This is a genomic window from Actinomadura sp. 21ATH, from assembly GCF_041951345.1.
Lineage (GTDB): Bacteria > Actinomycetota > Actinomycetes > Streptosporangiales > Streptosporangiaceae > Spirillospora.
Genome location: NZ_JBGNUR010000004.1, coordinates 1 through 56959, shown reverse-complemented (window position 1 = coordinate 56959; position 56959 = coordinate 1). Strand labels below are relative to the sequence as shown.

Below are 56959 nucleotides of genomic sequence, written 5' to 3'. Positions count from 1 at the left end.
GTGGTGTCCGAGTACTTCGCCCGCTACGAGCGCGAATTCGCCCTGGACGTGCACCGCCCCGTGGACGTGCGGTCCGTACGCGACGAGCCCGGCGAGCCCGGAAGGCACGGCGAGCCCGGCGAGCCCGGGCGGCTCGTTCTGGAGACCTCCGAGGGGACGTTCCGGACGCGGGCGCTCATCAACGCCACCGGGACGTGGGACCGGCCGTTCTGGCCGTACTACCCGGGGCAGGAGACGTTCCGGGGACGCCAGCTGCACACCGCCGGGTACCGGGGCCCGGACGAGTTCGCGGGGAAGCGGGTGGTGGTCGTCGGCGGCGGGGCCTCCGCCACGCAGGCGCTCATGGAGATCGCTGAGATGGCCGCTGAGACCACGTGGGTCACCCGGCGCCCTCCGGTATGGGTCGAGGGGCCGTTCGACCAGGAGCGGGGCCGTGAGGCCGTCGCCCGGGTCGAGGAGCGGGTCCGGCGCGGGCTGCCGCCCGGCAGCGTGGTCGGCGCCACCGGGCTCGTCCTCTCGCCCGAGGTGCGGGCCGCCCGCGAGAGCGGCGTCCTGCACCGGCTGCCGATGTTCGCGCGCGTCACCCCTGACGGCGTCGCCTGGGCGGACGGGACCTCCGCCGAGGCCGACGTGATCCTCTGGGCCACCGGGTTCCGCGCCGCCCTCGACCACCTGGCGCCGCTGCGGCTGCGCGGATCCGGCGGCGGCATCCGCATGGACGGCACCCGCACCGCCGCCGATCCGCGGATCCACCTGCTCGGATACGGGCCCTCTGCCAGTACGATCGGGGCAGGGCGCGCGGCCCGCGCCGCCGTCCGCGAGATCAAGGGCCTGCTCGACCCGCTCCCCCTCGCCGCCGGGACCTGAGCGATCCGGCACCCGGCGCGGTCGCTTGTGAACGGGTTGTATCTTTCCGAGGTCAACTGCCCCGTCATGGCCCCAACCGAACCCTGTATGCGGGACGATTCGCATATGACCGCTCGTGCGACCCTTCCCTACGGCTCCTGGCCCTCTCCGATATCAGCCGACGACGTCGCCCGCGCCCGGCTGCGACTCAGTTTCCCCACCGTGCACAACAGCGACGTCTGGTGGCAGGAGACCCGGCCGGAAGAGGGCGGCCGGACCACGGTCGTCCACCTCCATGGCGGTCACCGGACCGAGCTCCTCCAGGCGCCCTGGGACGCGCGCACCCGCGTGCACGAGTACGGCGGCCGGTCCTACCTGCCCGTACGCACGGGCGAGGGGCACGCGATCGTCTTCTCCAACTACGACGACCAGCGCCTCCACCGGCTCGACCCGGGCGACCCCAAGCCGCGGCCCCTGACGCCCGAGCCCGCCATCCCCGGCGGCCTGCGCTACGCCGACTCCGTCGTCTCCCCCGACGGCACCGAGATCTGGTGCGTCTGCGAGGGGCACACCCCCGAGGGCATCCGGCGCGCCATCGTGGCCGTCCCCCTGGACGGCAGCGCCGCCGCCGACGCCTCCGCCATCCGGGAGCTCGTCACCGGCGCCGACTTCTACGCGAGCCCCGCCCCCTCCCCCGGCGGCGGCCACCTCGCCTGGGTGCAGTGGAACCACCCGCGCATGCCCTGGGACGGCACCGAGATCCGCGCCGCCGCCCTGGAGGACGGCCGGACGGTCGCGCCCCGCACCGTCAAGGGCGGCCTCACCGAATCCGCCATCGCCCCGCTGTGGCGCGACGAGGAGTCCCTGTACGTCATCTCCGACTGGCCCGGCTGGTGGAACATCTACCAGGTCGGCCTCCACGGCGAGTCGCCGCAGGCCCTCTACCCCGCCGAAGAGGAGTTCGCCGGGGCCCTCTGGCAGCTGGGCGGCATGCCGTACGCCCTCCTGGACGACGGCCGCCTCGCCGTCCTGCACGGGGAGGGCGACCAGCGGCTCGGCATCTACGACCCCGAGACCCTCGAACTGGTCGACCTGGAGGTCCCGTACGACGACTGGCAGCCGGCGCTGTCGGCGCACGGCTCCACCATCGTGGGCATCGCGGGCGGCCCCGCCGTCCCGCCGTCCGTGGTGCGGATCGACACCACCACCGGGCGCGTCGAGGGCCTGCGCCGCGAGCTCGCCGAGCTGCCGGACGTCGCGTACCTGCCGAAGCCCCGCACCGAGCGCATCGAGGGGCCGTTCGGGCGGCCCGTGCACGCCTACGTCTACCCGCCGTCCAACCCCGAGTACACGGGCGCCGAGGGCGAGCTGCCGCCGTACGTGGTGTTCGTCCACGGCGGGCCCACCAGCCGGGTGTCCCGGGTCCTCAACCTCGAACGCGCCTACTTCACCAGCCGCGGCATCGGCATCGTCGACGTCAACTACGGCGGCTCCACCGGCTACGGCCGCGCGTACCGCGAGCGGCTGCGCCGCCAGTGGGGCGTCGTGGACGTCGAGGACGCCGTCGCCGCGGCCGAGGCCCTCGTCGAGGGCGGCATCGCCGACCCCGAGCGGCTGGCCATCCGCGGCGGCAGCGCCGGCGGCTGGACCACCCTCGCCGCGATCACGCAGACCAAGGTGTTCAGCGCGGCCACGAGCTACTACGGCGTCAGCGAGCTGAAGAGCTTCGTCGAAGGCACCCACGACTTCGAGTCCCGGTACCTGTTCGGCCTGATCGGCCCGCTGCCCGGATTCGAGCGCGCGTACGAGGAGCGCTCGCCCCTCACCCGCGCCGACGAGACCGCCTGCCCCGTCCTGCTCCTGCAGGGCCTGGACGACCCGGTCGTCCCGCCGGACCAGTCCGAGCGCTTCGCCGCGGCGCTGGCCGCCAAGAAGACGCCCCACGCGTACCTGACGTTCGAGGGCGAGTCCCACGGCTTCCGCCGCGCCGAGACCGTCATCGCCTGCCTGCGCGCCGAACTCGCCTTCTACGGCCAGACGCTGAACTTCCAGCCCCGAGGAGTAGACCCGATCGACCTGTCCACAGGCTGACGCACCGGCAGCGCCGCAGTGGCCGCCACCCGAACACCCGCCCACTGCGGCCCTCCCCGGGGCGGGCACGGCGCGTCCGAACGGCACGGCGTAGCGCAGGACGGGACAGGACGGGACGCCGTGGGGCGCCGGCGCGCGCGGCGAGGCGTCAGCGGGCGAACTCGATGGCGCGGGACTCGCGGACGACCGTCACCCGGATCTGGCCCGGGTACGTCAGCTCCCCCTCGACCTGCTTGGCGATGTCCCGGGCGATCACCTGGGCCTGGATGTCGTCGACCGAGTCCGGCTTGACCATCACCCGGATCTCCCGGCCGGCCTGCATCGCGAAGACCTTCTCCACGCCCTCGTGCTGCTCGCGGGCGATCTCCTCCAGCCGCTCCAGCCGCTTGACGTAAGCCTCCAGCGACTCGCGGCGGGCCCCCGGGCGGCTGCCGCTGATCGCGTCCGCGGCCTGGGTGAGGACCGCCTCGACGGTACGGACCTCGACCTCGTTGTGGTGCGCCTCGATCGCATGCACCACGTCCTCGTGCTCGCCGTACCGGCGGGCGATCTCCGCGCCGATCAGCGCGTGGCTGCCCTCGACCTCGTGGGTGAGCGCCTTGCCGATGTCGTGCAGCAGCGTGCAGCGCTTCGCCAGCTCCACCGGCAGCCGCAGCTCGCTCGCCATGATCCCGGCGAGGTGCGCCGACTCGATCAGATGCATGAGGACGTTCTGGCCGTACGAGGTCCGGTAGCGCAGCCGGCCCAGCAGCGTGATCAGCTCCGGGTGCATGTCGGTGATCCCGAGCTCGACGAGGGCGTCCTCGCCGGCGCGCACGCACAGCTGCTCGACGTCGCTGCGGCTGCGCTCGTACACCTCCTCGATGCGCTGCGGATGGATGCGGCCGTCCAGCACGAGCTTCTCCAGCGTCAGCCGGCCGACCTCCCGGCGCACCGGGTCGAAGCAGCTGAGCAGCACCGCCTCCGGGGTGTCGTCGATGATCAGGTTGACGCCGGTGGTGGACTCGAAGGCCCGGATGTTGCGGCCCTCGCGCCCGATGATGCGGCCCTTCATCTCGTCGCCCGGCAGGTGCAGCACCGACACGACCGACTCGGCGGTCTGCTCGCCGGCCACCCGCTGGATGGCCAACGTCACGATCTTGCGGGCGCGCTTCTCGCCCTCCTGCCGCGCCGCGTTCTCGATCTCCCGGGTGATCGGGATGGCCTCCCGCTTGGCCTGGTTCTCCAGCGCGGCGACCAGCTCGGCCTTGGCCTCCTCGGCGGTCAGCCCGGCGGTGCGCTCCAGCACCTGGCGGCGCTCGTCCTCCAGCCTGCCGAGCTCCTGTTTGCGCGTCTCCAGCGTCCGCTTGGAGTCGGCGAGGCGGCCGGACCACTCCTCCAGGCGCCGCACCTCGCCGTCCAGGCGCTGCTCGCGCTCGGCCAGCCGGGTCTCGCGGCGCTCCAGGTCCTCCCGCAGGGTGCGCAGGTCCTCACGCAGGACCCGGGCCTCCTCCTCCAGCTCGCCGCGCGCGGCGCTGCCGATCCGCTCGGCCTGCGCCTGCGCCTTGGCGAGGATCTCCTCGGCCTCCGCCCGCGCGGCCGCCCTGATCTCGTCCGCGTCGCGCTGCGCCTGGCCGTCGTCCTCGCCGGGCCCGGCGGGCCGCCGCAGCAGCATGATGACGAGAGCGACCAGGGTCACCAGGAGCGCGGCACCCAACAGGACGCTCTCAGCCATGAGGCAGACCCTTCCTCGCCCGCGGGCCCCGTCGGAGATCGAGGCCCTGCTCTGCGAGGATTCACCCGCGTACCGGCGGACCGGCGCACGCCGCCGCACGCCCGGCGGGTACGCGGCAGCGCCCGGGCGGCACGAAACTCCACCCGGCGGCCACGGCCCCTCCAGGGAGGTCGGCCAACGTCAGTCCTCTATGCCTCTCAGCTGCGTGAACGTGTTCGGTCGTATCGCAATCCGCGGTGCGCGGAGTAACTCCTCACTGCCGTAACGGTAAGCGGCAGGGAGGTAATGAGCAAGCAAACCCAGGGCATTCCGGGCTAACCGAACGCCCACGGAAGAAGTCTCTTACCGCCCCGGCAATGGCCCCGACCTGCCCGATCGCAGTCAGACCGCCTCCTTCCGGCCGGTCAGAGCCCGCGGTCATTCCGGCGTGTCGCGATGATCAATCCGGGTCGGGCATCTCCTCGACCTCGGTGCCCTCCTCCGCCAGCACGTCCCGCACGACCCGGTAGGACAGCCCCGGCGGATACCCCTTGCGCGCCAGCACGCCCACCAGCCGCCGCATCCGCTTCGCCGGGTCCACCCCGCGCGTCGCCGCCGCCTTCCGCTCGATCAGCCGCCGCGCGGTCCGCTCCTCCTCCTCGGAGTCCAGCGTCTCCACGGCGTCGTTCACGGTCTCCTGCGCGACCCCGCGCCGCCGCAGCTCCGCCGCGAGCGCCCGCTTGGCCAGCCCCCGCCCGCTGTGCCGCGACTGCACCCACGCCTGGGCGAACGCCTCGTCGTCGATCAGCCCGACCTCGGTGAACCTGCTCAGCACCCCCTCGGCGACCTCGTCCGGGATCCCCTTGCGCCGCAGCGCGTCCGCCAGCTGCGCCCGGGTCCGCGGCCCCATCCCGAGCAACCGCAGGCAGATCTCCCGGGCCCGCCCTTCGGCGTTCTCCTCAGCGGCCGCGGCGCCGTCCGCCCGCTCACCGCCTCCGGCACCCCTGCCCGCCCGCACGCGCCGCCCGGCCGCGGCGCTCGAAGCGTCTCCCGGTGACTCCCGAACCGAGCCGCCGTCCCGCTCCTTCTCTTTCGCCTCTTTCGCGCCCGTACGCCCTCGCCGCTTCCGCCCGCCCGCAGCACGTCCGGCACCCCGCGCCGCACCGTCCCCAGGCCCAGCGGAACCGCGCCGCCCTGCCTTCCGGTCCTCCTGCTCGGGCAGGCCGTCGACGCGGTCCGGCTCACCGGCGGCAGTGGCCCCGATGACCTCAGTGGCGGCCCCGATGGCCCCAGTGACCTCAGTCTCCCCAGCGTCCCCGGCGTCCCGGGCCGAGGCTTCGTCGTGAGGGGCCGGGCTCGGCTTCTGGGTCCAGGGGTTCTGCTGCTCCCAGGGGGTTGGGGGCTTTTCGGCCGCCTTGGTGCCCGCCGGCGTTCGGGCGTCCTCCTCGTTCTCGTTCTCCTGCCCCTCGTCGTCCTCTCGCCCCTCGTCGTTCTCCCTGGTCCAGGCGTTGCGGGACCAGGGCGTGGCGAAGGGGTTGGGGGGCGGCGGGGCGTCCAGGGACGACCAGGGGTCGTCCTCGACGGGCGGGGCCGGGTCGTCCTCGGTGGACCAGGGGTTCTCGCGCGTCATCGACGGCCCTCGGGAGCGGCGGCGCCGTTGGGGAAGGTCCGCGTACCGGCCGGGTACGGGACGGGGCGCCGCCGCCCTGCGTACGAGATCATTCCTCAGCCTTCGTCAAGAGACACCCGGATCGGGAATCCTCGTCAGTCGGTCACGAGTCGCCCGGCTTGGGGGTCTTGGCCTTGCGCGAGGCGGAGGCGGAGGCGGCGGCGCGGGCGGCGGGAGCCGGAGCCGCGGCCGGCGGCGGGGTGTCGCCCGCGGGGGCCGGGACCGGCTCGGCCTCCTTGTCGACCTTCGGGCCGATGCCGAGCTTCTCCTTGATCTTCTTCTCGATCCCGTCGGCCATGTCGGGGTTGGCCTTGAGGAAGTTGCGGGCGTTCTCCTTGCCCTGGCCGAGCTGGTCGCCGTCGTAGGTGTACCAGGCGCCGGACTTGCGGACGAAGCCGTGCTCCACGCCGAGGTCGATCAGGCCGCCCTCGCGGGAGATGCCCTGGCCGTAGAGGAGGTCGAAGTCGGCGACGCGGAAGGGCGGGGCCATCTTGTTCTTGACGACCTTGACGCGGACGCGGTTGCCGACCGCCTCGGTGCCGTCCTTGAGGGTCTCGATGCGGCGGACGTCGAGGCGCACGGAGGCGTAGAACTTCAGCGCGCGGCCACCGGTGGTGGTCTCGGGCGAGCCGAACATGACGCCGACCTTCTCGCGGAGCTGGTTGATGAAGACCGCGGTCGTGCGGGTCTGGTTGATCGCGCCGGTGAGCTTGCGCAGCGCCTGGGACATCAGCCGGGCCTGGAGGCCGACGTGGCTGTCGCCCATCTCGCCCTCGATCTCGGCGCGGGGCACCAGGGCCGCCACGGAGTCGATGACGACGATGTCGATGGCGCCGGAGCGGATCAGCATGTCGGTGATCTCGAGCGCCTGCTCGCCGGTGTCGGGCTGGGAGACCAGCAGCGCGTCGATGTCGACGCCGAGCTTGGCGGCGTACTCGGGGTCGAGGGCGTGCTCGGCGTCGACGAACGCCGCGATACCGCCCTTCTTCTGCACGCTCGCCACGGCGTGCAGCGCGATGGAGGTCTTGCCGGACCCTTCGGGGCCGTAGACCTCCACGACCCGGCCGCGGGGCAGGCCGCCGATGCCGAGCGCGATGTCGAGCGAGATCGAGCCGGTGGGGATCACCTCGACCGGCGCCCGCGCCTCCTCGCCCATCCGCATGACCGAGCCCTTGCCGAACTGCCGCTCGATCTGGGCCAGTGCGGTCTCGAGAGCCTTCTCCCGGTCGTTCGCTGCCATGAGGTTCGCCCCTTTTTCCGTCTGTCCTTCGGTGTCGGAGGCGACGTTACGGGGTGCCACCGACAGTTCGCGGTACCCCGACTTTACCGAACATCCGTTCGATCATGTTCCCGGCCGAGGATTTGCCCGCGAATCGCCGTGCGCGCGACACTCAAGAACCCGTACGCTGGCGCCGTCCACGGAGGGTTCCATCATGACGCTGACCGTCCTCTTCTGCGTCGACCCGCTCCGGCCCCGGCGCGTTGACCCCCACTTCGCCCGCGAGGCGGCCGCCGTACGGGACCACTACGGCGAGATCGCCCTGATCGACCACGACGCGCTCCGCGGCGGGGACGCCGAGGCGGCGGTACGGGCCGTCCCCCGTGACCTGGGGCCCGTCTGGTACCGCGGCTGGATGCTCTCCAGCGGCGAGTACGCCGCGATGGCGCGCATGCTGAAGGCGCGCGGCGCCTTCCTTCTCACGCATCCGGAGGACTACCGGCGCGCGCACGAGCTGCCCGGTTGGCACGACACGTTCGCGGGATTGACGCCGCAGAGCGTGTGGCGGCCGCTCTCCCCCGGCGAGGACCCCGGGGATCTGGGGGAACTGGTGCGTCCCCTCCGCGGCGGGCCCGCCATCGTGAAGGACTACGTGAAGTCCCGCAAGCACGAATGGGACGAGGCGTGCTTCGTCCCGGACGTGAAGAACCTCCCCGTGCTGCGCGGGATCGTCGCCAAGATGCTGGCGCTGCAGGAGGACTTCCTGGCCGGCGGCCTCGTCGTGCGGGAGTTCGAGCCGTACGACGGGGACGGCGAGGCGCGCGTGTGGTGGGTGGACGGCGAGCCGGCGCTGGTCGGCCCCCACCCGGACAGCCCGGACGTCGAGCCGGACCCCGTCCTGGACGCGGTGGCGCCCGCCGTCCGCATCCTGGGCTGCCGGTTCATCACGACCGACCTGGCGTGCCGGGAGGACGGCGTGTGGCGGGTGGTGGAGGTCGGCGACGGCCAGGTGAGCGACCTTCCGTCGACGGTCGATCCGATGGACCTCTACGCGCATCTGCCGGTTCCGGACTGAGTTCCGCCGGACGGATTTCCCCGTCTCCGGGAACGGTCCGGACGTCCCTTCCGTCCGAGGAACGACCACCCCTAAGCTATGGCCTCGCGACCGAGAGTTCCCTTTCCCCGCAGGCGTTCGCGCCCGTCCCGCGGAACCGGCCGGTCGTAGGTCGCCTCGTTTTCGAAGGACGTGTTCGCCTTGCCCCCACAGGAACAGAAGCGTCGGCTCAGCTCCCGTGCCGTCAAGATCGGGATGGTCAGCGCGCTGTCCCTCACGGTGGCGGCCTGCGGTTCGAAGTCCACCACGGCGTGGTGCGTGGACCGCATGGCGCCCAACGTGGGCAAGACCAAGGGCGGCTACCGGGTGGTCCCGGACGCCTTCTGCGACAGGCGTGACATCGAGCGTGGAACGATCTCGTACGGCCGGTACTTCTGGTACTACGGCGGCAACCGCGACAGGGACGGCTACGTGTCGGGCGGCAGCCGGGTGGGGCCCAGCAAGGGCAAGATCAAGTCCAGCAAGGGGAACACCCTGAGCCGCGGCGGCTTCGGCGGCGGCGGCAAGAGCGGGAGCTAGGCCGTGCGGAGAGCGCGTTCGAAGCCGCGCGAGAACTGGGCGGAGAAGGTCGAGGAGCACGGCCTGGCGTACCACCGGACGGCGCATCCGGCGCACCTTCCGCGCCCCTACTGGGACGAGTCGGTGCACTACGTCTTCGAGATGGACGAGGTCCTGGCGCTGGAGGAGGTCGTCGAGGAACTGCACCGGATGTGCCTGGAGGTCGTCGAGCACGTGGTGACCACCGGGCGCTACCACGTGCTCGGCATCCCCGACTGGGTGGCGCCGCTCATCGAGGCGTCCTGGCGGCGCCGGGACCCGCACCTGTACGGGCGGTTCGACCTCTGCTACGACGGCAAGGGGCCGGCGAAGCTGCTGGAGTACAACGCCGACACCCCGACGTCCCTGGTGGAGAGCTCCATCGTGCAGTGGTTCTGGCTGCAGGAGGCGTTCCCCGGGGACGACCAGTGGAACTCCATCCACGAGCGCCTGGTGGCGCGGTGGAAGGAGATCGCCTCCGAGGTGGGCGAGGGGCCGGCCCACTTCGCGTGGACCCACGGCGACGAGACGGGAGAGGAGGTCATGACGATCGCCTACATGCAGGAGACCGCCGAGGAGGCGGGCCTGCCGGGGGTGGCGATCGCCATGGAGGAGGTCGGCTGGGATCCGCGGCGGGAGCGGTTCGTGGACCTCAAGGAGTTCGAGATCCGCACCCTCTGCAAGCTGTATCCGTGGGAGTGGATCGTCAACGAGCCGTTCGGCCGCAACATCCCGGGGACGCCGACCCGCTGGATCGAGCCGATCTGGAAGATGGTCCTGTCCAACAAGGCGCTCCTGGTGCTCCTCTGGGAGCTGTTCCCCGGGCACCCCAACCTGCTCCCCACGTACCTGAACACGCCTTCCGGCCTCACCTCGTACGTGCAGAAGCCGCTGCTGGGGCGGGAGGGGGCGAGCATGCGCATCGTCACCCCGGACGGCAGCGAGCAGCGCACGCAGGGGGACTACGGCAAGGAGGGCTTCGTCTTCCAGGAGTTCTGCGCGCTGCCCGATTTCGACGGGGAGCACCCTGTGCTGGGCGCCTGGGTGGTCCATGACGAGTCGGCGGGGCTGGGCATCCGGGAGACGGCGGGGCTCATCACCGATGACAGCTCGTCGTTCGTCCCCCATCGCATCCCGCTGTAAGGCACCCTCTGCAAGTCACCCCCTGTAAGCGCGTCCCCTGTCGTGTAACGCGGGGGACGCGAGTTCCGTAAGGAGACCCATGAGAACGCTGGCGAACGAGGAGAGCCTCGGCTCGATCCTGCTGGACGGGACGGGCGCGCTGCTCGCCTACGCCGCGGTCGGCCTGGTGCTGTTCGTGATCGGTTTCTACATGACCGACCTGGCCACCCCGGGCCGGCTGATCACGGTCATCCGCGAGCACCGCAACCCCAACGCCACGCTGCTGGCGGTGGCCTCGACGATCGGGGTGGGCCTGATCGTGGCCGTCTCGATCTTCGCTTCGAGCGGTGACCTGCTGGAGGGCCTGGCCCGGACGCTGGTGTTCGGCGGCGTCGGCATCGTCGCGATGACGATCGCCACGCTGATCTTCGACCGGCTGGTCGGGATCAGCATCAAGGACCTGGCCGACGACGCCGAGGACAAGCTGGAGCCCGCCGCGATCCTGCTCGCGGTCGCCAACCTGATGATCGGGTTCGTCACCGCCGTCGCGGTCTACTGATGACGGGAGGCGGTGGCCGCCTCCCCTGGACGTCCCTCAGCGCAGGCTGGGCGGGACGTCGAAGGTGGCCACCACCGCCTGCCAGACCTTCTTGGCGGGTTCGCCGTCGGCGAGGGCCTGCTCGATGGTACGGCCGCCCAGCTCGGCCATGACGTGGTCCTTGGCCACGCTCGACGCGTAGGCGTCGCCGAACTGCTGCCTCATCCGATCCCAGAACACTGTGAGCCGCACCCGCTCACGCTATCCGAGCGAGTCGGCCACCTCGTCCGGTACCGCGGGCGGCGCGTCGCCGGCCTTCCGGCCGTACTCGCGGTGCAGGCCGGTCAGGTAGCGCTCCACGCCCTCGATGACCCTGGCCGTGCGGTACGAGGGGAACACGTCGAACGCGTGCTGCCCGCCCTTCATCTCGGCGTAGACGACCGGCGACTCCGAGGCGTCGCGCAGGCGTTCGGCGAACGCGCGCGCCCCTTCCACCGGGACGAGCGAGTCGTGGCTGCCGTGGATGACGAAGAACGGTGGCGCGTCCGCCCTCAGGTAGTGCATCGGGGACGCTTTGGCGAAGGCGTCGGGGTCCTTCTCTGCGGACTTCTTGAGGACCATCCGCTCCAGGAGCCTGATCATGGGCTTCGGCACGGCGCACGCCTCCGTTCCGACGAAGTCGTACACGCCGTAGAACGGCACGGCGCCCTTGACGGAGGTGTCGACGTCCTCGAACCCGGGCTGGAACTCCGGCAGGTTCGCGGTGAGCGCGACCATGGCCGTGAGGTGCCCTCCCGCGGACCCGCCCGTCACGTACAGGCAGCCGGGGTCGGCGCCGTACTCGGCGGCGTGCTCGCGGTACCACCGGATGAAGCGCTTCAGGTCGAGGAGGTGCTCGGGCCAGGTCGCCTTCGGGCTGAGCCGGTAGTCGACGTTGAAGCCCACCCACCCTTGCAGGACCATGTGGTTGAGGAGGGGCAGGCCCTGCTCGCGCCTGCTGCCGATGACCCAGCCGCCGCCGTGGATCTCCAGGAGCCCGGGCCGGAGGCCGCCGCCCTCCCGGGCCGGCTGGAAGACGTCCGCCTTCAGCCGCAGCCGCCCTTCCTCGTGGAAGACCACGTTGCGCCGCACCCGCACGCCGCGCCGGGGGATCAGGCAGGCGGGCGGGACGACCAGGTGCCAGAACGGGTAGCGGGGGGCGCCTTCGGGGTCCAGGTCCAGCGGGGCGCCGCTGTCCCGGAGCGTGACGACCGTGCGGCGGGAGGCGATGATGCTCGCCACGGTCCCCGCGGTGCCCGCGATGCCGAGCGCCAGGCCGGTCCAGCCGGGCCAGCCGTCCAGGCCGCCGGCCAGGGCCGTCCCGGCGATGGCGGCGACCTCCGCCACCAGCAGGTGGGGCGCCAGCTCGATCGCGCCCCATGCCAGGAAGAAGCTCGGTGCCAGGACCGCCGTGTGGCGGACGGGGTAGCGGGCGTTCAGGGTCAGCAGCAGGGCCGCCGCGCCGATGGCCAGCAGGGCGTACGACATCAGGGCTCAACCTCCTCGGGGCCGTGGCCGCCCTCCAGGATGACCCAAGCAAGCATTCGCTTACAACGTGACGCGCGCCACCGGCGGCGCGTTCTGTCAGAGGCGGGGTGCAGGATGGTGACATGAGCGGTGACGTGCTCGAACGCTTCTCCCCCGCCACCCGCGCGTGGTTCGCGGGGGCGTTCGCCGCGCCCACGCCCGCCCAGGCCGGCGCGTGGGAGTCCATCTCCGGCGGGGACGACACGCTCGTCGTGGCGCCGACCGGCTCCGGCAAGACGCTGGCCGCCTTCCTGTGGTCGCTCGACCGGCTGGCCGCCCGGGAGGAGGCGCCCGATCCCAAGGAGCGCTGCCGGGTCCTGTACGTCTCGCCGCTCAAGGCCCTCGCGGTCGACGTCGAGCGCAACCTGCGGGCGCCGCTGACCGGGATCCGCCAGGCCGCCCGCCGGCTGGGGCTGCCCGAGCCCGACGTGCGGGTCGGCATCCGGTCCGGCGACACCCCCGCCGACGAGCGCCGCCGGCTGGCGACCCGCCCGCCGGACATCCTGATCACCACCCCCGAGTCGCTGTTCCTGATCCTGACCTCGCAGGCCCGCGACTCGCTGCGCGGCGTCGAGACGGTGATCGTCGACGAGGTGCACGCGGTCGCGGGCACCAAGCGCGGCGCCCACCTGGCGCTGTCCCTGGAGCGCCTCGACACCCTCCTCGAACGGCCCGCCCAGCGCGTCGGCCTGTCGGCGACCGTGCGGCCGATCGACGAGATCGCCGCGTTCCTGGGCGGCACCCGCCCGGCCACCGCCGTGCAGCCGCCGTCCGACAAGGTCTTCGACCTCGACATCGTCGTCCCGGTCGAGGACATGGGCGAGGTGGGCGGCTTCGTCGACGGCGCCGGGACGGCCGACCCGCGGCGGCGCAGCATCTGGCCGCACGTCGAGGACCGGCTGCTCGACCTCATCGAGGCGCACCGGTCCACGCTGGTCTTCGCCAACTCGCGGCGCCTGGCCGAGCGGCTCTGCGGCCGCCTCAACGAGCTGGCGTACGAGCGCAGCGTGGGCCCCCTCACGGAGGACCACGCGCCCGCCGAGACGATGGCGCAGGCGGGAGCGAGCAAGGGCGCGCCGCTGGAGATCGCGCGCGCCCACCACGGCTCGGTCTCCAAGGAGGAGCGCGCCGGCATCGAGGACGCCCTCAAGCAGGGCCGCCTGCCCGCGGTCGTCGCCACGTCCAGCCTCGAACTGGGCATCGACATGGGCGCGGTCGACCTCGTCGTCCAGGTGGAGTCCCCGCCGTCCGTGGCCAACGGCCTGCAGCGCGTCGGCCGCGCGGGCCACCAGGTGGGGGCCGTGTCCAAGGGCGTCATCTTCCCCAAGTACAGGGGCGACCTCGTGCAGACGGCCGTGGTGGCCGAGCGCATGCGCGGCGGCGAGATCGAGGAGATGCGCTACCCGCGCAACCCGCTGGACGTGCTCGCCCAGCAGATCGTCGCGATGGTGGCGATGGACGAGTGGACGGTCGACGAGCTGGAGACCGTGGTCAAGCGGGCCGCCTCGTTCGCGACGCTGCCGCGCTCCGCGCTGGAGGCGACCCTCGACATGCTCGCGGGCCGCTACCCGAGCGACGAGTTCGGCGAGCTGCGCCCCCGGCTGGTGTGGGACCGCGTCACCGGCGTGCTGCGCGACCGCCCCGGCGCCCAGCGGCTCGCCGTCACCAGCGGCGGCACCATCCCCGACCGCGGCCTGTTCGGGGTCTTCCTGGTGGGAGAGAAGTCGTCCCGCGTAGGAGAGCTGGACGAGGAGATGGTGTACGAGTCGCGCGTGGGCGACGTGTTCGTCCTGGGCGCCAGCTCGTGGCGGATCGAGGACATCACGCCCGACCGCGTGCTCGTCTCCCCCGCCCCCGGCCAGCCGGGCAAGCTGCCGTTCTGGCACGGCGACACCCTCGGCCGGCCCGCCGAGCTGGGGCGGGCGCTGGGCGCGTTCACCCGCGAGCTCGCCGCCCTCCCCGCCGACCGGGCCCGCGACCGCGTCACCGCCGCCGGCCTGGACGAATGGGCCGCCGCCAACCTCGTCTCCTACCTCGCCGAGCAGCGCGAGGCCGCCGGGCACGTCCCCGACGACCGCACCCTCGTGGTCGAACGGTTCCGCGACGAGCTGGGCGACTGGCGGATGGTCGTCCACTCCCCGCTCGGGGCCCGCCTGCACGCCCCCTGGGCCCTGGCGATCGCGGGCCGCCTGCGCGAGCGCTACGGGGTCGACGCCCAGGCGATGCACGCCGACGACGGCATCGTCATCCGCATCCCCGACATGGACGAGCCCCCGAGCCTCGACCTCGCCGTCTTCGACCCCGACGACATCGAGCGGATCGTGGTGGACGAGCTGGGCGGCTCGGCGCTGTTCGCCGCCCGCTTCCGCGAGTGCGCGGCCCGCTCGCTGCTGCTCCCCCGGCGCCGTCCCGACCGGCGGATGCCGCTGTGGCAGCAGCGCCAGCGCGCCGCCCAGCTCCTCGCGGTCGCGAGCAAGTACCCCTCGTTCCCGATCGTCCTGGAGACGATGCGCGAGTGCCTCCAGGACGTCTTCGACGTCCCGGGCCTCGTCGGCCTGATGCGCGACCTGTCCGGCCGCAAGGTGCGGCTCGTCGAGGTGGAGACGCCCGAGCCCTCCCCGTACGCGCGGTCGCTGCTGTTCCACTACGTGGGCGCCTTCATGTACGAGGGCGACTCCCCGCTGGCCGAACGCCGCGCCCAGGCCCTCGCCCTCGACACCGCGCTCCTGTCCGAGCTCCTCGGCCAGGCCGACCTGCGCGAGCTGCTCGACCCCGAGGTCGTCGCGGACACCGAGCGCGAGCTGCAGCGGCTCGCCGCCGACCGCCGCGCCCGCGATCTGGAGGGCGTCGCGGACCTCCTGCGCGGCCTGGGCCCGCTGACCACCGCCGAGGTGATCGCCCGTACGGCGCCGGCGGAGGCGCCCGGGACGCCCACGCCATCCGAAGGAGCGGACGGCGACGCGGGCCCGGAGCCGCGTGCCGCCGCCGAGGCACCCGGCGATCCCGGCGCGGCCGGGTGGCTGGAGGACCTGGAGGCGACCCGGCGGATCATCCGGGTGCGCGTCGCGGGCGAGGAGCGCTGGGCCTCGATCGAGGACGCCGGGCGGCTGCGCGACGCGCTCGGCGCGCCGCTGCCGGTGGGCGTGCCCGAGGCGTTCCTGGAGCCGGTGGACGACCCCCTGGGCGACCTCGTCTCGCGGTACGCCCGCACGCACGGGCCGTTCCGGGCGGCCCGCGCCGCCGTCCGCTTCGGCCTCGGCCCGGCCGTCGTCGTCGAGGCCCTGCGCAGGCTGGCGGCCGCCGGCCGGGTGGTCGAGGGCGAGTTCCTGCCCGTCGAGAGCGTCTCGGGACCGCTGACGGGCGAATGGTGCGACACCGGCGTGCTCCGGACGCTGCGGCGCCGCTCCCTCGCGCGCCTGCGCGCCGAGGTGGAGCCCTCGCCGCCCGAGGCGCTCGGCCGCTTCCTGCCCGTCTGGCACGGCATCGCGGGCGGCTCCCGGCTGCGCGGCATCGACGCCCTCGTCCAGGCGGTCGAGCAGCTCCAGGGCGCGGCGGTGCCCGCGTCCGCGCTGGAGAGCCTCGTGCTGCCGGCCCGCGTCCAGGGCTACACCCCCGCGATGCTCGACGAGCTCACCTCCGCCGGCGAGGTCGTCTGGGCGGGCCAGGGCGGGCTTCCCGGCGGCGACGGCTGGGTCTCGCTCTACCTGGCCGACACCGCGCCGCTCCTGATGCCGGAACCGGCCGAGATCACGCTCACCCCCGTTCACCAGGCCGCGCTCGACGCGCTCTCCGACGGCGGGGCGCTGTTCTTCCGCATGCTCTCCGACCGCGTCAACGCCCAGGTCACGGTCAACGACCAGGACCTGGTCGCGGCGGTGTGGGACCTGGTCTGGGCGGGCCACCTCACCAACGACACCCTCGCCCCGCTCCGGTCCGCCCTGGGCTCGGGGCGGCCGACGCACCGGTCGCGGACGACCCGGCGCGGGCGCCCCGTGCTCCCGTCCCGCACGGGCCCGCCCACGGTCGCGGGGCGCTGGTGGCCGCTCCCCGCCCGGGAGACCGGCGCGACCCTGCGCTCGCACGCGCTCGCGGAGGCGCTCCTCGACCGCTACGGGATCGTCATCCGGGGAGCCGTCGCCGCCGAGCGCACGCCCGGCGGGTTCGCGGCCGTCTATCCCGTCCTGCGCGCGTTCGAGGAGAGCGGCCGCTGCCGCCGCGGCTACTTCGTCGAGGGCCTGGGCGCCGCCCAGTTCGCCATCCCCGGCGCCGTCGACCGCCTGCGCGCCCTGAGGCCGGCCCCGCCGGCGCCGCCCGCCGACCCCTGGCAGACCCCGCTCCCCGGCGAGCAGGACCGGTCCGGCCGCCGCGCCCTCGTGCTGGCCGCCGCCGACCCGGCCAATCCGTACGGCGCGGCCCTCCCCTGGCCCGCCCGCGAGGACGAGGTGGCGAGCGGCCACAAGCCGGGCCGCAAGGCGGGCGCCCTGGTCGTCCTGATCGAGGGGGAACTGATCCTCTACGTCGAACGCGGCGGCCGCACCCTCCTCACCTGGGGCGCCTCCCCCGACGTCCTGCAACCCGCGGTCGACGCGCTCGCCCTGGCCGTCCGCGAGGGCGCCCTGGGCCGCCTCACCGTCGAACGCGCGGACGGCGAGGCCATCTCCAACTCCCCGCTGGCGTCCGCCCTGGAGTCCGCCGGCTTCCACCCGACCCCGAAGGGCCTCCGCCTCCGCGCGTAGCGTCCTCGCAGCCCCGCCCCACGGCGGCCGCCCACGACGGCGAGCCCGCCGTGCCCGCTCCCCGGGCGTGCGAGCACTCGCCGCTTGCGCGCCCGCCCCGGAGGCCCCCCTACGCCACCGCTCAAGCGGGACGCTGCTTACACCCGTGCATCGACTCCCGAGGACGGGAGGCCGGGTCCGCGGGACGCCCGAGGTCAGGCGGCGTTGGCGAGTTCTTCTTCTCGGGTGGGTGAGGGCGCGTCGGGAGCGCGGGAGCGGGGGCGGGTCAGCGGGACGGCCACCGCGCAGACGGCGACGCCGCCGAGGGAGAGCGGGGTCATCGTGCCGCCGAACATCAGCCAGGACCACAGCATCGTGGCGGGCGGGGTCAGGTAGAGGAGGCCCGAGACGCGGGCGACGCCGCTGCGCGCGAGGTTGACCCAGTAGAGGCCGTAGCCGCCGAACATGGCCAGGACGACCAGGACGGCGATCGCGGCCCAGAACGCGGGGTCGGCGGGCGGGGCGAGCGTCCCGGAGGCCAGGGCGAGCGCGCTGAAGAGCACGGCGCTGATCCCCGCCTGGACGGCCAGGGCGTCGATGACACCGATCGTCGGGCGGGTGCGGCGTTCCAGGAGAGTGGCGGCGACCAGGGAGAGCATGGCGCCGACCGGCAGGGCGTAGGCCCACGGGGGCGCGCCCGTTCCGAGGTCGCCGCCGACCACGAGCGCGACACCGCCGAGTCCCACCGCCAGGCCGGCGATCTGGCGGCCGGTGACGGACTCGCCGAGGAGCGGGACGGCCAGGGCGACGGCCACGATGGGCTGGAGGGCGGCGATCAGGGCGCTGGTGCCGGACGGCACGCCGTGCTCGACGGACGCGAAGACGCCGTACAGGTAGCCGACCTGGCCGAGCGTGCCGATGAGGACGTGCAGGCCGAGGTCGCGCGGGGGCAGCCGGGGGCGCCGCCACAGCAGCCAGGCGGCCAGCGGCACGACGGCGATCAGGAACCGCCAGGCCAGCAGGGTCGAGGCGGGGGCGCTTCGCGCGCCGAGTTCGGCGCCGATGAAGCCGGAGCTCCACAGGATGACGAAGCCGCCGCCGAGTAGGACGTCCTTCTTCATGGGGGATCACCTCCGCAGGTATACATACCGGTATAGATAGTAGCTAAACCGGTGGGTATACTCGCGGTGTACCTGGCGCACCCGAGGGAGGCGGAATGGAGCGGACGATGACGCCGGCGGCACGGCGGGTGCTCGACGTGGCAGGCCGGCTGTTCTACGAGCGCGGCGTCGGCCAGGTCGGCATGGAGCTGATCGCCGCCGAGGCGAACGTGACCAAGAAGACGGTCTACGACCGGTTCGGCTCCAAGGAGGCGCTCATCCTGGCCTACCTGCGGGAACGCGACGAGCGCTGGCGGGTCTTCCTGGACGCCCGGCTGGCGGACGCCGGCGGTCCCAGGGAGCGGATCCTCGCGACGTTCGACGCGATCGGCGACTGGCTGCGCACCGAGAGCGCGCGGGGCTGCTCGATGGTGAACGCCTGCGCCGAGCTGCCCGATCCGGCGCATCCCGTGCACCGGACGGCGGCCGAGCAGAAGGCGTGGCTGCGGAACCTGTACGCGGAGCTGGCCGCCGAGGCGGGGTTCGGCGCGGCGATGGCGGACCGGCTGCTGATCCTGCACGAGGGCGCGGTGGTGGCGTTCAGCGTCGGGAACATGCCGGACGCGGCGCGGACCGCCCGCGCCACCGCCGAAACGATCATGAACGCCGGGACCTGACCAGCGACACCAGCCCGCGGAACGCCCGCTCGTCCATCGACCCGAACGGGTTGTCGTGGACGACGTACGTCCAGGTGGCCGAGGGGCGCCGCGTCCCGGCGTCGACCTCGTCCAAGCCGGCGAGCTCGGCGAACGCGGCGGCGGCCCGGTCGCGGGCGCGGTCGAGCAGCCGCTTGCCCGCCGGCACGGCCTCGCGGTGGAACTCGGTCAGCGGGTCCAGCCCGCGCCCCAGCGACCGCAGGTGGATGCCCTCGCGCAGGTCGGCGAGGTAGGCCAGATGCTCCGACCAGCAGCGGTCCAGGTGGAACAGCAGCAGCCGGCGGGCGGCCCCCGCGACGTCCCCGCCGAGTTCCGCGTGGCGGTCCGGGTGCCGCTCGCGCATCAGCCGGTCGGCCGCGTCGCCGTTCAGGACGCGGTCGCGTTCGGCCAGGAAGTCGCGGCGCTGGAGGGAGATCAGGTGGTGGTACCGCCAGGTGTTGCGGTGGATCTCCAGGTCGACGCCCTCGGCGACGCGCTGGGCGTGGCCGACGATCCAGTGCGCGCCCTTGCTCTCGATCCGCCCCTCGTCGTCGGCGGGCGCCTTGGCCTTCTCGCCCGGCGCGTACCGGGTGACCAGGTCGTCCTCCAGGCTGGTGAAGAAGACCGAGGTGCCGGGGTCGCCCTGGCGGCCCGCGCGGCCGCGCAGCTGGTCGTCCAGCCTGCCGCTGTGGTGGCGGGCGGTGCCGATCACCAGCAGGCCCGCGGTGACGCCCTCGCCGAGCCGGATGTCGGTGCCGCGGCCCGCCATCTGGGTGGAGACGGTGATCGCGCCGGGGGCGCCCGCGCGGGCGATGATCGCGGCCTCCTCGGCGTCGTTCTTGGCGTTGAGGACGACGCACTCCAGGCCGGCCCGGTCGAGGCGGCGGGCGAGCCGTTCGGACGCGGCCACGTCCGGCGTCCCGACCAGCACGGGACGGCCCGCGGCGTGCGCGGCGGCGATCTCCTCGATGATCGCGACGTCCTTGTCGACGGCGGTCGCGTACAGCCGGTCGGGCTCGTCCACCCGGATCCGCGGCCGGTGCGGCGGGATCACCGCGATCTCCAGCCCGTAGAACTCCCGCAGCCGGCCCGCCACCCCCAGCGCCGTCCCGGTCATCCCGCACCGCACCGGATAGCGCCCGACCAGCTCCTGCACGGTGATCGAGTCGAGGATCTCGCCGCTCGGTGACGCCTCCACCGCCTCCTTGGCCTCCACGGCGGCCTGGAGGCCGTCCGGCCAGCGCTGGAGCAGCGCGACCCGGCCGCGCGACTCGCTGATCAGCTTCACGGCGCCGTCCCGGACGATGTAGTCCACGTCACGGCGCAGCAGGACCTCGGCGTGCAGCGCGACGTTCACGGCGGTGAGCGCGTCCAGGCCGCCGGGCGCGTACAGGTCGACGCCGAGCGCCCGTTCGACCTCGCGCGTCCCGGCCGAGGTGAGGCGCACGTTGCGGCCCTCCTCGTCGGTGGCGAAGTGCAGGCCCGGCCGCAGCCGCCTGACCAGCTCGGCGTACGAGCGGCCGTCCCCCTCGGCGGGCCCGCCGGCGGCGCCCGCGAGGACGAGCGGGACCATGGCCTCGTCCACCAGCACCGAGTCGGCCTCGTCGATCAGCGCGACCCGCGGCGCGGGCTGCACCACGTCGCCCGGATCGGTGGCCAGCCGGTCCCGCAGCAGGTCGAAGCCCACCTCGCTGACCGGGGCGTACGTGACATCGGCGGCGTACGCGGCGCGGCGCCCGTCCGGCGCCGTCTCCTGCCCGATCCACCCCACCGAGACCCCGAGCAGCGTGTAGAGCGGCTCCATCCACCCGGCGTCGCGCCGCGCCAGGTAGTCGTTCACCGACAGCACGTGCACCCGCTCGCCGCGCAGCGCGTGCCCGGCGGCCGCCAGCGCGCCGGCCAGCGTCTTGCCCTCGCCGGTCGCCATCTCGGCGACCTGGCCGTTCATCAGCGCGAGCGTGCCGAGGAGCTGGACGTCGTACGGCCGCTCGCCGATCGCGCGCCGGGCCGCCTCCCGGCCCGCGGCGCACAGCCCCGCGAGGTCCTCCCGGGCGGCCGCCGCCAGCTCCTCCCCCGTGAGATCGCGCATGCGGGGCTCCAGCTCGCCCGCCGCGGCGACGATCCGCTCGTACGGGGCGATATCGGTGCTCCCCGGTCGCTGCAATACGCGGCGCAGCCGATCGCGCAGGGCCATGATGATCTCCCCAGGCCGGAAACGTTCCCCCGCCATGATCCCAGCAGCGGACGGAACCCGGCCCGCCCGCGGATCGTCCCAACCATCACGACGATCACCCGACGCGGCCCGATGCGACCAGGAGTACCGGTGTACCTGAAGGACGACGGCACGCTCGACCGCGCCGGGCTCACCCGCGACCTCCTCGGCATCGTGACCGACCGGCCGGGACGCGACCCGGCCGCCGTGCTCGGCTGGCTGGCGGTCCGGGCGCGCGCCGCGCCGGCGGGCCCGGACGGGACGGCGCTGACCCTCGCCATGGCCGCGACCTCCTGCTACGCGCTCTGGCGCGTCCGCCGGGTCACGGTGATCGACGCGCTGGTCGAGGCCGCGGAACGGGCGGCGGCGGTGTACGGCGCCCGGGGCTGCCCCGCCCCCGGCGCGCACCTCCACCCCGACGCAACGGCGATCGGCGACCAGGAGGAGATCGCCCGCCTGGCCGGCCGGGCCGGGACCCTGGACGCCGGCTGGCACTGCCCGCGGTTCCTGGCCGCGCTGGCCGCCGACACGCTCACCCTGCTCCGCAACGGCCGCCGCGCGCGGTTCGAGCCGCCCGACACCGCCGACCTGGACGCGTTCTTCCTGGCCGGCGGCCGGGCCGACATCGAGCACCTGACGCTGACCGTGGAGCGCCACCGTCCCGGCGGGCCGAACGACCTGGCCGAGCAGGCGGCGCTGTGGGCGGCACGGCGGCTGCTCGGCGGCGGTGCGCTGCCGGAGGAGCGGCTCCCGCTGTTCCTGACCGTGTGCTTCGCGGCGCAGCACTGCCACTGGTGCGCGACCCCGCCCGGCGTGGTGGCGGTCTACCGCGACGCGCTCGCCGCCGTCGACCGGGCGCCGCTGGACGGTGAGTGCCCGCACCCGCACGGCCATCCGGACGTCCCCCCGCGCACCCTCCTGCGGTACGTACGCGCGCTGGCCGGCTTCGGCGGCGACGGCCTGCGCGTCGACGCCGACGCCTGGCACTGCCCCCGCCACCTGGCCGAACGCGCCGGGCGGATGCTCGCGTACACGGCCGGGTACCTGGGTCTGGACGAGCCTAGGCAGAAGGTCTGAGCGCGATTTCATCCCTGCGGCGGATCCCCCGCGGTCCCGAGACCTGGGATGATCAGATCAATGGGGTTGCGGCGGCGATGACACCGCCGCGGAACGGGGATTTTCACCATGACGCCGACCACTCGCCGGGCCGCCGCCCAGCGGCGCAAGCGCCAGGTCATCAACCAGACGGTCATCGACCGCGCCCTCCACGACCCGCGCCGCGCGCACAAGCAGCCGTACGCCCGCGCGCCGCGCCCGGCCGTGCGAGAACACACCACCGCTCCCGAGTAGCGCCCGCCACCGCGCCCTCGCGGGTCAGAGGGCGAACACCTCGTCTCTCGCCTGTTCCAGGGCGGCGTGGAGGGCGCCGCGCAGGACGGGGTTGCCCTCCACCTCGCTGACCGCGATCTGGGGGCGGGTGGGGGTCATGCGGCCGACGGCGCGCTCGATGCGGGTGGCGAGGGGCGTCCCGCCGGCGCGGCCGAGTTCGCCGGAGAGGACGACCAGGCCGGGGTCGAGGATGATGTTGACGGACGTGACGCCGTAGGAGATGCGGTCCGCCAGGGCGTCCAGGAACGGCCCGCCGCGGTCCTCGTCCGCGGCCGCCGCCTGGACGCACGCGATGGCGGTGGGTTCGTCGAGTCCGTGGGCGTGGGCGAGCTCGCGTACGGCGTCGGCGCCGACGAGCGCGCCGTAGCCGCCGGCGAGGGCGGGGATGCCCCAGGTGCTGGAGGCGGTGACGCCCTCGCCGGGCTGGACGCGGGCCTTGCCGGAGGCCAGGGGCGCGCCGGGGACGGGCAGGTAGCCGATCTCGCCGGCGCCGCCGGAGCGGCCGCGGTGCAGCCGGCCGCCCAGCATGATCGACAGGCCCATGCCGCGGGCCAGCCACATGAGCGCGAAGTCGTCGACGTCGCGCGCGGCGCCGTAGGCGCGTTCGGCGATGGCGGCGAGGTTGGCGTCGTTCTCGATGGTGACGGGGCGGCGCAGGTCGGTCCGGAGGGCGGCGAGGACGCCCTCGTGCCAGGACGGCAGGTCGAACGAGAACTGGACGTCGCCGGTGCGCGGGTCGACGACGCCGGGGCTGCCGATCACGAAGGCGCTCAGCTTCCCGAGTGCGACGCGCGCTGACCGGCACGCCTTCACCACGGCGTTGTGCACGAGTTTCACGGGCTCGTCGGCGCCGTTGGGGTCGACGGTGACCTGCGCGGCGATCGCGCCGGTGATGTCGGCGATGCCGGCGGTGACGCCGTCGGGGCCGACTTCGAGGCCGGCGACGTAGGCGCTGGACGGCACGACGGCGTACAGGGCGGCGTTGGGGCCCCGGCCGCCGGCCTGCTCCCCGGCGACCTCGACCAGGCCGCGCTCCTGGAGCCGGGACAGCAGCTGGGAGGCGGTGACCTTGGACAGCCCGGTGTGCTCGCCGATCTGGGCCCGGGTCAGCGGGCCCTGCCGTACCAGCAGGTCGAGCGCGGCGCGGTCGTTCAGCTCGCGCAGCAGCCGGGGCGTCCCGGGGCGTGGGGCCATGCTCGCGTTCCCCTCGAAGTCTCAATCCGCTAACGGACGGTTTTGTTTAGGAAAGTTTCTTGTTAGTTTACGCCAAGCGTCCTGCCGCCCGGCGACCGGTCCGGGCGGAACGGCGGGGACGTGCGCAGCGCCGGCCGGCGGGCCGGGCGTCCAGGCGGACGGCATGGAGACGAGAGGGGCATGACCGGACCCTAGCGGTACGGTCGCTTCCCCACCCGCGCTCATCCCGTGCCCGCCCGGAGCCCGCGCCGCGCGGGCCGGTGCCGGGAAAAGGAGAATCCCATGAAGATCGCGAAATTCGCGGCCCTCGGTGCCGCCCTGGCGATCGGGCTGTCCGCCTGCGGTGGCGGCGGCGACGACGGAAAAGGATCCACGGGCGAGAACCCCGCGAAGATCACCGCGTGGTTCATGGGCGCCGCCAACGCGCCCCAGGACAAGGTCCTGGCCCAGGCCAAGGCGGACTTCCAGCAGAAGCACCCCAAGACCGACGTCGAGGTCGTGTACGTCCCCTGGCCCGACGCGACCAAGAAGCTCCAGGACGCGCTGAACACCGGCCAGGGCCCGGACGTCGTCGAGATCGGCAACGACCAGGCGGTGACCTGGGCGGCGCAGGAGGCGCTCGCCGACGTCACCAAGCAGTACGGCGGCTGGGCCGAGGGCAAGGACCTCATCAAGGGCTCGCTGGAGCTCGGGCAGCTCGACGGCAAGACGTACGCGGTGCCGTGGTACGCGGGCGTCCGCGTCGTCTGGTACCGCAAGGACCTGTTCGAGAAGCACAAGGTCACCCCGCCCAAGACCTGGGACGAGATGAAGGCCGCGGCCAAGAAGCTGCAGGACGGCGAGGGCGGCGACGTCGCCGGCATCGCGGCGCCCAGCGACTTCACCAACGGCTTCGCCAGCTTCCTGTGGGGCGCCGGCGGCGAGATCGCCGCCAAGGAGGGCGGCAAGTGGGTCGGCAAGCTCGACACGCCGCAGGCCAAGCAGGCCGTCGAGTACTACGCCGGCCTGGTCAAGGACGGCGTCGCGCCCAAGAAGTACATCGGCGTGAACGAGCTGGCCGGCCCGCAGCGCGACTTCGCCAACGGCAAGGTCGCGATGTACATCGACGGCGCCTGGACGCTCCCGCAGATCGAGAAGATCAGCAAGAAGCACACGTCCGACATGGGCGTCTTCACCATCCCGACGCCGACCGGGCAGATCGGCCCGGCGTTCGCGGGCGGCTCGCACCTGGCCGTGTGGCGCGACAGCAAGAGCCCGAACGTCGCGTTCGACTACCTCGCGTCGGTGGCCAGCAAGAAGAACGCCAAGGCGTTCGCCGACGGGCTGAAGTTCTTCCCGCAGTACAACGACCTGCTGCAGGGCGGCGGGTACGGCAGTGACCCGATCCAGGGCCCGGCCGCGCAGCAGATGGCCAACGTCAAGGGCGCGCCGAAGACGCCGAACTGGACCGAGGCCGACCAGAACAAGAAGATCATCCCGACCATGCTCAAAGAGGTCATGAACGGGACCCCGGTCGACCAGGCGATCGCCAAGGCCAACAAGGCCCTGACCGACACCCTCAACCAGAGCTGATGGCACAGACCGTCCAGGTGGCGGGCCCCGCGCCGGACCGGACCGAGTCCGGTCCGGCGCCGGGCCGCCCCCGCCGCGCCGGGTCCCGCTTCCGGGCGGGGCCGTACCTGCTGATCATCCCCACCGTCGCGATCATCGCGGCGCTGATCCTGTACCCGATCGGCCAGCTCGTCTGGATGTCGTTCCACAAGATCGGCTCCCGCGAGGCGCGCGGCCTGGAGCCGGCCGAGAACGTCGGGCTGGAGAACTTCCGGACCGTCCTCGGTGACGGCTTCTTCTGGAAGGTGCTGGCCAACACCGTCGCCTCGGCGGCCGCGATGGTGGTCCTCACGCTGGTGCTGGGCACTCTCGTCGGGCTGCTGCTCCAGCGGCTCGGCCGCAAGATGTCGCTGCTGGTCTCGGCCGGGGCGCTGCTGGCCTGGGCGACCCCCGCGATCTCGGCGGCGATCGTCTACAAGTGGCTGTTCACGCCGGGCGGCGGCATCGTCCCGTGGTTCCTGGACGCGCTGCCCGACCGGCTCGCCGGCACCGGCTGGAACGACTACAACTGGTTCGGCAGCCCCGGGACGACCTACTTCGTCCTGGTGCTGTGCGTGGTCTGGCAGGGGTTCCCGTTCATCGCCGTCTCGGTGCTGGCGGGGCTCAGGAGCGTGCCCGGCGAGCTGTACGAGGCGGCGCAGGTGGACGGCGCCGGCCCGTGGCGGACGTTCTGGCAGATCACCTTCCCGCTGCTGCGGCCGGTGTTCCTGGTGCTGACGGTGCTGTCGATCATCTGGGACTTCAAGATCTTCACGCAGCTGTACTTCCTGTCCGGCGGCACCGCCAACCGCGACTCGTTCAACCTGTCGATGTACGCCTACTCGGCCGCGGTGGCGTTCCCGGCCAAGTACGGCCTGGGCGGCGCGATCGCGCTGATCCTCACCGTGATCCTGCTGATCTTCACCGGGTTCTACGTGCGCGTCATGGTCAAGCAGGGGGAGGTCGCGTGAGCTTCCGTACGAAGCGGTCGACGAAGATCGCGCTCAACGGGGCCGGGCTGCTGGTCTTCCTCTTCGCCGTCTTCCCCGTCTTCTGGATGGTGATGACCGCGTTCAAGACCGACGAGGACATCAACTCCAGCACGCCGCTGCCCGTACCGCTGCACTGGACGCTGGAGCACTTCCGCGCCGTGTTCAGCGGGCAGGGGCTGGAGTTCGGCATCCTGCACTTCTTCGGCAACAGCCTGATCGTCGCGCTGGTGACGGTGGCGGTCTCGGGCGTGGTGGCGCTGCTGGCCGCGTACGCGGTGGCGCGGACGCGGTTCCGCGGCCGGGCGAGCTTCCTGGTCATGCTGATCGTGGTGCAGATGGTGCCGCTGGAGGCGCTGATGCTGCCGCTGATGCTGAACGCGCAGCGGCTGCAGCTGCTCAACAGCCTGACCGGGCTGATCATCGTGTACATCGGGTCGTCGCTGGGCTTCTCGATCCTGATGCTGCGCGGCTTCGTGGCCGCGATCCCGCGGCAGCTGGAGGAGGCGGCGGCGCTGGACGGCGCGTCCAACCGGACGATCTTCTGGCGGATCACGTTCCCGCTGGTGGCGCCCGGGCTGGTGGCGACGAGCATCTTCTCGTTCGTGACCGCGTGGAACGAGTTCGTGATCGCGTTCGCGTTCCTCAAGGACCAGGAGAAGTACCTGCTGCCGCTCACGCTGTCGTACCACTTCGGCCGGACGCAGGTGGAGTGGGGCTCGATCATGGCGGCCTCCACGCTGTTCACCATCCCGGTCATGATCTTCTTTCTCATCGTTCAGCGCCGGATGGTGTCCGGCCTGGTGTCAGGGGCGGTAAAGGGTTGAGCGACCACCAGAGGGACGACGAGATCGCACGGCTGGCGCGGGGCACGCTGCTGCCCGCGTTCGGCGGGGCCGTGGCGCCCGGCTGGCTGCTGGCCGAGCTGGAGCGCGGGCTGGGCGGGGTGACGCTGTTCGCGATCAACGGCAACGTGCCCGGCACCGAGGAGCTGGCCGCGCTGACCGCCGAGCTGCGCAAGGCGGGCACGCCGCTGGTCACCATCGACGAGGAGGGCGGCGACGTCACCCGGCTCGGCGGCCACCTGACCGGCAGCCCGTACCCGGGCAACGCCGCGCTCGGCGCCGTGGACGACCCGGCGCTGACCCGCCGGGTCTACCGCTCGCTGGGCGCCGAGCTGGCCGAGGTGGGGGTCAACCTCAACTTCGCGCCGTCGGTGGACGTCAACACCGCCGACGACAACCCGGTGATCGGCACCCGGTCGTTCGGGTCCGACCCGGAGCTGGTCGCGCGGCACGCCGCGGCGGCCGTGACCGGCACGCAGGAGGCGGGCGTGGCGGCGTGCGCCAAGCACTTCCCCGGCCACGGCGCCACGTCCACGGACTCCCACCTCGGCGTCCCGGTCGTGGACGCGGGGCTGGAGGTGCTGGACCGGCGGGAGCTGCCGCCGTTCCGGGCCGCGATCGACGCGGGGGCCAGGGCGGTCATGACCGGGCATCTCGCCCTGCCGTCGGTCACCGGCGACGTGCCCGCCACCCTCTCCCCCGCCGCGATCACCGGGCTGCTGCGGGAGCGGCTGGGGTACGAGGGCGTGATCGTCACCGACGCCCTCGACATGGACGGCGCCAGCGGGGCGATCGGCATCCCCGAGGCGGGCGTGCGGGCGCTGGCCGCCGGCGCCGACCTGCTGTGCCTGGGCCCGCGCGAGCACGAGGACAGCCTGCGCGCCACGCTCGCCGCCATCGGCGCGGCCGTGCGGGAGGGGCGGCTGCCGCTGGAGCGCCTCGCCGACGCCGCCGGGCGGACCCGGCGGCTCAAGGAGTGGCTGGCCGGCCGCGGTCCCGCCGTGGTCGACCGGTCCGCCGGTCTGGACGCGGCGCGCCGCGCGGTCCGGGTCGCCGGCGAGCTGCCCCGCTGGAACGGCACGCCGCCGCTCGTCGTGGAGCTGGAGGCGGCCGGCAACATCGCGGTCGGCCCGACGCCGTGGGGGCTGGGCCCGTGGGCGCCCGGCATGGTGCGGGCGGCCGGGGCGAACGGCGAGGTGGAACCCGTCTTGGAACGTGCCCAGGGCCGCGGCCTCGTCGTCGTCCTCCGCGACGCGCACCGGCACACCGCCCAGCGGGCGTTCGCCACGGCGGTGCTGGCCGCCCGGCCGGACGCCGTGCTGGTGGAGATGGGCCTGCCGGTCTGGGCGCCCGAGGGGGCCGTGCACCTCGCCACCTACGGCGCCGCGGAGGCCAACGCGCGGGCCGCCGCCGAACGGCTCGGGCTCACGGCGGCCCCGTAGAGGCGCCCTGACCGGGAGGGCAGCCCGACCAGTCCGATCGGCAAGGGATAATACGTACATGCGATTGTCCGCCCGGGTCGACTACGCGCTGCGCGCCGCGGCGGAGCTGGCGGTGGCCGGAGACCATCCGGTCACCGCGGTCCAGCTCGCCGAGGCCCAGCAGATCCCGCCGAAGTTCCTCGAGAACATCCTCGGCCAGCTGCGCCGCTCCGGCCTGGTCCGCAGCCAGCGCGGCCCGGAGGGCGGCTACTGGCTGGCCCGGCCGCGCGACCAGATCTCGCTCGCCGACATCATCCGCGCCATCGACGGGCCGCTGCTCGGCGTGCGCGGCGAGCGGCCCGAGCACGTGGGGTACGAGGGGCCCGCGCGCTCCCTCCAGGAGGTGTGGATCGCGCTGCGGGCCAGCGAGCGGTCCATCCTGGAGCGGGTCAGCCTCGAGCACATCGCGACCGGCGAGCTGCCGGCACCGGTGGCCAAGCTCACCGAGGACCCCGCCGCCTGGGAGAGCCCCTCCTTCATCTGAGGCGGTCCCGCCGTGCCCGAAGGTGACGTCGTCTGGCTCACCGCCCGGCGCCTGCGCGAGGCGCTCGCCGGGCGGCCGCTGGCGCGGGCCGACTTCCGCGTCCCCCGGCTCGCCACCACCGACCTGCGCGGACGTACGGTCGAGGCGGTCCTGTCCCGGGGCAAGCACCTGCTGATCCGCGTCGAGGGCGGCCTGACGATCCACGTCCACCTGCTGATGGACGGCCGCTGGCGGGTCCGGGAGGCCGGCCCGCCGCCGCCCCGCGACCACCGGCTCCGGCTCGTCCTGGAGAACGCCGAATGGCAGGCCCTCGGCTTCTCCCTGGGCATCCTGGAGCTCGTCCCGACGGCGGAGGAGTCCAGGATCGTCGACCGGCTCGGCCCCGACCTGCTGGACCCCGGGTGGTCCCCGGCGCTGGCCGCCGAGGCCGTACGCCGCCTCTCCGCGGACCCGGACCGGCCCATCGGCGAGGCGCTGCTCGACCAGGGCCTGCTGGCCGGGATCGGGAACGTCTACAAGGCCGAGATCCTGTTCCTGCGCGGCCTGGACCCCTGGACGCCGGTACGCGCCGTACTCGACCTGGACGCCGTCGTCGCGCTGGCCCGCCGCCTGCTCAACGCCAACAAGGAGCGGCACGGCCACATCACCACCGGCGACCGCCGGCCGGGCCGCGAGCACTGGGTGTACGGGCGCGCCGGCCGCGCGTGCCGCCGCTGCGGCACCCGGATCAGGCGGGCCGGCCAGCCGTCCGACGCGGGCGACCGCACGACGTTCTGGTGCCCCCGCTGCCAGCCACGCCACTGACCGCCGCCCCCCCGACCGCGGCCGTCCGGGTGGTCGGCGCCCGGCCGGGGTCGCGCGCGAGGCCCCGGGCGGGTCGCCGCCGGTGTGCGGGTCGCCGGATCCTGCGCCCGTACGAAGATCGTGCGCCTGCCGCGTACCCAAGTCAATTCTCGGATTTCCTTGGATATCCCTAAGCGCTACCTTGGGCCGGTGACGCTCGATGACCTCCGCGTGTTCGTCGCGGTGTGCGAGGCCGGGAGTCTGAGCGCCGTGGCGCGCGACCTGGGACGCAGCCAGCCGGCCGTGAGCCAGCACGTCAAGCGGCTGGAGAAGGAGACCGGCGTCCCGCTGCTGGAACGGCGCCCACGCGGCGTCTCCCCCACTCCGGCCGGCCGCATCCTCTACCGGGCCGCCGCCGAGGGCCTCGGCGGCCTCGGCACCGCCCTGCGGCACCTCGACGACCTGCGGCGCGGCGCCGGCGGCACGGTCCGCATCGCCACCGGGGCCACGACCGTCCGGCACTTCATGGCCGAGGGCGTCGCCGTCTTCCGGGACCGGCACCCCGAGGTCGCGCTGCAGTTCGTCACCGCCGGGTCCAGCCGCCGCTGCCTGGAGGCCGTCCAGGCGCACGAGGCGGACCTGGCCTGGGTCACCGCCGGCACGCCCTGCGACGGCGTCGAGCAGCGCCCCTGCGTGGAACTGCCGTGGATCCTGGCCGTCCGGGTGGACGACCCGCTGGCCCACCGCGAGTCGCTCACGGTGGCCGAACTCGCCGGGATCCGGCACATCGACCTTCCCGCGCACTCCACGTCCCGGCTCAGCCTGGAACGCGCCCTGGAACGGCACGGCGTCCGGCTGGAGTCCGCGGCCGGCGTCGCCGACTGGGACACCGCCCTCCTGCTGGCCGAACTGGGCCTCGGCCACGCGGTCCTCCCCGCCCTGCCCGGCTGGAACCGCGGCCCCGGCGGCGCCATCCGCCTGATCCCGATCCGCGGCCTGCCGCCGCTCGCCGCCGGCTGGGCCGCCCGCGCGTTCGACGCCCTCAGCCCGCCCGCGACCGAGTTCTCGCGGACCGTCGTGGAGAACCTGCCCGGCACGCCCTGAGCCCTGCGGTGAGTCCCGCGGCCACCACCGGTGCGGGGCGGGCGGTCTTGGCCCGGCCGCCGCCGGGGCGGGGCGGGTGGGCGGTCTCGGGTGCCGGTCAGGTACGGACCGTGAGCTTTCCGGCGGAGACGATGAGACCGGCCTGCGGGGACCCGGCGCCGCAGTGCCTGCCGTTCGGGTACGTGGCGCGGGGCGTGACATCGATCTTCTCGTCGAGGACCTTCTCGCCGCCGGCGCCCCTGAGCACCACGGTGACCCGGACCGGCGCCTCCGGGAGATCGCCGACCTCGGCGAAGCCGTGCTTGCCGCCGTCCGGGGAGCTGGACGCCCCGCAGGCGGCATCGGCGCCGTCCCCCTCGCAGCCCATCGGGACCGTCGTGCCCGTTCCCTGGAGGGTGAGCCGCTCGTTCCGGCAGGCACCGTTCCAGCAGATCCGCATGGTCGCGGTCGCCGCCTTCGCGGCGTCCGGCGGCCTGATGTCGAGGCCGATGCCGTGCCTCGCGGCGATCATCGTGCACGGCCGCGCGCCGCCGGACGCGCCGCCGCCGCAGGCGCTCAGCGCGAGCAGCGCGGCACCGGCCGCCGCGGCCCGGACCGGGGCAGGGAAGATCATCCGACTTTGACGCGGGAGCGGCCCGGCCGGTTCCGCCCGCAGAAAGGGCGAGGCCCCGGTCCGGTGGACCGGGGCCTGATGCGTCGAACCGCGCCGGACGTTCTCAGACCTGCGCCTGGAACATCCAGTGCTGCTTCTCCAGCGCCGCCGTCGTCTCGATCAGCAGGTCCTGGGTGACCGGGTCGGGCTCGTCGGTCGCCGCGATGCGCTCCCGGAAACGTCCGATGACCTGCGCCAGCACGTCCGTCACCGCGGCGACGACCTTGTCGTCCGCGAGGTGGCCGGCCTCCAGCTGCGGGATCTCGGTACGGTCCGCGACCGTGCGGGCCCGGCCGTCCGGATTCACGCCGATCGCCACGGCACGCTCCGCGACCTCGTCCTGGTACTGCCGGGCCAGGTCGACCAGCTCGTCCAGGTGCTCGTGCACGACCTTGAAATGCCGGCCGGTGAGGTTCCAGTGGGCCTGCTTGCCGACCAGCGCCAGGTCGATCAGGTCGATAAGGGCGCCCTGCAGCGCCTCGCCCGCGACCTTACGGTCCGCCTCAGCGAGCGGGCTCTTGACCGCCACCATGGTGAGGGCTCCTTCCGCGTCGTTGCGTCTTGCTCGTTACAACACGGAAGGGTCCCCGGTCATACCGCGTTCACTCATGAACAACCCCACACCGCGGCGGGGAATGAACGCGGGCTCAGGCCGCCACCATGTCGGCGCGGAACTCGTCGGCGATGCCCTCCGGCGTGGCCGGGATGCTCTCGGTCGAGATCCGCTCGGCCGGGATGCGCTCGTGCTCGGGCGCGCCCGCCATGACCGGCTCGTGCTGCAGCTCGGCGAGGGCCAGCTGGTCGGCCACTTCCCGCAGCACGTGCGAGAGCGGCACTCCCAGGGCCTTGCAGATCGAGGACAGCAGTTCCGACGAAGCTTCCTTCTGTCCCCGCTCGACCTCGGAGAGATAGCCGAGGGAGACCCGTGCCGCCGCGGATACCTCACGGAGGGTGCGTCCCTGGCGCAGCCGCAGCTGCCGCAGTACATCACCGAGCAGCTGGCGAAGCAGGACCATCGTCTCGCTCCCTCCCTCAGTTCGGACCATCTTGGGTTCCACCGTACCCGGCTCGGACGCGAGCGTGGCAGACCGTGGATTTCGTGTTCGCTGGAAACGTAACGCTGTAATCAGCCCGACTTCTCCCCATCTCTTCGAGCCTCCCGGCCTCCGGGCCCCACGTCAAGGCCCTCGATCACACGTCGTAGCTGCTCAAGGGCGTGGACGACCGTCATCCGCCTGATGACGCCGCGAACCTCCGCGCCCGCGCCGGGCACGGGAAGTGACGGACTTATCACTCTTGGTTCCCCCTCCGGTCCGGCCACCGCGACGAAAATCGTGCCGACGGGGTGCCCGTCCTGCGATTCCGGGCCCGCCACACCGGTCACGGCGACCCCGTACGTCGCTCCGAGCCTGTCCCGTACCCCGGACGCCATCGCCCCCGCGACGTCCGGATGCACCGCGCCGTGTGCGGCGAGGACCTCGCCCGGAACACCGAGCAGCACCTCCTTCAACGCGGTCGCGTAGGCCACCATTCCTCCCGCGTAGGTGGCCGACGACCCGGGCATCCGGGTCAGCTCGGCGCCGATCAGGCCCCCGGTCAGCGACTCCGCGGTCGCCACGGTCGCGGAACGTTCGGCCAGCAGGCGGTGGACGACCCGGTCGAGCGTCTCGGCCCCGGACCCGTACACCGCGTCGCCCAGCAGCTCTCGCACCGCCTCCTCGGCCTCGTCCAGCCGCGCGGCCGCGGCCGGCCCGGTCGCGGTGATCCGGATCTTCACCTCGGCCGGATCGGGCAGGTAGGCCAGCCGCACCCGGTCCATCGCCTCCACCGGCGCCAGGTCCGAGGCCAGCTCCGACTCCCAGATCGCCGCCGTGCGGAGCGTCCGCCGGGCCACCTTGGAGTCGCCCGCCAGCTCCGGCAGCACCGCCTCGTCGATCATCGTGCGCATCTCGAACGGCACGCCGGGCAGCGCGTACACCACGCCGCCCGCCAGCTCGACCCGCAGCCCGGCCGCGCTCCCGGCCGAGTTGACCAGCACTCCGGCGCCGGCGGGGACGTCGGCCATCCGCAGCGCCATGGGCCTCAGCTCGTGCCCGGCCGCCGCCACCCGCTCGCGCAGCCCCCGCTCCAGCTCCGGATCGCGGGCGAGCTCCACGCCGGCCGCCTTGGCCAGCGCGTCCCGCGTGAGGTCGTCGTACGTCGGCCCGAGCCCGCCGGTCGTGATGACGGCGTCGGCACGTTCCAGCGCCTCCTCGACCGCGGCGATGATCTCGTCGAGTCCGTCGCCCACCACCACGCTGCGGGTGACCTCCAGGCCGTGCTCGGCGAGCCGCCGCCCCATCCACGCCGCGTTGCCGTTGACCGTGTCGCCGAGCAGCAGCTCGTCCCCGATGGTGACCAGCTCGACCCGCACCCGCGTCCTCCCCACCCGGCGGCCGCCCCGCCGACCCGTCCGAATCTACGCCAGCCCACCGACACGGCGGGCGAGCGGGCGCGGGCATGGGGCGACCCCGCGCGTGGGGTGCGCGGGGCCGCCGCCGGTCGGGACCTCAGGCGATCGGTGGACGGCGGGTCTCGATCACGGGGTCCCGGACCCGCCCCGGCCCGCCGGATCGGCGGGGGTGCCACCCTGATCGGGGATCCGGACCCGGTCCGGGCCCCCGGCGGGCCCGGCGGGGACCGGGTCGCAGGCCCGGACGGGACCGGTGACGACCTGCGCCGCCACGCTGCCCGCACGGGCCGGGTCGGCCCGGTCGAAGGTCGCCTCGATGACCAGGAAGCGGTCGGGCGCCAGCCGGCCGGCGCCGACGTTCAGCACGGTGCCCTCCCCGGTGGTGGCCTGGCCGAGCGCGGGCGCTCGGCCGGGCGGCACGGCCCCGCCGCGCGGGGTGGCGCACCGCTGCCCGGAGGGGACGTAGTCGACCACCGCGGGGACGCCCGCCTCGCGCAGGCTCGCCTGGAGCTTCTCGGGCTCCAGGAACTCCCTGATCGTGATCTCGGTGGAGCCGTCGGGCTTCTTCTCGACGGCGTACGCGGGGGCGTCCAGCATCCCCGGCAGGACGACGGCCGCCCCGACCGCGGCCGCCGCCAGCGCCGAGCCCAGCCCCAGGCGCAGCGCCCCGCGGCGGCGCGAGCGCACCCGCGCCGGCGTGCCGGTGCCGCCGGCCCTGGCGGAGCCGTCGAGCCGCGCGATGGCCCGGATCCGCGCGGAGGCACCGGTACGGGTACGGCCGCCGAGCCGCGTGCCGGTGCGCGCGCTCTCGGTGTCGGCGCTCTCGGTGCGGGCCGCCCGCATGAGGGCCGTGCGGGCGTCCTGGCGCGCCCGGTCCGGCAGGGGCGGCACCTCGCTCCCCAGGCGGGAGAGCAGTTCGATCTCATTCACCGTGGTCACTCCGTTCTGCGAGGTGGGTGCCGTCCACGTGTCGGCGGAGCCGTCCCCGGGCGCGGTGGATGCGGGAGCGCACCGTGCCGACGGGGATCTCCAGTGCGGAGGCGATCTCCGGGTACGTGAGGTCGCCCCAGGCCAGCAGCAGGAGGGCGTCCCGGTCGCCGGGCCGCATCTCCTCCAGCGCGCCGGTCAGGGCGCGGGCGGCGGCGCCGGCGTCGACCCGGTCGGCCACCCGCTCGGCGGGGGACGCCTCGGCGTCGTCCGGGCGCGCCCGGGCCAGGGTCCGCCAGCGCCGCGCCTCGGCCCGGCGGTGGCCGCGGATCTGGTTGGTCGCGATGCCGAGCAGCCAGGGCAGGGCGCCGGGCGCGCGCTCCGGGTCGAACCGGCGGCGCTGCTCGAAGGCCGCCAGGAACGTGTCGGAGACCAGGTCGTCGGCCTCGTCCGGCCCGACCCGCCGCGCCAGGTAGCGGTGCACCCGGGCGGCGTAGCGGTCGAAAAGCGCCGCGAACGTCTCCGGTGCCTGGAGCGAGCGTTCGATCAGGGCGGCGTCGTCGGGCTCCCCGCCCTCGCCGATCGCGCCGATCGCGCCGATCGCGCCGTCCGGCGTGCGGTCGTCGCTCCGGATGATCTCCATGGCCGCCCCGTCCCTCGTCGTCTCGCCTCACCACGTATTGGGCCGCGGCGGCGGAGCGGTTCACGGGCCCGGGCGGGCCGGCGCCGGCCCGACGCGGAGGGGTCCGGCCGGTTGCCCGCGGCGATTGTCCGCATCAGGCCGTCCCGGGACATAGCGAAACGATAACGGACCGGTCTTAGCATTAATGCGGCATTCGTTTTCGCTCCCCGCCAAACCCGAGGGTTACCGCCAAGTGCCTGAAGAATCAACCACAGAAGACTGGACCCGTTCGCTCGATCATGTGAACCGGCTCACATCTCGCCAACTGGAGGTCTTCCTCCTGCTGGGCCGGGGCATGTCGAACCGCCGCATCGCGCTCGCGCTCGTGGTGAGCGAGCACACCGTGAAGGCCCACATCGCCAAGATCCTCAAGGAACTGGAGGTCGAGTCGCGGCTCCAGGCCGGGCTCGCGGCCCAGCTCTACCTCCTCGGACTGCAGGGGCGGCGGCCGGGCGTGGCCGGCGTCCCCTGAACCGTGCGCCGTGCCCGCCGACAACGAAACAGCAGGTAGGGACATATCATCAGAATCCACTTATTTGTAGTTCATCCAAAAGAATAATTGCCCGGCCCCCTTCCCCGGACGCAGTCTTGAACCGTCCGGCAAGACAGGCGAAAGCGCATCGGCCAGAGCGGGATTCCGCCCGGCCGCGCACACCGGGAAAGGGTAAAAAGGATGAAACTCCGTACCACGCTGGGCATCGCCGGGATCGCGGCCGGCGTCGGCATCGGGCTGGCGCCCGCCGCGGCCGCGCAGGGCCCCGCCGACGGCGAGGCCACCCTGGTGACCAAGTCCGGCTCGCGCACCGGCGCGGCGGTGGTCGCCGTCAAGAAGACCACCGACCGCAGCGGCGGCGTCGCGGCGTCCAAGGGCGCCAAGCCGGGCGAGGTCTCGGCCAAGTGGTTCCGCTGCTGGGACGGCTGGCGCTCGGGCCGCACGTTCCACGAGAAGTGCGAGGGCAGCGCCTACCGGCCGTACGTCGACTGCACCAACGGCTACCGCTACATCTGGGGCACCTACTCGGGCGCCCGCGAGTTCTGGCTGAACTGCCCGGCGGGCAGCAACGCGATCTGGGGCGGGGCCTACGGCTGACGGGGCCGCTGAGCCTTCTCCCCCCTCCGCGGCCGCGCGGTCATGCCGCCTCGACCGCCGGCCGCGGCAGGACCGGGCACCCCGGCGGCCGCGGGCGACCGGCCGCCGGGGGCACCCCGCCAGCGTTCCGGCACCCTGTTACGCCGTCAGCTCGCGCCGCGCCGCTCGTGCCGCTTGCGCCACGCCTGCAGGACGTAGTCGGCGCCCGTCACCACCGTGACCACCAGCGCGGCCGCCATCGTGGCGTACCGGACCGGGTCCAGCGGTCCCGGCATGATGAAGAAGCCGATCGCGACGACCTGCAGCATCGTCTTGAGCTTGCCGCCCTTGCTGGCCGGGATCACCCCGTACCGGATCACCACGAAGCGCATCAGCGTGATCCCGATCTCGCGGACCAGGATCACGATCGTCACCCACCACCACAGCTCGCCCAGCGCGGACAGGCTGATCAGCGCGGCGCCGGTCAGCGCCTTGTCGGCGATCGGGTCGGCGATCTTGCCGAAGTCGGTGACCAGGTTGCGCTTGCGGGCGATGTCGCCGTCGATCTTGTCGGTGATCGACGCGACGGCGAACACCGCGAACGCGCTCAGCCGCCACCCGGTGCCCTCCTGGAACAGCAGCCAGACGAAGAGCGGGACCAGCGCGATCCGGCTCAGCGTGAGCACGTTGGCGATGTTCCAGAGTCCCGCCTGGGGGGCGGGCGCCCCGGCGACCGGCTCGGGCGCGCCCGTCATCATGATGCGTCCGCGACCAGATCCACGCCGTCGCTCCCGGTGACCCGGGCGGCGACGATCTCGCCCAGCGGCAGCCCGTCGCCCCGGACGAGGACCGTCCCGTCCACCTCGGGCGCCTGGTGCGCGGCCCGGCCCTCGACCCCGCCGTCGGCCTTCTCCTCCAGCAGGACGCGGATCTCGGTGCCGATCCGGTCCTCGGCGCGCTGCGCGGTCAGCTCCTCGGCCAGCGCGGTGACCTCCTCGACCCGGGCGGCGACCTCGTCGGCGTCGAGCTTGCCGGGCAGGTCCGCGGCCTCGGTGCCGTCCTCGTCGGAGTAGCCGAAGACGCCGATCGCGTCCAGCCGGGCGGCCGACAGGAACGCCATCAGCTCCTCCAGGTCGTCCTCGGACTCGCCCGGGAAGCCGACGATGAAGTTGGACCGCACGCCCGCCTCGGGCGCCAGGTGCCGGACGCGGTCCAGCAGCTCCAGGAAGCGCTCCCGGTCGCCGAACCGCCGCATCGAGCGCAGCACCGGCCCGCTGGCGTGCTGGAACGACAGGTCGAAGTACGGGGCCACGCCCGGCGTCGAGCACAGCACCTCGATCAGCCCGGGACGCAGCTCGGCCGGCTGCAGGTAGCTCGCCCGCACCCGCTCGATCCCCTCGACCGCCGCCAGCTCGGGCAGCAGCTTCTCCAGGGCGCGCAGGTCGCCGAGGTCCTTGCCGTACGAGGTGGAGTTCTCGCTCACCAGCACCAGCTCGCGCACGTCGTGCCCGGCCAGCCAGCGCGCCTCCTCCAGCACCTCGTCCGGGCGGCGCGACACGTACGCGCCGCGGAACGCCGGGATCGCGCAGAACGTGCAGCGCCGGTCGCAGCCGGAGGCCAGCTTCAGCGGCGCCACCGGCCCGCCGCCCAGCCGCCGCCTGAGCACCCGCGGGCCGGAGGCGGGGGCCACCCCGTCGGGCAGGTCCCCGTGCCCCGGAACGGCCACCTGGGACGCCGAGCGCTCGACCGGGCTGATCGGGAGCAGGGTGCGGCGGTCGCGCGGCTTGTGGGCCTCGGTCCGGCGGCCCGCCATCACGTCGTCGAGGCGCCGCCCGATCCCGGCGTAGTCGTCGAAGCTCAGGACGGCGTCGGCCTCGGGCAGCTCGGCCGCCAGCTCCGCGCCGTACCGCTCGGCCAGGCAGCCGGCGGCCACGACCTTGGCGCCGGAGTCGTGCGCGGCCAGCAGCGTGTCGATGGAGTCCTTCTTGGCCGCGTCGATGAACCCGCAGGTGTTCACCACGACCACGTCGGCGTCGTCGGCGGAGTCGGTCAGGCCCCAGCCCGCCTCTTCCATCCGGGCGGCGAGCTCTTCGGAGTCGACCTCGTTGCGGGCGCAGCCGAGCGTGACGAGGGAGACCGTACGGCGAGTGGACATGCCCCTAAGGTAATGGCCCCGGGCCCGTACGCCGACCAGCGGCCGCCCGATCAGGTGGTCTTGGGGTCGTCCGGGGTGAAGGTCATCCGGGTCACTCCGCCGCCCTGGCCGGGCGTGCCGATGTCCTCGCCGTTCACCTCGACGCGCAGGCCGCCGCCGTTGCCGATCAAGAGGCTGATCTTCTTCTTCTCGGTCCACTTCCGGCTGTCGCCGGCCCGGATGATGCCGCTGAACAGCTGCTCGCCCTTGTCGCCCCGGATGTTGACCCAGGTGGTGCGGCGCGCCTTGACCTGGAGGACGACCTTCTTGCGCGGCGCGGCGGCCACCGGGTCGTTGGCCTTCGGCGGGGCCTTGGACGGCGTGGTCTTGGCCGGGGCGGGCGTCCCGGCGACCTGGCGGGCGGTGCGGCGCTCGCCGCCGCCGGCCGTGGTCACGACCTGGAAGATGCCGTAGGCGACCACGAGAGCGAGTGCCAGCGCCATCGCGGCGCTCCAGTTGGGGGAACGGCGCTCGCGGAACGCCACGGCCCGCTCCGGCTCGAACGCGGCGGCGGCCGACAGCGGCATGGGCGCGCCGCCGTGCGCGTCGTCGTACTCGCGGACGAGAGGTTCCGGGTCGATGCCGATCACGCGGGACACGCTGCGGATGTGGCCGCGGGCGTAGAAGTTGCCGCCGCAGCCGCTGAAGTCGTCGTGCTCCATGGCCCGGATCACCGATTCCCGGATCCTGGTCTGGAGACTCACCTGGGTCAGGGTGAGACCGGCCCGCTCGCGCTCCCTCGCCAAGGTCTCACCGATGCTCACGCCGGGCCTCCTTAGAGCGGACCATGACCGAAACCCCACACTCCAGCGACTCCAGTCTAGGAACCGCAATGCCCACTCGGCGAGCGGCAACACGTTCGAAACCGGGCAAGATTTCGCATCATTCCGCCATGCCTGGTCGGGCGGCCTGCCGAGATCATCGCTAATCGCCACAAGATCGTTGCGACTGTACACCCGGAATCGGAACGGGCAATTAACGTGATACGGCTAGTCCCCGACCTCCACGCCGCCGCGCAGCGCCGCCAGCACCCCGGGGAGATCGTCGGGCTTGGCGAGCACGTCGCGCGCCTTGGACCCCTCGCTCGGTCCCACGATGTCGCGGCTCTCCATCAGGTCCATCAGCCGGCCGGCCTTGGCGAACCCGACCCGCAGCTTGCGCTGGAGCATCGAGGTGGAGCCGAACTGCGTGCTGACGACCAGCTCGATCGCCTGCACCAGCAGGTCCATGTCGTCGCCGATCTCCTCGTCGATCTCCTTCTTGGGACCGGCGACATCGGTGACGTCCTCGCGGTACCTCGCCTCCATCTGCGCCTTGCAGTGGTCGACGACGGCGTGGATCTCCTTCTCCGCCACGTAGGCGTTCTGGATCCGCATCGGCTTGCTGGCGCCCATCGGCAGGAACAGCGCGTCGCCCTGCCCGACCAGCTTCTCCGCGCCCGGCTGGTCGAGGATGACCCGGCTGTCGGACAGCGAGGACGTCGCGAACGCCAGCCGGGACGGCACGTTCGCCTTGATCAGCCCGGTCACCACGTCCACGCTGGGCCGCTGGGTGGCCAGCACCAGGTGGATGCCGGCGGCGCGGGCCAGCTGGGTGATCCGCACGACCGAGTCCTCCACGTCGCGCGGCGCCACCATCATCAGGTCGGCCAGCTCGTCCACGATCACCAGCAGGTACGGGTACGGCTGGTACACCCGCTCGCTGCCGGGCGGCGCCGTGAGCTTGCCCGCCCGGACCGCCTTGTTGAAATCGTCGATGTGCCGGAATCCCGACGCCGCCAGGTCGTCGTAGCGCCGGTCCATCTCGCCGACCACCCATTCCAGGGCCTCGGCCGCCTTCTTGGGATTGGTGATGATCGGCGTGATCAGATGGGGAATGCCCTGGTACATCGTCAATTCGACCCGCTTGGGGTCGACCAGGATCATCCGCACCTCGTCCGGCGTCGCCCGCACCAGCACCGACGTGATCAGGCCGTTGATGCAGGTCGACTTGCCGGCGCCGGTGGCGCCCGCGATCAGGATGTGCGGCATCTTGGCCAGGTTGGCCACGACCGTGCGGCCCTCGACGTCCTTGCCCAGCCCGACGATCATCGGGTGGTGCTCGTTGGTCGCGGCCGGCGAGCGCAGCACGTCGCCCAGGCTGACGATGTCCTTGTCGACGTTGGGGATCTCCACCCCGATCGCCGACTTGCCGGGGATCGGGGAGATGATTCGTACATCGGCGCTCTTGACCGCGTACGCGATGTTCTTGGTGAGCGCGGTGACCTTCTCGACCTTGACCGCCGGGCCCAGCTCGATCTCGTACCGGGTGATCGTCGGCCCCCGGGTGAACCCGGTGACCTGCGCGTCGATGTCGAACTGCTCCAGCACCCCGGTGAGCGCCTTGACGACGGTGTCGTTGGCCTTGGTCCGCGGCTTGGCCACGCTCCCGGGCCGCAGCAGCGCCGGCTCGGGCAGCTCGTAGATCTCGCCGGACGACGACAGCGGCAGCTGCTCCACGCGGCGCGGCGCCGGCGTCGGGTCGGGCGCCCGCCGCTCGGGCGGGTCGGCGACCGTCTCGGCCTCGGCCTCGGCCGCGTCCTCGGGCCCGATCTCGGGCTCGGGCGGCGGGGGCGGCGCGTCCCCGAACGGGTCCGGCTCGAAGAGGTCGTCGGCCAGCTCGCGGGAGCCCTTGCCCTTCTTGGCGGGCTGCTCCTCCAGGACGGGCGTGTCGTACGGCCGGGAGTGCTCCCCGACCTCCAGCTCGCCCTCCGGCGCCCCGTCCTCCCCGGCGCCCTCGGCGTCCTTCTTCGGCTTGCGCTTCCGCTTGGGCTTGGCGGCGGGCTCCGCCGCCTCCTTCTCCTCCCCGGCGTGCCGCGCGGGCCGTCCCTGGAGGGTGGCGACGGCCCACAGGTCGGCGAGCCGCTCGGGGACCCGGGCGATCGGCGTCGCGGTCACCACGAGCAGCCCGAACGCCGACAGCAGGAGCAGCAGCGGCACCGCCACCCAGCCGCTCAGCGCGGACTCCAGCGGCGCCGACGACAGCCAGCCGACCACGCCGCCGGCCTCCCGCACGCCCGCCATGTCCTTCGCGGGCGCGGGCCCGCCGGCGGAGACGTGGATCACGCCCATCACGCCGACGCCCAGCGCGGTCAGCCCGATGACGATGCGGCCGGTGTCCTCGTTGTGCTCGGGATGCCGCAGCGTCCGCCACGCCAGCACCGCCAGCAGCACCGGCAGCGCCATCGCCGCCACGCCGAGCCCGCCCCGGACGACCTGCTCCAGCGCCACCGTCACCACGCCGTCCGGCCGGAACCAGGTGACGGACGCCAGCACGATCGAGGCGCCGAGCAGCGCCAGGCCGAGCCCGTCGCGCTGGTGCTCGGCGTCCAGCCCGCGGGCGCCCCGCCCGTACGCGCGGAAGATGGACCCGACCGCGACCGCGGCCAGGTGGTAGAGCTTGAATATCAGCTTGAAGAAGCCGACGAACAGCTGCGGGATCGGATCCGGCTTCTGCGGGGGACGCCCCTTGCCGCCGCGGCCCCCGCCCCCCTTGGCGCCGCTCGGGCGCTTGCGGGGGGCCGGGCTCGCGGGCTTGCGGGCACCACCGGCGCCGGACCGGGTACGGGACGACGCCTTCGCTCCCCCGGACGCACGTGTGGCCATGGTCATGAGAGTAACCAAGGACCGCACGCGTTCCCGGCACCTGGGAAACGCCCGGAGTGTCTAGATCTCCACGACCACCGGAATGATCATCGGTCGGCGCCGGTAGTTGTCGTTGACCCACTTGCCGACCGTCCGGCGCACCACCTGGTTGAGCTGGTGCAGGTCGTTGACCCCGTTCGCGCCGCTCTCGCTCAGCACGGCCTCGATCCGCTCGATGACCTCGTCGAAGTCCTCGTTCATGATCCCGGCCCCGCGGGCGTGCACCTCCGGCCCGGCGACGATCTTGCCCGAGGTCGAGTCGATCCCCACCACGATGGAGACGAACCCCTCCTCGCCCAGGATCCGCCGGTCCTTCAGCGACGTCTCGGTCACCTCGCCGACCGACAGGCCGTCCACGTAGACGTAGCCGGCCGGGACGGCCCCGACGATCGACGCCTGCCCGTCCACCAGGTCGACGACCACGCCGTCCTCGGCGATGACGATGTTCTCGTCCGGGACGCCGGTCAGCGCGGCCAGCTTGGCGTGCGCCCGCAGGTGCCGCCACTCGCCGTGGATCGGCATGAAGTTGCCCGGCCGCGTCATGTTGAGCACGTACAGCAGCTCGCCCGCCGAGGCGTGCCCCGACACGTGCACCAGCGCGTTGCCCTTGTGGACGATCCGCGCGCCCCACCGGGTGAGGCCGTTGATGACGCGGTTGATCGAGGTCTCGTTCCCCGGGATCATCGAGGAGGCCAGCATGACCGTGTCGCGCTCGGTGATCCGGATCTGGTGGTCCCGGTTGGCCATCCGCGACAGGGCGGACATGGGCTCGCCCTGCGACCCGGTGCACACCAGCACGACCCGTTCCGGCGGAATGTCGTCGAGCTGCTTGGGGTCGACCATCAGCTCCTCGGGGATCGACAGGTACCCGAGTTCCCTGGCGACCCCCATGTTGCGCACCATCGACCGCCCGACGAAGCACACCTTGCGCCCGTTCGCGACCGCCGCGTCCAGCACCTGCTGGACCCGGTGGATATGGGACGCGAAGCAGGCGACGATGATCCGTTCCTGGGCCGTCCGGAAGACGTCGTCGATCACGGGCCCGATGTTGCGCTCGCTGGTGACGAACCCGGGCACCTCGGCGTTGGTCGAGTCCGACATCAGCAGGTCGATGCCCTCGGCGCCCAGCCGGGCGAACCCGCCGAGGTCGGTGAGCCGCCCGTCCAGCGGCAGCTGGTCCATCTTGAAGTCGCCGGTGGCCAGGACGAGGCCCGCCGGGGTGCGGATGGCGAGCGCGAGCGCGTCCGGGATCGAGTGGTTGACCGACAGGAACTCGCAGTCGAACTCGCCGAACGACCGCCGGTCCCCCTCCTTGACCTCGACCTTCACCGGCTTGATCCGGTGCTCGTTGAGCTTGGCCTCCAGCAGTGCCAGCGTGAGCTTCGACCCCACCAGCGGTATGTCGGGCCGTTCCCTCAGCAGGTAGGGGACGGCTCCGATGTGGTCCTCGTGCCCGTGCGTCAGGACGACCGCCTCGACGGCGTCCAGGCGGTCACGGATGTACTCGAAGTCGGGCAGGATCAGATCGATGCCCGGCTGCTCGGTCTCCGGGAACAGCACGCCGCAGTCGACGATCAGCAGTCGCCCGCCGTACTCGAACACGGTCATGTTGCGGCCGATCTCCCCGAGCCCGCCCAGCGCGACGATGCGCAGGCCGTGTTCGGGAAGCTTCGGCGGAGACGGCAGCCCGGGGTGAGGATGACTCACCGGGCGACCTCCGGAATGGTGACCTCCGGCACTTTGACTCCCCCAATCGTGAGGTCTTCGCGCAGGCGCGCCGCGAACTCCAGTGAGGCGTCGACCAGGGGCGCGCGTACCGTGCCGCCCGGCAGCCCCAGCAGGGTCAGCGCGGCCTTGACGGCGATGGCGCCCTGCGTACGGGTCATGATCGCCGTGACGACGGGAAGCAGCCGCCGGTGAATCTGCAGCGCCCGCTCCCGGTCCCCGGCGAGGTACGCGTCGATCATCTCATGAAGGTCGGCCCCCACCACATGCCCGACCACGCTCACGAACCCGGCGGCCCCCACCGACAGCCACGGCAGGTTGAGCGTGTCGTCCCCCGAATAGAAGGCGAGGTCGGACTCGGCCATCACCACGGACCCGGCGAAAAGGTCGCCCTTGGCGTCCTTGACCGCCACGATCCTGGGGTGCTCGCCCAGCCGCAGCAGCGTCTCGGTGAGGATCGGCACCCCCGACCGTCCCGGGATGTCGTACAGCAGGTTGGGCAGGCCCGACGCGTTGGCCACCTCGCTGAAGTGGTGCAGCAGCCCTTCCTGCGGGGGCTTGTTGTAGTACGGCGTGACGACCAGCAGGCCGTCCGCGCCGGCGTCCTCCGCCGCCCGGGCGAGGTACCGGCTGTGGGCGGTGTCGTTGGTGCCGGCCCCCGCCACGATGACGGCCCGGTCCCCGACCGCGTCGATCACCGTGCGCAGCAGCCGGTCTTTCTCGGCGTCGCTGGTCGTCGGCGACTCGCCGGTAGTCCCGTTGATGACGAGGCCGTCATGGCGCTGCTCGTCGACCAGGTAGGTCGCCAGGCGCGCGGCTCCGTCGTAGTCGACCCCGCCGTCGGGCCGGAACGGCGTGACCATAGCGGTCAGCATCCTCCCGAAGGGAGCGCCGCTGATTGTGCTGGGTGCCATAACTCAGAACGGTACCGCCCTGTTCATGGCGTACGCGAGCGGCGCCCTCACCTGGGAGGACACCCGCCTCCCCGGCCCCTTCAGGAACCCCCGCGACACCCTCCCCAGAACGGAAAACTTCCGGCAACACCCGGCCGGGGACGCAGGACCCCTCCTCCAGGCTCCCCCCATAAAGTCCCACCCCGCCCCACAAAAGGACAACAAGGCACACTCCACACACGCCCCCCCACCAGCCGAAGCCGAAGGCGAGGCGAGCCCACGCAATGCCGAAGGCGAGCCCCCCGAAGCCGAAGGCGAGGTCCCCGAGGCCGAAGGCGAGGCCAGGCGCGTGACCGGCCGGGCCGGCCTGCCGAGGTGGTGCGGCCCCGGAAGCGTTGCGATCGCGTCCGAAGGCAGATGCGAGCGAAGCGAGCATCTGATCGCGCAGCGAGCCCCTGGGCGAGTCGGAGCGATGCAGCGATCGCCGCATTGCCCGCCGAAGGAAGGCCGTCAAGGCCTGACGCCAAGGGCAATGCAATAAACGAGAGCCGCCCGCCACACGCTCGGGGGTACGCGTGGCGGGCGGCTTCTCTTTGCTCATCGTGGCACGCAAATGCCGCGTTACGGGGTCAGTCCGGCTACTTCCCGGACTCGGTTGGATAACGCGCCCGATGTGCCGACCGTCCGCTTTCGCCGGGTCGTCCGGATCAGCGCGGGGGCGCGCGCGGGTCGCCGCGTCTAGCCGGTCTCGGTGAGTTCGGTCAGGCGGGCGCGCAGCTCTTCGATGTCGGGTGTGCGGACGAGTTCGTTGCCGCGTACGGCCCACCAGTGGCCGGAGCCGCCGCGGCCGATCCGCCAGCCGGCGAACTCGGCCGAGAGTTCGGTCAGCCGGTCGGTCTCGTGCCACATGCTCCGCTGAATACCCATCGGCCCCCACTCCGTTTCCTCTGCCCATCCCCTGATGGTCTTGTCGTTGCGTACCCGCGCCGGGGGGCCGTTCAACAAAGCCGTTGACCTGGGCAAAGGCAAGAATGGGAACGTGGCGTGCCAGGTGCCGACAAAGTGAAACTAACGTGACGCGTCCGGCAGCCAGTTGGCCCGGTAGAGGGCCCATTCGGCGGGTACGGTCGTCCACTCGGCGTAGATGCCGACGCCGTACGGGCGGGCGGGCGGCCGGTCGAGGGCGTCCAGGCCGCGGCGGATGCCGCGGAGCGCGACGGTGAGGTCTTCGGCCCAGTCCATCATCGGCCGGTACGTGGGGACGCCCATGAAGACGGTGGTGCGGTCGCCGATGAGGCGGAGGGTCCGTTCGGTGTGGTGGGCGAAGTGCCGTCCGGCGAGGGATTCGGTGGGCAGCGAGACGTCGTAGGTCATGATCGCGACCTGGTCGGCGCGGTCGGCGATGCGGCGGAGGTAGTCCTCGGTGGGGCGGGGCGGGTAGTGGAAGCGGCCCCAGCCGCGGGGGATGAAGGCGCGGTAGACGGGCTGGGAGGCGTCGGCGAGGGTGAGCTGCTCGATGGCGACGGAGAGGGTCGCGCCGCGGGCGCGGGTGAGCGCGCGGGTGCGGTCGAGGAGGGTGAGGAACGCCTCGTCGTCGGGGTAGATGGGCTCGAAGTCGTAGTGGATGCCGTGGAAGCCGAGGTCCAGGAAGGTCTTGTCGGTGGCGAGGACGCGGTCGCGGACGGCGGGGTCGTCGAGGTCGGTGACGCCGTACCCGTCGACCTTGCGGATCTGGCCGAGGTACGCCTGGGCGCGGACGCCGGGCGCGTGCACCCGCATCTTCTCGATGAGGGTGCGGGCGTTGCGGTACTTGGCGGCGGGGACGGTCCCGTCGGCCTCGAACGGGCCGGCGTGGAAGTACACGTCGGTGATCGCGTTCTGCCGGAGCAGCCGGCCGAGGTCGCGGTACTCCTGCTCGGTGTGCGGCTCGCCGACCCACTGGTGCCGGGCCCAGAGGGCGTTCACGGTGGTGCCGCGGGTCTCGGGCTCCGGCTGCCACCAGGCCCAGACGCCGGCCAGGAGCAGCGCGAGGAGCCCGAGCCCGTACGCGGCCGTCCAGCCGGCCCATCGCAGGGACCGTACGATCCGCCTTTTCCACGCCATCGCGCAATGATCGCGGAAATTCCGGCGTTCAGAACACCGGGATGATGTCCTCGGGGTCGATGAAGTCGACCTGAACGCCCGATATGTCCAGTTCAGGGATGGCGGGGAACGCGATCCCCCAGCGTTCGACGATGGCGCGGACGCGGGCGATGGCCTGGCGCCAGTTCTCGGCCTGCTCCTCGAACGAGAGCACGCCGAGGCCGGCGTCGCGGGCGTGGGCCATGAGCACGCGATGGTTGCCGAGGAAGTACGGCGGCAGGTCCCAGAACCCGTCCGGGGGCTCCCAGAGGATCATGGAAAGGAACACGAAGCCGGCCCGCAGCTGCCGGGTGATCTGGTCCTTGACCTCCTCGGTGAGGCCGGGCCACTCCTTGTCCAGGATCGTCATGCAGATCTGGAGGTGGCGCGACTCGTCCCGGCCGATGCGCCGGAACATCTCGCCGAAGACGGGGTGCCGCGTTCCGGACGCCATGCCGCGGAACAGGGTGGACGCCGCCATCTCCCCCATCATGAAGCTGGTGAACAGCACGGCGAGCGAGTATTTGCGCACGGCGGTGCTGTAGCCCTGCCAGTAGCGGCCGCCGTTGTAGTACAGCCAGTCGATGTTGTTGTGGGCGGCGTGCTCCAGGTCGGTCCGGGGCGTCCAGTCCAGCGGGCCGCCGGGCCACAGCCTCTCGATCGTGCGCTGGCAGCACTCCTCGTGGTTCATCTCGTCGCGGGTGATCGAGAAGAAGCACTTGCGGACCGGGTCCTCCTCGTGCTGCTCGAACGCGTGGACGGTGGCGCGGGCGAACACGGCGGGGCCGGAGGCGTCGAAGTTCGCCAGGACGGCGAACCAGTACATGATCCCGAGCCGCTGCTCGGGGGTGAAGTCCTCCGGCCGGATGCCGTCCCAGGGCAGGTCGGCGGGGTTCCACACGGTCCGCTTGGACTTCTCGTAGATCGCCGCGAGCTTGCCGGTCTCCACCCGCCATTCCATCGGGTAGATGTTCGGCAGCGGGATCTCCGGAGCGGGCCAGAAGCCGCCCTCCGGGACGGTGACCTGCTCGTCCATGCGGGCTCCTCACGCTCACGTCCTTGTGACGCGTTCCTTCCCAGCTTGCGGGAGTACGTCACATGCCGCAAGGGGCGGCGCGACCGTGCGCACGCGGGCGCGCTGGGCCAGGGCGACGCAGACCAGCACCCCCGCGGCGGCGAGCGCGGTGGCGGCGTCGATCAGCTCGGCGAGCAGGATGCCGGACCAGACGATGGTCAGCAGCGGCTGGGCGAGCTGCACCTGGCTCGCCCGCGCGATCCCGGCCCTGGCCAGTCCCTCGTACCAGGCGAAGAAGCCCAGGTACGCCGACATCACCGTCACGTACCCGAAGCCCGGCGCGGTCCGGCCCGTCCAGTCCGGGCCGGTCGTGGCGAGCAGCCAGATCGTGACCGGGACGCAGATCGGGGCGGCGAGGAGCAGTGCCCAGGAGATCACCCGCCAGCCCGGCATCACGCGGGCCAGCCGGCCGCCCTCGGCGTACCCGGCCGCCGCCGCGACCAGCGACGCGAACAGCAGCAGGTCGGCGCCGGTCAGCCGGCCGGCGCCCTGGAGCAGCGCGAAGCCGGTGACCAGCGCGGCCCCGGCGGCCGCGGCCGCCCAGAACGCGGGCGACGGGCGCTCGCCGCCGCGGAGCACCGCGAGGACGGCCGTCGCGGCGGGCAGCAGGCCGACGACGACGGCCGCGTGCGCGGAGGACGAGCCGTGGTCGAGGGCCAGCGTGCTGAGCAGCGGGAAGCCGAAGATCACCCCGGCGGCGACGACCAGCAGCCCGGGCCAGTGCGCGCGGGCCGGGACGCGGGCGCGCACGGCGGCCAGCGCGATCGCCGCGAACACGGCCGCGGCGGCGGAGCGGCCGATGCCGATCAGGTAGGGGTCGAGCCCTTCGAGGGCGACGGCCGTGCTGGGGAGGGTCAGCGAGAAGGCGAGCACGCCCAGGCCGGCGAGCCCGAGGCCGCCGAGCGCTATCGGCGTGTCATCAGTAGCGCTATCGTGGTCTTTCATGCACCACGATAGCAGTGTGGCCACGCTGGCCGACCGGCTGCGGGCCGAGGTCGAGGGGCTGCACCCGGGCGAGCGGCTGCCGTCCAGCCGCGCGCTGATGCGCCGCTACCAGGTCAGCCCCGTCACGGTGACGCGCGCGCTGGGACTGCTCGCGGCCGAGGGACTCGTCGTGACCCGGCCGGGCAGCGGCGCGTTCGCCGCCGAGCGGCCCGAGCCCGCCGCCGGGCCCGCCGACTTCGGCTGGCAGGCGGTGACGCTCGGCGACCGGGCCGTGGACGGGGACGGCGTCGCGCGGCTGCTCACTCCCCCGCCCGAGGGCGCGATCGCGCTCAGCGGCGGCTACCTGCACCCCTCGCTCCAGCCCGTGCGGGCGCTGGCGAACGCGGCGGCGCGGGCCGCCCGCCGCCCGGACGCGTGGGAGCTGCCGCCGCTCGGCGGGATCCCGGAGCTGCGGGCCTGGTTCGCCCGGACGGCCGGCGGCGAGACGTCGCCCGCCGACGTGCTGATCACCAGCGGCGGGCAGCAGTCGCTCACGACCGTGCTGCGCGCGCTGCTGCCGCCGGGCGCGCCGCTGCTGGTGGAGTCGCCGACCTACCTGGGCGTGCTGGCGGTCGCGCGGGCCAGCGGGCTGCACCCGGTGCCCGTGCCGATGGACGAGGACGGGCTGCGGCCCGAGCTGCTCGCCGAGGCGTTCGCGATGACCGGCGCCCGGGTGCTCTACACGCAGCCCACGTTCCACAACCCGACCGGCGCCGTGCTGCCGGCCGCGCGGCGGGCGCGGGTGCTGGCGGTGGCGCGGGCGGCGGGCGCCTTCGTGATCGAGGACGACTTCGCCCGCCACCTGGCCATCGACGCGATCCCGCCGCCGCTGGTGAGCGCCGACCAGGAGGGCCGGGTGGTGCACATCTCGTCGCCGACCAAGGCGACCGCCGCCAGCCTGCGGGTGGCCGCGGTGATCGCGCGGGGTCCGGTCGCCGAGCGGATCCGGGCCACCCAGCTGATCGAGGAGTTCTTCCCGGCCCGGCCGATGCAGGGGACGCTGCTGGAGCTGGTCAGCGCCCCCGGCTGGCCGCGCCACCTGCGGGCGGTGCGGGCGGCGCTGCGCTCGCGCCGGGACGCGGTGCGGGCGGCGCTGGCCCGCGAGCTGCCCGCGCTGCCGGTCGGCAACCCGGCCGGCGGGCCGCACCTGTGGGTGGGGCTGCCGCCCGGGACCGACGACGTGCGGCTCGCGGACGCCGCGCTGCACGCCGGGGTGCTGGTGAGCGCGGGACGGCCGTTCTTCCCCGCCGAGCCGCCCGGGCCGTTCCTGCGGGTCAGCTACGGCGCGGCGGCCTCGGAGAGCGAGCTGGCCGAGGGGGTGCGGCGGCTCGCGGAGGTCGTCCGCGCCGCCGCGCGGTGACCGCCGGTTCCGTCAGGCGGTGACGAGGCAGAACTCGTTGCCCAGCGGGTCGAGCCAGACCTGGAACGGCCTGTCCGGGTCCTCGCCCATCGGCGGCCCGTGCGGCGTGGCGCCCAGCGCGCGGGCCCGCTCGCCCGCCGCGCGGATGTCGGGGACGGCCACGTCCAGGTGGACCCGGTTCTTCACGCGCTTGCCGTCCGGGACGAGCTGGAAGCTCAGCAGCGGCCCGCCGTCGCCGAGCGGCTCCAGGTCGGTCCAGTCGTCGTCGCGGCCGGTGACCTCCATGTCCAGCAGCGCGCCCCAGAACGCGACCATCGCGTCCATGTCCGTGCAGTCGATCGCGACGTTCGACACCTTCGGCCGCATCCCCGGCCCCTCCCGGCTCTCGATGATCAACACCACTGACGACCGTACGCCGGTGTCGGGCCGCCATGCAACCGGCCAGCCCGGTACGCCGGTGTCCCCTTGGTAGGGTGCGCCTGACGGCGGTCGAGCGGGCGGGAGCGGTGATGAGCGGCGGCGAGCGGACCGGCCCGCGGGCCGAGTCCCCGGCCGCGCTGCTGCTGCGCGAGTTCGTCAACACCCTGGACGTCGAGTCCGCCGCCGACGGGATCGGCACGCCCGCGGAGCTGGCCGGCTGGCTGGCCGGCCGCGGCCTCGTCCCGGCCGGCACCCCCGCCGGCGCGGCCGACCTCGCGACCGCCACCGCCCTCCGCGAGGGCCTGCGCGCCGCGATGCTCGCCCACCACGCCCCCGACCACGGGCCGGCCGTCCCCGAGCCCGCCGATCACGCGGCTCCCGGCCGCGGGACGAACGGCGCCGGCGCGGTGGCCGGGCTGGAGGAGGCTCTCGGACGGCTCCCGCTGCGGCTGGCGCTGGGCGGCGGCCGTCCCGCGCTCGTGCCGGCCGGTACGGGCGCCGCCGCCGGGCTCGCCCGGATCGCCGCGGCCGTCATGGAGTCCGTCGCCGACGGGACGTGGCCGCGGCTCAAGGTCTGCCAGGAGAGCACCTGCCTGTGGGCGTTCCTCGACACCTCCAAGAACCGCAGCCGCGCGTGGTGCTCGATGCGCGTGTGCGGCAACCGCACCAAGACCCGCACGTACCGGGCCCGGCGCCGCACCCCGGCGCCCTAGGCTGCGAGCAGCCTGTCCGTCCCACCCTCAACGAAAGGACGTGCCGCCATGGCCGATGTGGGCGTACGGCCCGCCCGCCGCGCGGACGCCGCCGCCGTCGCCGACATCCAGATACGCGCCTGGCGGCAGGGCTACCGCGAGCTGCTGCCCGAGGCGGTGCTGGCCGAGGTGACCGGCGACGACGCGCGGAAGGCGTGGCGCGAGCGCTGGGCGGAGGCGGCGGCCGCGCCACCGAGCCCCCGGCACCGGCTGCTGGTCGCGGTCGCGTCCGACCTGGTCGTCGGCTTCGCCGCGCACGCGCCCGCCGAGGACGACCCCGACCGCGACCCGGCGGTGACCGCCGAGCTGGTGACGCTGCTGGTCGACCCGCTGCACGCGCGCGCCGGGCACGGCAGCCGCCTGCTGGCCGCGACCGTGGACCTGCTGCGCGAGGACGGCTTCGAGACGCTCATCACATGGGCGTTCGAGCGCGACGAGGTGCTGCGCGCGTTCCTCGGCTCGGCCGGCTGGGCCCCGGACGGCACGGCGCGCGACCTCGACATGGGCGAACCCGTCCGGCAGATCCGCCTCCACACCGACATCAGGGCGGCCGCCCCGGCCTGAGGCAGGGGTCGGTGCCGGCCCGCGACGGCCCGGGCATAGGTTGGTGGTCGTGTCCCTGACCTCCTCCGTCTCGCCGCCGCCTGCCCGGACGGCCGCGCCGTCCGACGCCCGCCGGCGCCGGCTCGGCCTGGTCGTCATCAGCCTCGGCGTCTCGCTGATCGTCGTGGACGCCACCATCGTGGGCGTCCTGCTGCCGCGGATCGTCGCCGGGCTCGGCATGACGACGTCGGAGGCCGAGTGGGTCACCTCGGTGTACTCCCTCGTCTTCGCGGCGCTGCTGATCCCGTTCGGCCGGGCCGGCGACCTGTTCGGGCGGCGCCGGCTGTTCGTGCTGGGCACCGCGGTGTTCACGCTGGCCAGCGTGGTCGCCGCGGCGGCCGGCGACGGGTCCGCGCTGATCGGGGCGCGGGCGCTGCAGGGCGTCGGCGCGGCGATGGTGCTGCCCGCCGCGCTGTCCACGGTGAACGCGATGTTCACCGGCCGGGAGCGGGCGGCCGCCTTCGGGACGTACGGCGCGATGATCGCCGGGATGGCCGGGCTGGGCCCGCTGATCGGCGGCGCGATCGCGTCCGCGGCCGACTGGCGGTGGGCGTTCGGGGTGAACCTGCCGCTCGGGCTCGCGCTGATCGCCGGCGCGCTCGCGCTGATGCCGGAGACGCGGCCGGAACGTTCCGGAACGGGCGGCGCCGGCCGGGCGCTGCGCGAGATCGACTGGACGGGCGGGGTGCTCGCGGCGCTCGGGTTCGGCGCGCTGGTGTGCGGGCTGATCGAGGGCCAGACCTACGGCTGGTGGACGGCGACGCGCCCGTTCCACACCGGCCCGGTCGGCTGGCCCGAGGGCGGGCTGTCGCCGGTGCCGGTCGTGCTCGGGCTCGGCGCCGTGCTGCTGGCCGCGCTGGCCGTCGTCGAGCGGGCGCGCGCCGCCGCCGGGCGGCCGGTGATGCTCGACCTCGCCCTCTTCCGGATCCCGAGCTTCCGGCACGGCAACCTCGCGGCCGCCCTGGTGAACGTGGGCGAGCTGGGGCTCGTCTTCGTGCTGCCGCTGTTCCTGCTGGGCGTGCACGGCACGGCGCCGCTGCAGATCAGCGTGGCGATCCTGCCGATGGCCGCCGGGGCGTTCCTGACGGGTGCCGTCGCGCACCGGCTGGCGCGCACGCGGGGCCCTGTGCGCGTCGTCCGGATCGGCATGGTGCTGGAGGTCGCGGCCGTCCTCGCGCTGGCGCTGACGGTGTCCGCGACGACCACCGGCTTCGGCCTGGCGCCCTGGATGTTCGTGTACGGCGTCGGGCTCGGCCTCACCTCCGCCCAGCTCACCGGCGTCGCGCTCGCCGACGTGCCGCGGGAGCTGTCCGGGCAGGCGTCCGGAACGCAGTCGACGGCGCGGCAGATCGGCGCCGCGCTGGGCATCGCGCTGATCGGCACGGTCTTCGCGACCGGCCTCGGCCGCACCATGGCCGGCCGGCTGGAGGGCACCGAGCTGCCCCCCGAGCAGCGCGCCGCCATCGCACACGAGCTGCGCGAGAGCGCCGGCACGTACGCCCGCGAGCTGCACGCCGACGCCGACCGGGCCGCGCTCGCCCGCGCCGCCGACGAGAGCCTGGCCGCCGCGACCCGGAACGCCGCGCTCGCCACGGGCGCGATCCTGGCGCTCGGCCTCGCCGTGTCGCTGCGGCTGCGCCCCGGCCCCGCCCCGCGGCCCGAGAGCGGGCGGCGTCGGGGACAATCGGAGTCCTAGTCCCCTGTCGCCCCACGAGAACCAACGGTAACCAGTGGCCACGCTCTCCCAATGGGTCGCCGGCTCGCGGCCCCGCACCCTCCCCGCGTCCCTCGTCCCCGTCGCCGTCGGCACGGGCGTCGCGATCGGCGAAGGCCAGGCCGTGTGGTGGCGCGCCCTGCTCGCCGGCTTCGTCGCGCTCGTCCTGCAGATCGGCGTCAACTACTCCAACGACTACAGCGACGGCGTCCGCGGCACCGACGAGGACCGGGTCGGCCCGCTGCGGCTGGTCGGGTCCGGCGTGGCGAAGCCGAAGCAGGTGCTCGCCGCGGCGCTCGGCTGCTTCCTGGCCGCCGCCGTCGCCGGGCTGGTGCTGGCCGCCGTCACCACCTGGTGGCTGATCCTGGTCGGCGCCGTGGCGATCCTGGCCGCGTGGTTCTACACCGGCGGCAAGACCCCGTACGGCTACCGCGCCCTCGGCGAGGTCTCGGTCTTCGTCTTCTTCGGCCTGGTCGCCGTCGTCGGCACGGTGTACGTGCAGGTCGAGGGCGTCCCGTGGGAGGCGTGGGCGGCGGCGGTGCCGATCGGGCTGCTGGCCTGCGGGCTGCTGGTCGCCAACAACCTGCGCGACATCCCCACCGACGAGGTCTCCGGCAAGCGCACCCTCGCCGTCGCGCTCGGCGACCGCAACACCCGCGTCCTGTACGCGGCGTGCACCGCCCTGCCGTACACGATCGTCCTGGCCATGGCGGCGCCGCACCCGTGGGTGCTGCTCGCGCTGCTGTCGGCGCCGCTGTCGGTGCCGCCCACCCAGACGGTCCTGCGGGGCGCCACCGGCCCGGCCCTGATCCCGGTCCTCGGCGGCACCGGCCGCCTCCAGCTCGCGTACGGCGCCCTCCTCACCCTCGGCCTGGCCCTCTAGGGGCGTCAGGCCGGCAGGAGCGGCAGGGCGGCCGGCGCGGCATGTCCGGGTGCGCCCTCGCGCCCGGCGCCGCTCGGCCGCCCTCTCAGGCCCCCGGGGTCAGGCGCCCGGGGGCACCGTCCAGTCGATCTCGGGACGGCCGGCGTCCACCAGCGCCTTGTTCACGGCGCTGAACGGGCGGGTGCCGAAGAACTTCTTCGCGCTCAGCGGGCTCGGATGCGCCGACTCGATCACGACGTGCTGCTCGCCCGTGACGAGCTTGGCCTTCTTGCGGGCGTACGCGCCCCACAGGACGAACACCACCCGCTCCTCCTTCTCGTTGAGCGCGCGGATGGCCGCGTCGGTGAAGTCCTCCCAGCCCTTGCCGGCGTGCGAGCCCGCCTCGCCGGCCCGGACGGTCAGCACCGCGTTCAGCAGCAGCACGCCCTGCGCGGCCCACGCCGACAGGTCGCCGGTCTTGGCCAACGGGAGGTCGAGGTCGGTCGCCAGCTCCTTGTAGATGTTGCGGAGCGACGGCGGGAGCTTCACGCCGTCGCGCACGCTGAAGCTCAGCCCGTGCGCCTGGCCGGGCCCGTGGTACGGGTCCTGGCCGAGGATCAGGACGCGGGCGTCGTCGTACGAGCAGTGCCGGAACGCGTTGAACAGGTCCTCCCGCGCGGGGTAGACCGTCTGCTCCTCGTACTCCTGCGCCACGAACGCGCCCAGCGCCGCGACCCCGATCGGGTCGACGAGCGGGTCGAGGCGCTCCCGCCAGTCGCCGGGCAGCAGTTCCAACAGGTCGAGGGACATCGATGGCCTCCGGGGAAGGGTGTGCACGATGGTGGAAACCCTAGCGGCGGCCACTGACACGCCAATGGGAAACACCTGAGCACAAGGGTTCCACCCTAAGATCTGGACATATGCCGGACTCCCCCCGCTGGCGCCGCCTGGCCGCATGCGCCGCGCTGTCCCTCCTCGGCCTCGGCGCGGTCGCGGGGGGTTGCGGCGACTCCTCGGACCGGGCGACGCTGAGCGTGCTCGCGGCCTCCTCCACCCGCGAGGTGATGCGCGAGCTCGGCGTCGCCTACCACCGCGAGCACCGGGACGTGCAGGTGCGGTTCACGTTCGGCGGCTCGCAGGAGATGGCCGCGCGGCTGCCCGAGCGCGGCGCCGGCGACGTCCTGGTCACCGCGGACGAGGTGACGATGAACGAGGCCGACGAGAACCTGACCGGCCGCCGCCGGGTGATCGCGCACAACGCGATGACGATCGTCGTTCGGCCCGGCAACCCGCGCCGCGTCCGCGGGCTGCGCGACCTCACCCGGCCCGGCCTGCGCGTCGCGCTGGCGGCCTCGACCGTGCCGGCCGGGCGGTACGCGCGCAAGATCTTCAAGGGCGCCGGGATCACCGTGCGGTCGGCGGCGGAGGAGATCAGCGTGCGGGCCGTGCTGGACCGGGTCCGCACCGGCGAGGCCGACGCCGGCCTGGTCTACATCACCGACCTCAAGGCGGCCGGCGTCGCCGCGAGCAGCGTCCCCATCCCGGCGCTGGAGAACGTCACCGCGACCTACGCCGCGGGGGCGGTCAGGGACGGCCCGAACGAGAAGGAGGCCGCCAGGTTCGTGTCCTGGCTGACCTCCCCCGTCGCGCGGCAGCTGTTCAACAAGTACGGGTTCGTGACGCCCGCCCCCTAGATCGTTGATGGGGGTTTGCGGAACCGGTCGCGGGCATGGCGAAGGGCGCCCATGATCAGTGTGTGAAGACAGACCTGGACGCCCTTCTGACCGCACTCTATGTCCATCTGGACGACCATGT

General features: G+C 73.5%; 51 protein-coding genes (1 of these 51 cut by a window edge). 25 read left to right on the top strand and 26 right to left on the bottom strand.

Annotated elements, in window-relative coordinates:
* On the top strand, positions 1–867 hold the 3' portion of the coding sequence (locus tag ACA361_RS14915) for an NAD(P)-binding domain-containing protein (RefSeq protein WP_375012555.1). 231 nt of this gene lie to the left of the window's left edge; 867 of the gene's 1098 nt are visible here — the last part of the coding sequence; the start codon falls outside the window, past its left edge; it ends in the stop codon at positions 865–867.
* A gap of 105 nt (positions 868–972) precedes the next feature.
* On the top strand, positions 973–2937 hold the full coding sequence (locus ACA361_RS14910) for a prolyl oligopeptidase family serine peptidase (protein WP_375012553.1): 1965 nt from the start codon (positions 973–975) through the stop codon (positions 2935–2937).
* Between the two features lie 148 nt (positions 2938–3085).
* Here the strand turns inward: ACA361_RS14910 and rny are convergent, their stop codons facing one another.
* The 3 genes from rny to recA form a co-directional block, all read right to left on the bottom strand.
* The gene (gene rny / locus ACA361_RS14905; RefSeq protein WP_375012551.1) at positions 3086–4651 is read right to left on the bottom strand and encodes a ribonuclease Y; all 1566 of its coding nucleotides are present in this window, start codon (positions 4649–4651) and stop codon (positions 3086–3088) included.
* A gap of 439 nt (positions 4652–5090) precedes the next feature.
* Positions 5091–6260, bottom strand: coding sequence for a regulatory protein RecX (locus ACA361_RS14900; protein WP_375012550.1), 1170 nt, complete (start codon positions 6258–6260; stop codon positions 5091–5093).
* A 142-nt stretch (positions 6261–6402) separates the two neighbouring features.
* Positions 6403–7539, bottom strand: a complete 1137-nt coding sequence (recA, locus tag ACA361_RS14895; protein WP_375012549.1) for a recombinase RecA — start codon at positions 7537–7539, stop codon at positions 6403–6405.
* 193 nt (positions 7540–7732) lie between these two features.
* On the opposite strand from recA, the gene ACA361_RS14890 reads away from it, so the two are divergent.
* From ACA361_RS14890 to ACA361_RS14875, 4 genes are all read left to right on the top strand, one after another.
* Positions 7733–8593 (top strand): ATP-grasp domain-containing protein, encoded by an 861-nt coding sequence (locus tag ACA361_RS14890; protein WP_375012548.1) that lies wholly within the window; start codon positions 7733–7735, stop codon positions 8591–8593.
* Between the two features lie 180 nt (positions 8594–8773).
* Entirely contained in the window at positions 8774–9151 is a 378-nt protein-coding gene (locus ACA361_RS14885) for a hypothetical protein (protein ID WP_375012547.1), read from the top strand.
* A 3-nt stretch (positions 9152–9154) separates the two neighbouring features.
* On the top strand, positions 9155–10312 hold the full coding sequence (locus tag ACA361_RS14880; RefSeq protein WP_375012546.1) for a glutathionylspermidine synthase family protein: 1158 nt from the start codon (positions 9155–9157) through the stop codon (positions 10310–10312).
* Positions 10313–10391: 79 nt separating this feature from the next.
* On the top strand, positions 10392–10850 hold the full coding sequence (locus ACA361_RS14875) for a DUF350 domain-containing protein (protein ID WP_375012544.1): 459 nt from the start codon (positions 10392–10394) through the stop codon (positions 10848–10850).
* A 36-nt stretch (positions 10851–10886) separates the two neighbouring features.
* Here ACA361_RS14875 and ACA361_RS14870 read toward each other — a convergent pair whose 3' ends face one another.
* Together ACA361_RS14870 and ACA361_RS14865 are read right to left on the bottom strand one after the other, a co-directional pair.
* Complete coding sequence (locus tag ACA361_RS14870) at positions 10887–11081, bottom strand: DUF3046 domain-containing protein (protein WP_375012543.1); 195 nt, start codon at positions 11079–11081, stop codon at positions 10887–10889.
* Positions 11082–11090: 9 nt separating this feature from the next.
* A complete protein-coding gene (locus tag ACA361_RS14865; protein ID WP_375012541.1) occupies positions 11091–12356 on the bottom strand; it encodes an alpha/beta hydrolase fold domain-containing protein in 1266 nt (421 codons plus the stop codon).
* 122 nt (positions 12357–12478) lie between these two features.
* Here ACA361_RS14865 and ACA361_RS14860 point away from each other — a divergent pair, with 122 nt between their 5' ends.
* Positions 12479–17131: a DEAD/DEAH box helicase gene (locus ACA361_RS14860; RefSeq protein WP_375012539.1), complete on the top strand. Its 4653-nt coding sequence runs from the start codon at positions 12479–12481 to the stop codon at positions 17129–17131.
* Positions 17132–17325: 194 nt separating this feature from the next.
* Here ACA361_RS14860 and ACA361_RS14855 read toward each other — a convergent pair whose 3' ends face one another.
* Positions 17326–18231 (bottom strand): DMT family transporter, encoded by a 906-nt coding sequence (locus ACA361_RS14855; protein WP_375012538.1) that lies wholly within the window; start codon positions 18229–18231, stop codon positions 17326–17328.
* A gap of 95 nt (positions 18232–18326) precedes the next feature.
* Here ACA361_RS14855 and ACA361_RS14850 point away from each other — a divergent pair, with 95 nt between their 5' ends.
* Positions 18327–18887, top strand: a complete 561-nt coding sequence (locus ACA361_RS14850) for a TetR/AcrR family transcriptional regulator (RefSeq protein WP_375012537.1) — start codon at positions 18327–18329, stop codon at positions 18885–18887.
* On the opposite strand, the gene secA2 is transcribed toward ACA361_RS14850, so the two are convergent.
* Entirely contained in the window at positions 18868–21099 is a 2232-nt protein-coding gene (gene secA2, locus ACA361_RS14845; RefSeq protein ID WP_375012536.1) for an accessory Sec system translocase SecA2, read from the bottom strand. The two genes, ACA361_RS14850 and secA2, sit on opposite strands and share 20 nt — an antisense overlap.
* 129 nt (positions 21100–21228) lie before the next feature.
* Here secA2 and ACA361_RS14840 point away from each other — a divergent pair, with 129 nt between their 5' ends.
* Together ACA361_RS14840 and ACA361_RS14835 are read left to right on the top strand one after the other, a co-directional pair.
* Positions 21229–22194, top strand: a complete 966-nt coding sequence (locus tag ACA361_RS14840) for a hypothetical protein (protein ID WP_375012535.1) — start codon at positions 21229–21231, stop codon at positions 22192–22194.
* A gap of 108 nt (positions 22195–22302) precedes the next feature.
* Positions 22303–22467: a hypothetical protein gene (locus tag ACA361_RS14835; protein ID WP_375012534.1), complete on the top strand. Its 165-nt coding sequence runs from the start codon at positions 22303–22305 to the stop codon at positions 22465–22467.
* 24 nt (positions 22468–22491) lie between these two features.
* Here ACA361_RS14835 and ACA361_RS14830 read toward each other — a convergent pair whose 3' ends face one another.
* Entirely contained in the window at positions 22492–23700 is a 1209-nt protein-coding gene (locus ACA361_RS14830) for an ROK family protein (RefSeq protein WP_375012533.1), read from the bottom strand.
* 282 nt (positions 23701–23982) lie between these two features.
* Between ACA361_RS14830 and ACA361_RS14825 the strand changes: the two genes are divergently transcribed.
* From ACA361_RS14825 to ACA361_RS14795, 7 genes are all read left to right on the top strand, one after another.
* On the top strand, positions 23983–25272 hold the full coding sequence (locus ACA361_RS14825; RefSeq protein WP_375012531.1) for an extracellular solute-binding protein: 1290 nt from the start codon (positions 23983–23985) through the stop codon (positions 25270–25272).
* Positions 25272–26261: a carbohydrate ABC transporter permease gene (locus ACA361_RS14820; protein ID WP_375012530.1), complete on the top strand. Its 990-nt coding sequence runs from the start codon at positions 25272–25274 to the stop codon at positions 26259–26261. The genes ACA361_RS14825 and ACA361_RS14820 overlap by 1 nt, the downstream gene beginning before the upstream one ends.
* Positions 26258–27106, top strand: a complete 849-nt coding sequence (locus tag ACA361_RS14815) for a carbohydrate ABC transporter permease (RefSeq protein WP_375012529.1) — start codon at positions 26258–26260, stop codon at positions 27104–27106. Before ACA361_RS14820 ends, ACA361_RS14815 begins: the two co-directional genes overlap by 4 nt.
* A complete protein-coding gene (locus tag ACA361_RS14810; RefSeq protein WP_375012528.1) occupies positions 27103–28566 on the top strand; it encodes a glycoside hydrolase family 3 protein in 1464 nt (487 codons plus the stop codon). The genes ACA361_RS14815 and ACA361_RS14810 overlap by 4 nt, the downstream gene beginning before the upstream one ends.
* A gap of 58 nt (positions 28567–28624) precedes the next feature.
* A complete protein-coding gene (locus ACA361_RS14805; protein ID WP_375012527.1) occupies positions 28625–29089 on the top strand; it encodes an RrF2 family transcriptional regulator in 465 nt (154 codons plus the stop codon).
* A gap of 12 nt (positions 29090–29101) precedes the next feature.
* Positions 29102–29893, top strand: coding sequence for a DNA-formamidopyrimidine glycosylase family protein (locus ACA361_RS14800; RefSeq protein ID WP_375012525.1), 792 nt, complete (start codon positions 29102–29104; stop codon positions 29891–29893).
* A gap of 189 nt (positions 29894–30082) precedes the next feature.
* A complete protein-coding gene (locus ACA361_RS14795) occupies positions 30083–30976 on the top strand; it encodes a LysR substrate-binding domain-containing protein (protein WP_375012523.1) in 894 nt (297 codons plus the stop codon).
* A gap of 97 nt (positions 30977–31073) precedes the next feature.
* Here ACA361_RS14795 and ACA361_RS14790 read toward each other — a convergent pair whose 3' ends face one another.
* The 6 genes from ACA361_RS14790 to ACA361_RS14765 all read right to left on the bottom strand — a co-directional run bounded on the left by ACA361_RS14790 (position 31074) and on the right by ACA361_RS14765 (position 35650).
* Positions 31074–31589: a hypothetical protein gene (locus tag ACA361_RS14790; RefSeq protein WP_375012522.1), complete on the bottom strand. Its 516-nt coding sequence runs from the start codon at positions 31587–31589 to the stop codon at positions 31074–31076.
* 103 nt (positions 31590–31692) lie between these two features.
* A complete protein-coding gene (locus tag ACA361_RS14785) occupies positions 31693–32160 on the bottom strand; it encodes a Dps family protein (protein WP_375012521.1) in 468 nt (155 codons plus the stop codon).
* A gap of 115 nt (positions 32161–32275) precedes the next feature.
* Positions 32276–32644 (bottom strand): helix-turn-helix transcriptional regulator, encoded by a 369-nt coding sequence (locus ACA361_RS14780; protein ID WP_366613756.1) that lies wholly within the window; start codon positions 32642–32644, stop codon positions 32276–32278.
* Positions 32645–32754: 110 nt separating this feature from the next.
* The gene (locus ACA361_RS14775; RefSeq protein ID WP_375012519.1) at positions 32755–34041 is read right to left on the bottom strand and encodes a CinA family nicotinamide mononucleotide deamidase-related protein; all 1287 of its coding nucleotides are present in this window, start codon (positions 34039–34041) and stop codon (positions 32755–32757) included.
* 165 nt (positions 34042–34206) lie between these two features.
* The gene (locus ACA361_RS14770) at positions 34207–35010 is read right to left on the bottom strand and encodes a hypothetical protein (protein ID WP_375012518.1); all 804 of its coding nucleotides are present in this window, start codon (positions 35008–35010) and stop codon (positions 34207–34209) included.
* The gene (locus ACA361_RS14765; RefSeq protein ID WP_375012517.1) at positions 35003–35650 is read right to left on the bottom strand and encodes an RNA polymerase sigma factor; all 648 of its coding nucleotides are present in this window, start codon (positions 35648–35650) and stop codon (positions 35003–35005) included. The genes ACA361_RS14770 and ACA361_RS14765 overlap by 8 nt, the downstream gene beginning before the upstream one ends.
* A gap of 280 nt (positions 35651–35930) precedes the next feature.
* Between ACA361_RS14765 and ACA361_RS14760 the strand changes: the two genes are divergently transcribed.
* Together ACA361_RS14760 and ACA361_RS14755 are read left to right on the top strand one after the other, a co-directional pair.
* A complete protein-coding gene (locus ACA361_RS14760; RefSeq protein ID WP_375012516.1) occupies positions 35931–36161 on the top strand; it encodes a response regulator transcription factor in 231 nt (76 codons plus the stop codon).
* Between the two features lie 201 nt (positions 36162–36362).
* On the top strand, positions 36363–36779 hold the full coding sequence (locus ACA361_RS14755; protein WP_375012515.1) for a hypothetical protein: 417 nt from the start codon (positions 36363–36365) through the stop codon (positions 36777–36779).
* Between the two features lie 146 nt (positions 36780–36925).
* Here the strand turns inward: ACA361_RS14755 and pgsA are convergent, their stop codons facing one another.
* The 10 genes from pgsA to ACA361_RS14705 form a co-directional block, all read right to left on the bottom strand.
* Positions 36926–37516: a CDP-diacylglycerol--glycerol-3-phosphate 3-phosphatidyltransferase gene (gene pgsA / locus ACA361_RS14750; protein WP_375012514.1), complete on the bottom strand. Its 591-nt coding sequence runs from the start codon at positions 37514–37516 to the stop codon at positions 36926–36928.
* Complete coding sequence (gene rimO / locus ACA361_RS14745; protein WP_375012513.1) at positions 37513–38913, bottom strand: 30S ribosomal protein S12 methylthiotransferase RimO; 1401 nt, start codon at positions 38911–38913, stop codon at positions 37513–37515. Before rimO ends, pgsA begins: the two co-directional genes overlap by 4 nt.
* Before the next feature lie 50 nt (positions 38914–38963).
* Positions 38964–39716 carry a helix-turn-helix domain-containing protein gene (locus ACA361_RS14740; RefSeq protein WP_375012512.1) on the bottom strand — a complete coding sequence of 251 codons (753 nt, stop codon included), beginning with the start codon at positions 39714–39716 and terminating at the stop codon, positions 38964–38966.
* Positions 39717–39941: 225 nt separating this feature from the next.
* Positions 39942–42596 (bottom strand): DNA translocase FtsK 4TM domain-containing protein, encoded by a 2655-nt coding sequence (locus ACA361_RS14735; RefSeq protein WP_375012511.1) that lies wholly within the window; start codon positions 42594–42596, stop codon positions 39942–39944.
* A gap of 60 nt (positions 42597–42656) precedes the next feature.
* On the bottom strand, positions 42657–44342 hold the full coding sequence (locus ACA361_RS14730; RefSeq protein WP_375012510.1) for a ribonuclease J: 1686 nt from the start codon (positions 44340–44342) through the stop codon (positions 42657–42659).
* Positions 44339–45274, bottom strand: a complete 936-nt coding sequence (gene dapA / locus ACA361_RS14725; protein WP_375012509.1) for a 4-hydroxy-tetrahydrodipicolinate synthase — start codon at positions 45272–45274, stop codon at positions 44339–44341. The genes ACA361_RS14730 and dapA overlap by 4 nt, the downstream gene beginning before the upstream one ends.
* A gap of 717 nt (positions 45275–45991) precedes the next feature.
* Positions 45992–46162 carry a hypothetical protein gene (locus ACA361_RS14720; RefSeq protein ID WP_375012508.1) on the bottom strand — a complete coding sequence of 57 codons (171 nt, stop codon included), beginning with the start codon at positions 46160–46162 and terminating at the stop codon, positions 45992–45994.
* A 159-nt stretch (positions 46163–46321) separates the two neighbouring features.
* Positions 46322–47356, bottom strand: a complete 1035-nt coding sequence (locus ACA361_RS14715; protein WP_375012507.1) for a hypothetical protein — start codon at positions 47354–47356, stop codon at positions 46322–46324.
* Between the two features lie 28 nt (positions 47357–47384).
* Complete coding sequence (locus ACA361_RS14710; protein WP_375012506.1) at positions 47385–48410, bottom strand: hypothetical protein; 1026 nt, start codon at positions 48408–48410, stop codon at positions 47385–47387.
* A gap of 15 nt (positions 48411–48425) precedes the next feature.
* Positions 48426–49394 (bottom strand): DMT family transporter, encoded by a 969-nt coding sequence (locus ACA361_RS14705; protein WP_375012505.1) that lies wholly within the window; start codon positions 49392–49394, stop codon positions 48426–48428.
* On the opposite strand from ACA361_RS14705, the gene ACA361_RS14700 reads away from it, so the two are divergent.
* A complete protein-coding gene (locus ACA361_RS14700; RefSeq protein ID WP_375012504.1) occupies positions 49393–50793 on the top strand; it encodes a PLP-dependent aminotransferase family protein in 1401 nt (466 codons plus the stop codon). The genes ACA361_RS14705 and ACA361_RS14700 overlap by 2 nt on opposite strands.
* 12 nt (positions 50794–50805) lie before the next feature.
* Here ACA361_RS14700 and ACA361_RS14695 read toward each other — a convergent pair whose 3' ends face one another.
* Positions 50806–51192, bottom strand: a complete 387-nt coding sequence (locus tag ACA361_RS14695) for a VOC family protein (RefSeq protein WP_375012503.1) — start codon at positions 51190–51192, stop codon at positions 50806–50808.
* Between the two features lie 74 nt (positions 51193–51266).
* Between ACA361_RS14695 and ACA361_RS14690 the strand changes: the two genes are divergently transcribed.
* The 4 genes from ACA361_RS14690 to ACA361_RS14675 are packed head-to-tail and all read left to right on the top strand — an operon-like array spanning position 51267 to position 55165.
* The gene (locus tag ACA361_RS14690) at positions 51267–51926 is read left to right on the top strand and encodes a CGNR zinc finger domain-containing protein (protein ID WP_375012502.1); all 660 of its coding nucleotides are present in this window, start codon (positions 51267–51269) and stop codon (positions 51924–51926) included.
* Between the two features lie 48 nt (positions 51927–51974).
* Positions 51975–52529: a GNAT family N-acetyltransferase gene (locus ACA361_RS14685; protein ID WP_375012501.1), complete on the top strand. Its 555-nt coding sequence runs from the start codon at positions 51975–51977 to the stop codon at positions 52527–52529.
* 49 nt (positions 52530–52578) lie between these two features.
* Complete coding sequence (locus ACA361_RS14680; RefSeq protein WP_375012500.1) at positions 52579–54264, top strand: MFS transporter; 1686 nt, start codon at positions 52579–52581, stop codon at positions 54262–54264.
* Positions 54265–54298: 34 nt separating this feature from the next.
* On the top strand, positions 54299–55165 hold the full coding sequence (locus ACA361_RS14675; RefSeq protein WP_375012499.1) for a 1,4-dihydroxy-2-naphthoate polyprenyltransferase: 867 nt from the start codon (positions 54299–54301) through the stop codon (positions 55163–55165).
* A 99-nt stretch (positions 55166–55264) separates the two neighbouring features.
* On the opposite strand, the gene ACA361_RS14670 is transcribed toward ACA361_RS14675, so the two are convergent.
* On the bottom strand, positions 55265–55954 hold the full coding sequence (locus tag ACA361_RS14670; protein ID WP_375012498.1) for a uracil-DNA glycosylase: 690 nt from the start codon (positions 55952–55954) through the stop codon (positions 55265–55267).
* Between the two features lie 110 nt (positions 55955–56064).
* On the opposite strand from ACA361_RS14670, the gene modA reads away from it, so the two are divergent.
* Positions 56065–56838 (top strand): molybdate ABC transporter substrate-binding protein, encoded by a 774-nt coding sequence (gene modA / locus ACA361_RS14665; protein ID WP_375012497.1) that lies wholly within the window; start codon positions 56065–56067, stop codon positions 56836–56838.
* The last annotated feature ends 121 nt before the right edge of the window (positions 56839–56959 follow it).

Excerpts from the sequence above, each read along its gene's own strand:
- ACA361_RS14910 (WP_375012553.1), top strand. The coding sequence starts at position 973 with ATGACCGCTCGTGCGACCCTTCCCTACGGCTCCTGGCCCTCTCCGATA.
- rny (WP_375012551.1), bottom strand. The coding sequence starts at position 4,651 with ATGGCTGAGAGCGTCCTGTTGGGTGCCGCGCTCCTGGTGACCCTGGTC.
- ACA361_RS14900 (WP_375012550.1), bottom strand. The coding sequence starts at position 6,260 with ATGACGCGCGAGAACCCCTGGTCCACCGAGGACGACCCGGCCCCGCCC.
- recA (WP_375012549.1), bottom strand. The coding sequence starts at position 7,539 with ATGGCAGCGAACGACCGGGAGAAGGCTCTCGAGACCGCACTGGCCCAG.
- ACA361_RS14890 (WP_375012548.1), top strand. The coding sequence starts at position 7,733 with ATGACGCTGACCGTCCTCTTCTGCGTCGACCCGCTCCGGCCCCGGCGC.
- ACA361_RS14875 (WP_375012544.1), top strand. The coding sequence starts at position 10,392 with ATGAGAACGCTGGCGAACGAGGAGAGCCTCGGCTCGATCCTGCTGGAC.
- ACA361_RS14865 (WP_375012541.1), bottom strand. The coding sequence starts at position 12,356 with ATGTCGTACGCCCTGCTGGCCATCGGCGCGGCGGCCCTGCTGCTGACC.
- ACA361_RS14860 (WP_375012539.1), top strand. The coding sequence starts at position 12,479 with ATGAGCGGTGACGTGCTCGAACGCTTCTCCCCCGCCACCCGCGCGTGG.
- ACA361_RS14855 (WP_375012538.1), bottom strand. The coding sequence starts at position 18,231 with ATGAAGAAGGACGTCCTACTCGGCGGCGGCTTCGTCATCCTGTGGAGC.
- ACA361_RS14850 (WP_375012537.1), top strand. The coding sequence starts at position 18,327 with ATGGAGCGGACGATGACGCCGGCGGCACGGCGGGTGCTCGACGTGGCA.
- secA2 (WP_375012536.1), bottom strand. The coding sequence starts at position 21,099 with ATGGCCCTGCGCGATCGGCTGCGCCGCGTATTGCAGCGACCGGGGAGC.
- ACA361_RS14835 (WP_375012534.1), top strand. The coding sequence starts at position 22,303 with ATGACGCCGACCACTCGCCGGGCCGCCGCCCAGCGGCGCAAGCGCCAG.
- ACA361_RS14830 (WP_375012533.1), bottom strand. The coding sequence starts at position 23,700 with ATGGCCCCACGCCCCGGGACGCCCCGGCTGCTGCGCGAGCTGAACGAC.
- ACA361_RS14825 (WP_375012531.1), top strand. The coding sequence starts at position 23,983 with ATGAAGATCGCGAAATTCGCGGCCCTCGGTGCCGCCCTGGCGATCGGG.
- ACA361_RS14820 (WP_375012530.1), top strand. The coding sequence starts at position 25,272 with ATGGCACAGACCGTCCAGGTGGCGGGCCCCGCGCCGGACCGGACCGAG.
- ACA361_RS14805 (WP_375012527.1), top strand. The coding sequence starts at position 28,625 with ATGCGATTGTCCGCCCGGGTCGACTACGCGCTGCGCGCCGCGGCGGAG.
- ACA361_RS14790 (WP_375012522.1), bottom strand. The coding sequence starts at position 31,589 with ATGATCTTCCCTGCCCCGGTCCGGGCCGCGGCGGCCGGTGCCGCGCTG.
- ACA361_RS14785 (WP_375012521.1), bottom strand. The coding sequence starts at position 32,160 with ATGGTGGCGGTCAAGAGCCCGCTCGCTGAGGCGGACCGTAAGGTCGCG.
- ACA361_RS14780 (WP_366613756.1), bottom strand. The coding sequence starts at position 32,644 with ATGGTCCTGCTTCGCCAGCTGCTCGGTGATGTACTGCGGCAGCTGCGG.
- ACA361_RS14765 (WP_375012517.1), bottom strand. The coding sequence starts at position 35,650 with ATGGAGATCATCCGGAGCGACGACCGCACGCCGGACGGCGCGATCGGC.
- ACA361_RS14755 (WP_375012515.1), top strand. The coding sequence starts at position 36,363 with ATGAAACTCCGTACCACGCTGGGCATCGCCGGGATCGCGGCCGGCGTC.
- pgsA (WP_375012514.1), bottom strand. The coding sequence starts at position 37,516 with ATGATGACGGGCGCGCCCGAGCCGGTCGCCGGGGCGCCCGCCCCCCAG.
- rimO (WP_375012513.1), bottom strand. The coding sequence starts at position 38,913 with ATGTCCACTCGCCGTACGGTCTCCCTCGTCACGCTCGGCTGCGCCCGC.
- ACA361_RS14735 (WP_375012511.1), bottom strand. The coding sequence starts at position 42,596 with ATGGCCACACGTGCGTCCGGGGGAGCGAAGGCGTCGTCCCGTACCCGG.
- dapA (WP_375012509.1), bottom strand. The coding sequence starts at position 45,274 with ATGGCACCCAGCACAATCAGCGGCGCTCCCTTCGGGAGGATGCTGACC.
- ACA361_RS14720 (WP_375012508.1), bottom strand. The coding sequence starts at position 46,162 with ATGTGGCACGAGACCGACCGGCTGACCGAACTCTCGGCCGAGTTCGCC.
- ACA361_RS14715 (WP_375012507.1), bottom strand. The coding sequence starts at position 47,356 with ATGGCGTGGAAAAGGCGGATCGTACGGTCCCTGCGATGGGCCGGCTGG.
- ACA361_RS14710 (WP_375012506.1), bottom strand. The coding sequence starts at position 48,410 with ATGGACGAGCAGGTCACCGTCCCGGAGGGCGGCTTCTGGCCCGCTCCG.
- ACA361_RS14700 (WP_375012504.1), top strand. The coding sequence starts at position 49,393 with ATGCACCACGATAGCAGTGTGGCCACGCTGGCCGACCGGCTGCGGGCC.
- ACA361_RS14705 (WP_375012505.1), bottom strand. The coding sequence starts at position 49,394 with ATGAAAGACCACGATAGCGCTACTGATGACACGCCGATAGCGCTCGGC.
- ACA361_RS14685 (WP_375012501.1), top strand. The coding sequence starts at position 51,975 with ATGGCCGATGTGGGCGTACGGCCCGCCCGCCGCGCGGACGCCGCCGCC.
- ACA361_RS14670 (WP_375012498.1), bottom strand. The coding sequence starts at position 55,954 with ATGTCCCTCGACCTGTTGGAACTGCTGCCCGGCGACTGGCGGGAGCGC.
- modA (WP_375012497.1), top strand. The coding sequence starts at position 56,065 with ATGCCGGACTCCCCCCGCTGGCGCCGCCTGGCCGCATGCGCCGCGCTG.